Origin of the sequence: Bowmanella yangjiangensis, from assembly GCF_017255015.1 — a bacterium.
Taxonomy (GTDB): Bacteria; Pseudomonadota; Gammaproteobacteria; order Enterobacterales; family Alteromonadaceae; genus Bowmanella; species Bowmanella yangjiangensis.
The window spans coordinates 228,534-286,204 of sequence record NZ_JAFKCS010000001.1; the positions used below are offsets into that span (position 1 = coordinate 228,534).

Below are 57,671 nucleotides of genomic sequence, written 5' to 3' on the forward strand. Positions count from 1 at the left end.
TCTTTACCGGCGATGGCTGGCACCCCTTGTGGACCTATAGCCGTCCATTTATAGCTAAGCTTGTCATTGTCTGGGTCATAACTGTCTGCGCCGGATAATTCCAGATTCTGGTCTATATCAATGCGTTCTTTGGGTTGATATATTTTGGCGACCGGCGCGTTATTTTGCGGCTCCGGTACAGGCTTGGTTGGTGAACTATCTGAGCCAGAACCTCCGCCCCCGCAACCTGAAATAACGGCACATAATGCGAAGGTGGACAGCAAAGTGCTGTGTTGCATTTGTTTTCCTTTCTTAATCAGCAAATACATTCCGCCAGAAAGCATCTGGCATTGGCTGTTTCCCTTTTTTTGAGAAGCGGCAGAAAGTAGATAGAGAGGCCTCTTTAGTCAATTAATAGAATGTAAAACAATATGTTAATTGACCGCCTTCGGGAGGGCAGATTTTTTACTTGATTGTTTATCATTTGTACTGCATAACTAACTGACCAGTCAGTTAGTTAATGAGGGATTATGCGACGCGCTAATACCGATGCCGCGAAAGACTTGCGCCGTAACCAGTTTCTGGAGGCTGGCCTGCAGGAGTTCTTTGAACGTGGCTTCAGCCTGGCCAAAATGGAAAATATTGCCCGCCGTGCCGGCGTATCTAAAGGCACCCTCTACCTTTACTTTGACTCCAAACAGGACTTGTTTATGGCGATAGTCTCCTCGGTCGCTGTGCCCAGGGTCGAGATGTTGGAGGGGATTTTACGCCAGGCCAACGATTTTGAATTGGCCTTGGATTTGTTAGTTAATGCCTTACCCATGATGATTCAGGACTCCAAGTTGCCCATGCTTGCCAAGGTGCTTATAGGCGATGCTTTTGCATTTCCTGAAGTGGTGAAGCGCTATCGACAGGATGTGATCGAAAGAGCCCTGGCAAGTCTTACTGACTTGATCCAGCGCGGTTGTGAAAGCGGCCAGTTGCACACCGACAATCCACACAATGCTGCGCGCTTAATGGTAGCGCCGGTGATATTCAGTGCAATTTGGACCGTGGTGTTTGAGCAGGGGGCGGAGCAAAAACTGGATCTCACCTCATTGTTTCAAACTCACAAGAGCATGCTGCTCAAGGCCTTAAGGAAATAAGATGAAAAGATATCTATTACTTGTTGCCTTGCTGGCGGGCTGTAGTGATGTCCCCCCGGATAATAACTATACAGGCTATGTGGAAGCCAGGCAGTTGCTGGTTGTTGCCCCGCAATCCGGCTGGTTGCTCGAACAGTCAGTCACTGAAGGCCAGCAAGTGCAGGCAGGGCATGCTTTGTTTCAATTGGAAGCCGAACGGGAAGGGTTGGATGTGCAACAGGCAAAGCAGGTGGTGATGCAAAAGCAGGCACTGTTGGCCGACTTACAAAAAGGCGCCAGACAGGAAGTGCTGGACCGCCTGACCGCGCTGATTACTGAAGCCAACGCCCGGCTCGAACTGGCCGAGTTAGTTGCGGCGCGAGAAACACAAACCGCGGCGCAGCTGCTCAGTAGCCAGGCAAGTCTTGATCAAGCCATAGCAAATTTGGCGGTAGCCAAGGCACAGGTCACGCAGCTTGAAGATCAGTTAGCCGAGGCCAGTTTGTCGGCCCGTCCCGATGTAATCAGCGCGGCGCAAGCGGATTTAGAGGCGGCACAACAAAGACAACGAATCAGTGAATGGCAGCAAAGCCAGCGTTTTGTGACCGCCAGGCAAAGTGGCTGGGTGGATGATGTGTTCTATCGGCCCGGTGAGTTTGTTATGGCCGGCACCCCTGTACTTTCCATACTGCTAAACGGGCAGTTTAAGGTGCGCTTTTATGTACCTGCCAGCCTATTGTCGGGTTTGCAGCTTGGCCAACAGGTGCGCATTCAGGCAGAGGGTAAGCCCGCTCCCCTCTCCGGAACCATCAGTTTTATGGCTAAACAGGCTGAATTTACTCCACCTGTGCTGTACAGCAAGGGCAGCCGAGACAAGCTGGTGTTTCTGGTCGAAGCGGATCTGGCTGAAGACGCTGATTTGCCTGTGGGATTGCCAGTGGATGTCAGCTTATGAGTGAACTGGCCATTGATGTTCGGGGATTGGTAAAGCGCTTTAACGATAAGGCCGTGGTGCGAGGCGTCGACCTGCAAATGCCCAAAGGGCAGGTATGGGGATTTCTCGGCCCCAATGGTTCCGGAAAAACCACCACTATTCGCATGATCTGTGGGCTGCTTGAGCCGTCCGAAGGAGAGGGGCGCTGTCTGGGCTTTGATATTCGCAAGCAAGCCAGGCAAATCAGAGATGCCACCGGCTATATGACGCAGAAGTTTTCCTTTTGGGAAGACCTGACCATAAGAGAAAACCTGGCGTTTGTTGCCCGCTTGTATAACTTGCCAAAACGCGGGCAGCTAGTGGACCAAACCTTGGCAAAGTTAGGTTTAACTGAACGTCAGAATCAGCTCAGTGGTGCTTTGTCGGGCGGATGGAAGCAACGCCTGGCGCTAGCAGCAGTGACCATGCATAAGCCGGACTTGTTGCTGTTAGACGAACCGACCGCTGGCGTTGATCCTCAGGCCCGGCGAGAGTTCTGGGATGAGATACATCAGCTTTCGAACCAGGGTATGACAGTGTTAGTGTCCACTCACTATATGGATGAGGCCGAACGTTGCGATAAAATTGTTTATCTGGCCCATGGTAATATTCTCACCCAAGGGCGGGTAGCCGATGTCATTCAAAGGGCTGGCCTTATTACCTTTCAGGGCAAAGGTGAGCAGGTGAGAAGACTGGCAGAGCAGCTCAAAGGAACGCCTGGTGTCGAGCATGTGGCATTTTTTGGTGCCGCCTTACATATCAGTGGCCGGGATAGGGCAAAGTTGCAGTCAGCCATTCAAGCCCTACCTAAAGATGATACCCACTGGCAGGAAATTCAGGCCAGTCTGGAAGATACTTTTATCTCGCTGATGCAGGACGCTGGTAAAGACACCCGGGAGCATGGCTGATGGATATCTGGGCCAGTTTGCAACGTATCTACGCCATTATGGCCAAGGAATTGGTGCAGATGCGCCGTGACCGCATGACCTTTGCCATGATGCTGGGGTTGCCGATTATCCAATTGATTCTATTTGGATTTGCTATTAACACTGACCCTAAATCACTGCCCACTGCAGTGTATGCAGAAGACAATTCTGCCGTTGTGCGCAGGGTGTTAAGTGCCTTCGAGCAATCTGGCTATTACCAGTTGCTGCATAAGGCGAAGAGCCCCGAACAGGGCAGCGAGTGGCTGGCCAAAGGTGAGGTGTCTTTTGTTATTCATATACCGCAAGGCTTTACCCGAAAGTTAGTACGAGATGAACAGCCGCAACTTTTAATCGAGGCCGATGCATCCGATCCGGCGGCTGCCTCTAATGCCATAGGTCAGGCCAAAGAAATTGTTAATCAGGCACTGCGTACTGAATTGTTAGGGCCGCTGGCTTATCTGCAGACACCAGCGGCTCAGATTGAAGTGGTTATACATAAACGTTACAACCCCGAAGGAATTACCCAGTACAACATTGTGCCGGGGTTGTTGGGGGTGATACTGACAATGACCTGCGTAATGATCACCTCTATGGCAATGACCCGTGAAAGTGAGCGAGGTAATCTGGAGAATCTGCTGGCCATGCCCACCCGCCCCCATGAAATGATGCTGGGCAAAATCTGCCCTTACATTCTGGTGGGGCTGGTACAAACCCTGGTGATTCTTGGGGCGGCAAAGTTTCTGTTTGCGGTGCCGTTTTTCGGTAGTTTCGGGCTATTACTTTGTGGCGTGATGGTGTTTATTCTGGCTAATCTCTGTTTGGGCTTCACCTTTTCAACAGTCGCTCGCAGTCAGATGCAGGCTATGCAAATGACCTTTTTCTTTTTTCTGCCTTCCATTCTGTTGTCTGGCTTTATGTTCCCGTTTCGCGGTATGCCGCAATGGGCACAAAGCATTGGCGAGGTGCTGCCCCTCACACATTTCTTGCGCATGGTGAGAGGCGTAATGTTAAAGGGTAACGGTCTTTTGGCGTTGCAGCAGGAGTTTGTGGCGCTGTTGCTCTTTATTGTGGTGGTAGGCACAGTGGCTATTCTTCGTTACCGGCGTACCCTGGATTAATCACGGCAGAATGGCTAAGGGGCAGACGCAACCTGCTGATCCACATAAATGAGTTGGTCTGTATTGAATCCTCTGTCCTTAGCCATCTGTTCAAACTTATCTATCACCTCAGGTTCTACCTGCGGTGTGCGCGCAAGCAACCACAGATAATCCGTATCAGGGCCAGACACAAAGGCATATTGGTAATTCTGCTTGTCCAGCTCGAAAATGACATAAGAACCATAAAACGGGCCGAAGAAGGACACTTTTAAGTAGCCGGTATCTGGCTCCTCAACAAAATAGGCTTTGCCTTCGGCTTCTCGCCATGTGTTTTCATCGGCGGAAAAACCTCGGTTAAGCACAGACACGCCCCCGTCCTCACGCATACTATAGTTAGCAGTGACCTGACTCAGGCCAGCTTCAAAACTGTGATCAAGACGCGCAATTTCATACCAGCTACCCAGATAGCGGTTCAGTTCAAAGCCTTTAACCGGCTCTACCCTATCCGGCATGCCAGTGCAGCCGCTTAGCCCCAAAAAACTTAACAGTAATAACAGCGTTCGCACTTTGTCTTCCTTACCTTAAATCGTGAACAGGATGTGACTGAATACGCCGTGCAGATAATAAAGATCAACTGCGCGAATACTCAGGGGCCCTTGATGTCAGTTTGTTTTGTGGTTTAAGCAGTCTGGCCATCATGATCCGCAGTTGCGCAGGCTTTACGGGTTTATGTAATGCTGGCAAGCCAGCTTTATCAAGCAACATCGCCACCGATTTATCGGTATCGCCGGTTAAAATCAAGGCGGGAATGTCGCCAAGCGAAGTGCGTAATTGTTGAATTATCTCACAGCCATTCAAGGCCCCTGGCATACGGAAGTCACAGATGATTAAATCCGGTTTTGCCTGGTGTTGGATCTGACTCAGAACCTGCTCTGTGGATGTTGCAGTTGTAACACTACACCCCCATTGGCTGAGTAATTTTTGCATGGCATGGACAATATCCAGTTCGTTGTCGACCAGCAAAATATGCTGGCCATCCAGGGCCATACTGGCGGTGGATAGAGACTTGGGTAAGCACTCTGCGCGTGGATCACCTAGTGGAAAAGACAGCACAAACTCGCTACCCTGGCCTGCGGTTGATGTCAGCCGCAATGGGTGACCAAGCAAGTCCATAATGCGTTTGACTATAGATAATCCCAGCCCCAGCCCTTTTTGTTTGTCCCGCTCTGGGTTATCTATTTGAAAGAACTCAGTAAAAATGTCTTCCAGATGTTCAGATGGAATGCCTATGCCAGTATCTTTGATATGCAAGTCCAGGCTATCGCCATGAATTTGGGTAAATACGCTGACACTGCCCTTATGGGTGTATTTAAGTGCGTTTACCAATAAGTTGGTGAGCACCAGTTCAAGCAGTGCCGGGTCGCTGAAGATATGCTGGGGCTTAGCTTGCACACTGAAAGTCAGACCTTTGCCATCGGCCTCCAGCGCAAACTGGCTGGCTAGTTTTTCCAGCAGCTTGCTCAAATCAAAATTTACTTTATTGGGTTCAATGATACCTGCATCCAGCTTGGAGATATCAAACATCACACTGAGCAGGCTATTCAGTGAGTTCAGGCTGCGCCCCAAGTTATGCAAATCTTCAAGTTGCTCAGGCTGCTCCACTTTGTTGCTCAGCAACTCATAAAATAAGTTCGCTGCATGTAAGGGTTGGCGAAGGTCATGACTGGTAGCGGCCAGAAAGCGGGATTTGTCACGGTTGGCCCGATTGGCTTTGTCGGTTTGTTCTTTGAGATTGGCGATAAGGTCGATGTTCTCATATTTCAGTGCCAGCGAATTTTCAATCACACGGGATAGGTTCAAGCTAAAGGAGAAAGTTGCCAGTAAATACGCGGTGGCCCCCAAACTCATCCACTTGTAAAAGGCCTCGTCTTGCAAAAACAGGTTGAGGATCAGTGGCAGCATAATGGGTATGGCAAAAGCGCTGTAGGTCATTGGGCGAGCGGACAATGAGGCGAGGCTGCCAGCCATCATGCAGACGAAGGTCAGGATCAGAAATGCCAGATTCTGCAGGGCAGATACGTCAAAAAATAAAATACCAGCGCTACCCCACAGGCATCCAGAGGCAAAAGCCAGCCAGGTTTGTTCACGACCAAAGTGGAACAACTCAGCATCGCTAACCTTTGAGGGATGGGTGTGCCTGAAATGTAGCCAGCGCATTAGGGTCAGCAAGTAGATGCCACCCACCCAAATCAGGGCTGACAGGGTATAGCCTTCAATGGCCATGACTATCCCTAGCGGCAGGCAGCCGAACAGGTTACCCAGCAAAGTCGCGGGAGTGTTCCTATATAAAATCAGGATCTTATCTTTAGCTGCTAACTGCCGGTACATAGCCTCAGGCGCCTTTAATCCAGGCCAAACTGTTGTGCTTTTCTGATGGCCTCCGCACGGTTTTTGGCGTCCAGCACCTTAAATAAAGTACTGATATGGGATTTCACTGTCGCCAGGCTGAGGAATAACTGCTGAGCTATTTCCTGATTAGGCAAGCCTTGTTTAACCAGTCTGAGTACCTCTACCTGACGAGTGGTCAAATTATGTTGCCTGGCCCAATGTTGCTGGGGCGGGGATGTATGCGGACGACTTACTCCACTCAGCGTATGGTCTGGAAACGCCAGCTCACCGGCCAGCACAGCGTGAATCGCAGTCAGAATCTCACCGCTGGACGCGGATTTAGCCATATAACCCATGGCACCATATTGCTTGGCGCGATGAATGTCCTGTGGGTCTTGCGACGCCGTTACGACAATGACCGGCGTCAGGCTACCGATCTGCTCCATGTTTTGCAGAATGCTAAAACCATCGGCTAAGGGTAAGCGTAAATCTATCAGTGCCACATCGTAGTCACCGGTTTGCAGCATGGTTAGGGCAGTTTTACCGTCATTGGCACTGTCGATAGCCTGAACTCCAGGGACCGAGTATAAAATGGCGGTCAGGCCATCCAGAAAGAGTTGATGGTCATCGATCAATAAAATTTTCAATTCATCACCGTGCAGAGAGTCATTGGTTTTAGTGTGGCTGGCCAGCACCGCTATTTCCCATGCATCAGCTATACAACTTACTGATTTTAAAGAAGTGCTCAGCGTCATTAAGGTCAGAGGATACTGGTTTCTTGTTAGCCTGGGAATCGCTTCAGCGCCACTTGATGTAAATAGTGTGAAACGGCCAGTTTCACACTGGGTGAATAGTCAAACATCTGCATTTCATACTTTTGGTCAGTTATTTTGCGCAAGCAGTGACAGTAGAATCATTCAGATAATAATACTCTCCGGACAGACCTGCAGACTGCTTCCCTAAGTCGAGCGGTGCCGGATCTCGTTAATTTGGCAATCTGCCGAAACTTTTTTCGGCAGATTTTTTTGCGTTAGTTCGCTGTTTTGCACTTAACGCGAGAGCTTTTTGTTGCACTGGATGATGGTAACACTATGAAATGTTTAAATAAATTCTCCGCTGGATGCGTGCTTTTTATTGGTTTGTTGGCAGGTTCAGCCAATGCCGCCATTATTAGTGGCACTCATTACACTAATGAAGGCAAACTGGTAAATCTCAGTGGTCTGGAATGGCTGAGCTGGGATGTTGCCATCGGCTTAAGTCGTGCCAGTATTGAAGCGGGTGAGATGGGACTGCTGGGTGCTGGCTGGCGTTATGCCACCCGTAAAGAACTCAGCGACCTGTTTCAGTCTGTGGCTCCTCAGGCTGGCCAAAGTCCGCTAAATTCAGATGGCACTAAGTGGCTATGGGAAGTCTTCGATAACCCCAGTTTTGCTGCACCTGCTTATGCCTCACCAGGGGGGGCGGCAATGAGCCGCATTAAACACTTATTTGTGGGCGATGACGGTGAATGCTCTGCACACCTTACCGAGTCTTGTGTTGCTAATTGGCGCGCGTACGAGAGAGCTGATCTGGGCTATCTTGGCAACAACGGTTATTCATCGGTATACAACTATCGTTTGTTGAAAAACGCTGGCTCATCTGGATTGTTGACATCTACTAGCGAATTTAGCAGCGTCCTGGTCAGAGCCACCACCGCGGTTCCTGAGCCCTCCAGCCTGGCCATGTTTGCCCTGGGCTTGTTGAGCTGGGTGAGGTATCGTCGTCGGTCTGTCAGGGTCAAATGTGGCTGAGGTCTTAAAGATCTAAAAAGGCGTGCTGTAACAGTGCCTGAGTAAAGTTCTTTTTAAGGTAAAAGCCCCGTGGACGGGTTTGGATCCACTGCCCGTCTTTACCAATAGCCTGAGTCAGGGCATTGCCATCGGCCGCCTTGGGGCGAAGTTGCAAGACTTCGCCGTGGCGGGCGGTGATATTCTCCACCTGGCCCAGGGCGATCATTTCCATGATTTCTTCCCAGTCCTGGCGCAGCGCTTGTTCCTGCCGGGCATTAGGCTGCCACAAAAAAGCGCTGGCCACACGCCGCTGGGCGGGAGGAATGTCACGGCAGGCCTCAATTGGCACCCAGCATACACAGGCCAATTTGTTTTTGACGTTGGAATGCTCCCAACTGATTCCTGCTATTCCGGTGAGCGGCGCATAACAGACATAGGTGGTTTCCAGCGGTTTCCCCTGGCTATCGATAGGCAGGGTTTTCAGTTCTACCCCCAGCTCAGGAAAGTCCTGTTCGGGTTTAGAGCCTGCTTCGGCCCCCAGCCAGGTTTCCAGTAACTGGCCACTCCAACCTTTATGGCGACGGAAATCTGCCGGTGTTTGCAGATTGGCCAGATCAGCCAATTCGCCTAAGCTATAACCCGCTAATGCCTGGGCGCGCTCGAGTAATTGCTCAACACTTTGGGGCGGCTGGCTAGCGGGCTGCATGAGGTGCCGGTTCAGAGGCCATAGGAGCGACTTTAAGTGCGCCGTTGACTAAACAATATTGTGCAGCGTAGTAAGTCAGCATCACCGCATAAGCCGAATAAGGGAATGGTTGGATAAACAGATTCCAGGCCAACAGTGCATCAGAGATCAGAAAGCTGGTGGCCCCGATTAACAGGCAATATCCATGGCGGTTGGCCAACACTGCCATACTAGCCATGCTGCAAATCACCAGCATATAGGCAAGTACGGGCAAACGCATGGCGTCCAGTTTGGGTAACAATTCCCATAACATTAACACCGCAAACACGCCCACAGCCAAAAGTGGCCAGAGCTTCCACGTTTGCCAATGTCGAAAACGCCAGAAGTTGCAGGCGTATGTGACCTGGGCTAACAAAAAGGCACCTAGACCCAGTTCAAAACTGTTTTTGATCGGCAGCGCAAGGAAGATATCACCGGTGGCAGAGAAGGCCAGGGCCAATAGCAGTAGGTATTTATTACTGGTGGCGTTACGCAACACCAGCAACATCAGCCAGAATATGGGTAAGGCTTTCAGCAGAAAATCCATAGGGTAGGGGCGATAAGCCAAACTGAACAGATAGAACAGGCTGCTACCAGCGAATATCAGATTCCAGTGCGTACTTCTCATCACGGACCCCGCTTTAGGTTTATGGTAATTCGCTCCCGGTGCAAAACACCGTTGTAATTAATCTTTCTGGGAGCTTTGAAAGCTCCCTAGTTTATGGAAGAATGCGTGACTAGAAAAGAACTAATGCCCGGGAGTCTAAGTGATTGATGCCGAAGGATTCCGCGCGAATGTGGGCATAGTGATTTGCAACAGAATAGGGCAAGTATTTTGGGCAAGACGCTACGGCCAACATTCATGGCAGTTTCCACAAGGCGGAATTGATCAAGGGGAAACTGTCGAGCAGGCGATGTATCGGGAGCTCCATGAGGAAGTAGGGCTGCAACCTCAGGACGTGGAAATTCTTGGTGTAACCAAGAATTGGGTAAGATACAAACTGCCGAAAAGGTTGATCAGACAGGGCAGCGATCCTGTTTGCATTGGGCAAAAACAGAAGTGGTTTTTATTGCGGCTGACCTGCAAAGAAGAAGACGTCAATCTTTTGCATTCGGGTCATCCCGAGTTTGATGACTGGCGCTGGGTTAGCTATTGGTATCCTATTCGCAATGTTGTGTCATTCAAACGCGATGTGTATCGGCGGGTGATGAAGGAATTTGTACCTATCGCTATGCCAGTGCAGGGGCGCCCCCCTTTGGCTAATAAGCCAAAGCGTAGAAGGAGAAACTAGCTCGTGCTGACTCAGCTCAAGCGTATCGTTCAGGAAGTTAATCAAATTCCTATTCTGGACGATGCGCTTACCCTGTTGGCCAAACGCCTTAAAGAGGTGATGAAGGTAGATTGTTGTTCAATCTACCTGGCCAGCTATGAGCAGCAGCATTTTATGTTGATGGCGACCGAGGGCCTGTCCAAAGAAGCCATCGGAAGGGTCGCCATTGGCTTTTCCGAAGGTTTGATTGGCTTGATTGGTCAGCGTGAAGAACCAATCAACGTCGAAGACGCCCAAAGCCACCCCAGATTCAAACATTATCCCGAAGTCAAAGAAGAGAAATACCACGCCTTTTTGGGCACGCCCATCATTCACCAGCGCAAGGTGTTGGGGGTGATGACCATTCAGCAGAAGCGCAAACGTAAGTTCAGTGAAGACGAAGAAGCCTTCCTGGTCACGCTGGCGGCGCAAATGGCGCTGGAAATTGCGCATGCCGAAGCCCGCGGTGCGCTGAACATCACAGATGAACTGACCAAGCAGAAATGGCAGAAATCACTGCGTGGAGTGCCTGGTGCCAATGGCCTGGCTATGGGTATTGGCCATGTTCCTAATATCAAGTTCAGCCTACGTGGCTTGATGCTCAGACGTAGCGCCGATGAATCCGGACAAATTGCCCTTTATCGTGATGCGGTGCGGCAAACCCGTGATGAAGTGCAAAAGCTGTCGGACGGCATGCAAGGGCGCGTACCGGACGATGTTCTGGCCATTTTCAATCTGTATCAACATCTGCTGGATGCCAACAGTCTGGGCCATGAAGTTGAAGCTAAGATAGGTGCCGGATGGGACGCGGCTTCCTCGCTTAAAATGGTGGTGGAAAGCTATATCAACCAGTTCCGTTCCATGGATGACCCTTATATGCAGGAACGGGCCGTCGATGTGGAGGATTTGGGTAATAGGGTGCTGGGGCATTTATTCAACACGTCTAATACACCGGTCTCTATTCCCGACCAGGCCATTTTAGTGGCCGAAGAGGTCAGTGCCTCCATGCTGGCTGAATTCCCTCACGGCAAATTGCAGGGCATTATTTCCATGCGTGGCTCGAATAACAGCCATGCTGCAATTTTGGCCCGGGCTATGGGGCTGCCAGCGGTGATGGGGGTTACCGATGTGCCGCTGTCATTGCTGGGTGGCAAGGAAATCTTATTGGATGGCTATTCTGGCGAGGTGATTGTTTCTCCCAGCCAGTCAATCCGACTGGAATTCCAACAGCTAATCAATGAAGAAAAAGAGCTCTATGGTCTGTTGCAGGAGCAAGCTGATCTACCCGCCGAGACCCGCGATGGATATAGAGTCGAACTGCTGATTAATGCAGGTTTATCCGCTGAACTAGAAGGTGCGCACAGTGAAGCGGGGGACGGGGTTGGTTTATATCGCACCGAAGTGCCCTTTATGATGCGCGAGCGTTTCCCTTCTGAGCACGAACAGTGTCAGCTTTACCGCAGCGTACTGGAAATGAACCCGGCTAAATGCATCACTATGCGTACACTGGATGTGGGGGGAGATAAACCCTTACCCTATTTCGCCGTGACGGAGGAAAATCCCTTCCTCGGCTGGCGGGGGATTCGCATGACGCTGGATCACCCCGAAATTTTTCTTGTCCAGGTTCGCGCCATGCTAAGAGCCAGTCTGGGGCTGGACAATCTGAAGATCATGTTACCCATGATCACCACCATCAATGAAGTTAACGAGTCAAAACGTTTAATTCGCCAGGCCTATTATGAAGTGGCGGAAGAGGCGCAAATTGAAGGTCTGACCCTGAGCATGCCCGAAGTGGGGGTGATGTTGGAAGTGCCAGCGGTTATTTACCAGTTGCCTCAGTTGGCCAGTAAGGTCGACTTTTTCTCAATCGGTAGTAACGATTTAACCCAGTATTTACTCGCAGTTGACCGCAACAATGCGCGGGTCTCCGGCCTTTACGATTCATACCATCCAGCCGTGCTTAAGGCTTTGAAACTTATTGTTGAGGAAGCGAAGCGCTTTAATAAGCCGGTTACCCTGTGCGGGGAGCTTGCCGGAGAGCCGGGCGGCGCGATTTTGCTGCTGGCCATGGGCTATCGCAAACTCAGTATGAACAGTTTTAACCTGAGTAAAATCAAATGGGTAATCCGCAGCTTGAGTATGGCGGATGCTCAGTTGCTGCTGGATGAAGTGTTGGAATTGGAACATCCTCACCAGGTGCGCGACAGAATCAATCGCCATCTGGAAACCCTTGGCCTGGGCGGTTTGGTGCGTGCGGGCAAGTAATCCTGTAGCAACTTTTATAATTGGCCAATATGTCCTGCAACGGTGCGCATAGAGTGATAAAGTGACGCGCGCTAAAATCTCAGTTTCAGGATAGTTGCCTTGGATCCACTTATTTTTTTGATTGTCAGTTGTATGCTACTCGGCTGTATTGCTGGGGTATTAGCTGGTCTGTTGGGTATTGGCGGCGGTCTGGTGATTGTTCCTACCCTGGTATATTTGCTGCAGGTTAAACTGGGTTTGCCGCTAGAGATTGTGATGCCCATGGCGGTAGCAACCTCCTTGTCGACCATTATCTTTACCGGATTTTCATCCTTTCTGACCCACTACAAGCTGGGTAACCTGGATATGTGGGTGTTTCTAACCTGCTCTGTAGGGATTGCACTGGGGGCCGTGCTGGGCGCGCAGTTCGCTGCCTACATGCCGGCGGAGATGCTTAAACGCCTGTTCGCCGGGCTGATGATGTTATTGGCATTTCGTATGGCCTTTGGCAAGAACCGTGTCACAGAAGATTCACTCAGCCGTCCTAAGCTGGTTGGTATCGGTCTGGGGGTAGGAAGTGTATCGTCTCTGCTCGGAATCGGCGGTGGGGCCTTGCTGGTCCCAGCTCTGGTATGGTTCAGAGTGGCAATGAAGACTGCTATCGGCTGTGCGGCTGCCTGTGGCATGGTTATCGCGTTATTTGGTAGCGGCAGCTTTGTGCTGGCTGGATTGGGGCGCGCAGGGTTGCCGGAATACAGTCTTGGCTTTGTCTATCTGCCTGCCACGGTAGCTATTGTTAGTACCTCTATGCTGGCAGCCAATGTCGGGGCTAAGTGGGGGCATAATTTGCCCATTGCGACCTTAAAGAAAATTTTTGCTGGCTTTCTGGTTCTAGTAAGCTTGCAGATGTTTTTGAACTGAACAACCTAAACACCTGTCTATCATCAGATGGTCGTTTTACATGTTTTTGATTTTTATATTATTTATTGTTTTTCTGGGTTTTTAAATGACAGATTATTTTATCTTTCCACAGATTGATCCTGTGATTTTCAGCGTTGGGCCGGTCAGCCTGCGTTGGTACGGACTGATGTATCTGGTGGGATTTGTCGCTGCGTGGTTTCTGGCCGGAAAGCGTTTGCACCAAACCAATTGGACTCGTGAACAACTCAGCGACCTGATGTTCTATGGCTTTCTGGGGGTAATTCTAGGAGGTCGCATCGGCTATGTGTTCTTTTATCAGTTTGAACACTTCCTCGAAGAGCCCTTATATCTGTTTAAAATCTGGACAGGGGGAATGTCTTTTCATGGTGGCCTACTGGGCGTTGTGGCTGCGTTCTGGTGGTTTGCCAAAAAGACCGGTTCAAGCTTGCTGCAGGTTGGGGATTTTATTGCACCCTTAGTGCCCATTGGGCTTGGCGCTGGGCGTATTGGCAACTTTATCAATGCCGAACTGTGGGGGCGCACTACGGATGTGCCTTGGGCTGTACTGTTTCCTGGTGCCGGCCCTTTGCCGCGTCACCCCTCGCAGCTCTATGAATTTTTCCTCGAGGGCCTGGTGCTGTTTGCCGTACTGTGGTGGTACAGCAGTAAACCTCGGCCCGTAGGCGCAATATCCGGCATTTTTTTGGCCGGTTATGGTGCATTCCGATTCGTGGTGGAATTTTTCCGCGAGCCGGATGCACATATCGGCTTATACAGCGGTGCTGTTTCCCAGGGGCAATTGCTCTGTATTCCTATGATTCTGATTGGTCTGGCCTTGATTGTACGGGCGGGAAGAAAGCCAGCTGAAGGGAGCAAAGCATGAAGCAATATCTCGAACTGATGCGACATGTACTGGATAACGGGTTTAAAAAAGAAGACCGCACCGGTACCGGCACCCTCAGCGTGTTTGGTTATCAGATGCGCTTTAATCTGGCTGATGGCTTTCCGCTGGTTACCACTAAAAAATGCCATTTACGCTCCATCATCCATGAACTGTTGTGGTTTCTTAAAGGTGAGACAAATATCGCTTATCTGAAAGAGAATAACGTCAGCATTTGGGATGAGTGGGCTACCGAAGAGGGCGATTTGGGCCCGGTTTATGGTAAACAATGGCGTAGTTGGCAGGGGGCCGACGGTCAGGTTATAGACCAGATCGCTGAAGTGGTCGAACAAATCAAGCATAACCCGGATTCCAGACGCCTGATAGTCAGTGCCTGGAACCCGGCCGTGTTGCCAGACACACAGTATTCACCCAAAGAAAATGCGGCCATGGGGCGTCAGGCGCTCCCCCCCTGCCATACTCTGTTTCAGTTTTATGTGCTGGATGGCAAACTCTCCTGCCAGCTTTATCAGCGCAGTGGTGATATTTTCTTGGGGGTGCCTTTTAATATCGCCAGTTATGCGCTACTGACATTGATGGTGGCACAGGTTTGCGGCCTGGAGCCGGGCGATTTTGTGCATACCTTTGGCGATGCCCATTTATATCTCAATCATCTCGAGCAAACCCAGATACAACTCGCACGGGAGCCCCATCCCTTACCGCAGATGAAGATTAATCCGCAGGTGAAAGACATCTTTTCCTTTAGTGTTGAGGATTTTGAACTGGTCAATTATCAAGCACATCCTCATATCAAAGCGCCGGTGGCCATCTAAGTTATGGCAGCGCGGGTCCTCATTTGTGATGACTCTAAGTTTGCCCGGCGCCAACTAGCCCGGGCTATTCCCAAGCAATGGGACGTGGAAATCCAGTTTGCCGAGAATGGTCAGCAAGCGCTGGATATGATCCGCAGCAGTCACTTTGATGTTACTTTCTTAGATCTGAATATGCCGGTGCTGGACGGTTACCAGGCCATGCAAGCCATCCGAGCGGAAGATTTGCAGACGCTGGTGGTCGTGGTTTCAGGGGATGTGCAGACGCAGGCCAGGCAGCGAATGATGAAGCTGGGGGCGCTGGATTTTATTGCCAAACCGGTGGACAGCCGCAGACTAGCCGGGCTTTTGCAACAATACGGCCTGTACGTTGGCGACGAACAAGGCCGCGATCTCACCGAGTACGAAGAAGATAACCTGCCATTTCGACTGGACGCCTACCGGGAACTCATCAACGTTGCTATGGGCCAGGCCGGTGACAAGTTGGCGCAGGTGCTGGGCGAATTTATTCATCTGCCGATTCCTAATGTTAACCAAATTGCCAGCAGCGAACTGAGCATGGCTATTGCTGAAATTCAGCATAACAGCTATGTGTCCGCGGTATCCCAAGGCTTTGTCAGCGCTGGAATCAAAGGCGAAGCTCTGGTTATTTTTAATGATACGGATTTTGCCAGCCTGGTTGAGTTGCTTAAGTACAAGAGTCGCACGCTCTCTGAACAACTGGAAATCGAAGCCTTGATGGATCTGTCGAATATTCTTATCGGTGCCTGCCTTAATGGCTTGTCCAGTCAGCTCGGCATCAGATTCAGTTTAAACCATCCTATTATTCTTGGGCGCCATTGCGATCTGGAACAATTACTCAAGAGTAATGTATCCCGCTGGAATCAGGTGGTAGCCATCGAGATTGGTTATTCCATCCATAGTCATAATGTCAATTTTGATTTGCTGTTGTTATTTCCCCAGGATGCCATGGACAGCATGTTTGATAAGTTGATGCTGCTAAGCGGGGAGGCGTGATGGATCTTTCCAGCCATCAGGAAATGGACGATCTACATTGGAAACTGGACTTGCTCGACTCCATCGAGGTGGGCATTGTGGTAATAGATCGCCAGTTCAGAGTTAAGGTCTGGAATGAGTTTATGCACAATCATAGCGGTATTCAGCCAGACAGTATTCGCCACCAGTGCTTATTTGATTACTTCGATGAAATTGACCAGGACTGGTTCAGACAAAAAACCGAGCCGGTATTTACCCTTAAGAGCCCGGCTTTTGTCATCTGGGAGCAGCGCCCTTACTTATTCCGTTTCACCAGTTACCGGCCGGTGACCAGCGCCAGCGATGTGATGTACCAAAATATTACCCTGTTTCCTCTGGCGTCCCGCAGTGATGAAGCAGAACATCTATGTGTCGTGGTATACGACGTTACCGACGAAGTAATAAGTAAGCAGCGCTTGGCATCGGCTAATCAGCAGCTTCGCCAGATGAGTCGGGTGGACGGCCTGACCGGACTTTATAATCGCAGATATTGGGAAGAAAGCTGCGAGCAGGAATTTAAGCGCTGCATGCGTAATCAAGGCACATCCTCGGTGGTGCTGCTGGATATTGATTACTTCAAGAATATCAATGATACCTATGGGCACCCGGCCGGTGATCAGGTCATCCGGACCCTGGCTAAAGCGATTCGGCAAATTGTGCGGGAAACCGATCTGGCCGGTCGTTATGGCGGTGAAGAGTTCGCCCTAGTATTGCCCGATACTAGCGCTGAGGCAGCGCTACAAGTGGCAGAGAGAATTCGGGAATTTGTGCAAAAACAAGCGGTTGTTTACGAAGAACACAGCATCCCTTTCACCATAAGTTTGGGCATTTGCCAGTTTAATCCGTCATTTAAAGGCTATATGGCCTGGATTGAGCAAGCGGACAAGGCTCTGTATACCGCCAAAGACAGTGGCCGTAACAACAGTCAGATTCAAGGACGCTAGGGCATATCCCCTTAGTCATCCAACAACCCATCTCGTAAGCGCATTAGGGTGGTCATAAAGTGGTTGACCTGCTCGGCACCCAAGGTATTTCGCATTTGTTCCCGCATTAAGGCAGATACCCGCTCAATTTCTTCCAGATGGGGAGCCGCTGCCGCCGTCAGAAAAATCTGATACGCCCGTCTATCGTTAGGATCCTGCACTCTCTCGATTAACTGCTGATCAGAAAGTTGATCAAGTAACCTGGCCATGGTCATAGGTTGGATTTCAAGAGCATCTGCCAACTCAACTTGCTTCACTCCTTCAAAGCGCGAGACATAGAACAACGCCCTAGCCTGAGCCAGAGTGAGTGGACCGCAGCGCAACCGTTGTTGGAAGAACTGTCGAATTAACCTATTGGTGTCTGCGATAAGAAACGCCAAATTGTCGTGTTGCTCAGACATAGTGATCACCTATTTAATAAGCTAAGGTTATTATATGCTAAGCGTTCTAATAGTCCAAGATTGGAAAATACGTAAAATAGCCCACAATGAAAGGACCAAGAGGAGAATCTTATGTCCATCAGGCAACCCATACTCTTTGTTTCACATGGTGGCGGTCCATTACCCTTAATGGGGGACGCCAGCCATCAGGAAATGCTAGAGGCTTTTGCTGAGTTGAGAAGCGGCCTAACAGTGCCCATGGCTGTCTTGCTGATCAGTGCCCATTGGGAGGAGACGGAATTTACCCTGACCGGTTCAGCATCGCCTGGGATGATTTACGATTACTATGGATTTCCACCTGAAACTTACCACTATCAATATCCTGCGCCGGGTGCGCCGGAATTGGCGATACAGGTGAAGGCTTTATTGCAGGCTGCACAAATAAATGCACACCTGGATTTTCATCGTGGTTTTGACCACGGCATGTTTGTGCCCATGATGCTGTTGTTCCCTGAAGCGGACATTCCCGTGGTGCAACTTTCGCTGAAAAAGGGCCTGGATGCGCATGCTCATTTAGCGTTGGGCGAGGCATTATCAGCACTCAGAGAGCAGGGCATCATGTTGATAGGTTCTGGTTACTCTTTTCATAATTTGTCTGCCATGATGGGGCTGAAAACCTCTGAGGTGGTGGAGAAATGTCAGGCATTTCATGGCTGGCTGGATAAGGTGATCACAAATGCTGAGCTGGATGACACTGAGCGGGTGAAACAGCTTGGCGAATGGCAGGAAGCGCCTTATGCCAGGTTTTGTCACCCCAGGGAGGAACACCTGCTGCCACTGCATGTGTGCTGCACGGCCGCATCAGCCCAGCCAGCCAGCGCACTTAACTTTAACGTGTTGGGTCTGCCGGCCCGCTGCTACATCTGGTCGGCGGCTGGCTGACGACGAAGGCTGAAGTGCAGTAATTGGCTGGCAGCCAGGGAGAGAATGCAGTAGCCAACAAAATAATAAAATCCCGGCCCTAGGGTGGATAGGGTGGCACTGCTGATTTCAAAATCGATACGCAAACCAAACAAGTTTATGGCCTGCGTCGCGGTGGTTTCAGCATGATCGGTGGACAATACGGCCAGGAAAATTGCCACCACAAACACATCTGCCATAGACCACTTGCCGATAGCCGCTATCCAGTCTGCCAGTTTCCGACCTTTACCGAGTTTGTGCCAATACCAAGCTAAGCTGACCAGCAAGGTTTTTATCACCGGAATAGCGACGGAGAAGAAGAAAATCAGTGCAGCAACCAGCAGCCTGTCGTCGCGCCAGAGTTCTTCCACGGTCTGCAGAATAGACAGTTCTTTATCAACTAAATCGGCCGTCAGTCGACCTTGTCCAAACCAGGCACCCATTTCGCTTTTCAGAGCAAACATCGGCAGCCAGATGCCGGGTACGAATAACCCTAATGCCAATAAATTCATGCCCAGGCTCAGTTGTCGTAACAATATGATCTCCTAAATATGATAAATCGCTGTCTAAGGGATCTTTCTTGGAATTTAATACCATGAAATTGATGATTTCTACAAGAACGTGATAGGTGAGTAACTTAGCTAAAATACATATATACTGAGGTCTGTGGGAAGATGAAATTGTCATCATTAATCAAACCGCAGGAACTTGAGTATTGGGGATTTTATTATCCTAATATAGTCGAAATCTAATGCTGTTCTGTGCTTTTTTGCTAGCTATTTTACTCAAGAATCTCTTATTTCATCTCTTCCTAAATACGTTGTAAAATATCTCTTTAGACGTGAAGGTAGATAAAATGATCACTAAAGGAATTATAGGTAGCCTATATCTGTAAATGACATAAATAGCTCCATGAATTAAGCAGTAAAGAAGTATAGTTGACAGTATAAGGTAGTGTTTTCTATTAAACTTTCTAATAAAAAATAGGGAGCCCAAAGCTAGTGATATTATAGTGCTGTATATAACAAGCCAGACTAATCGAATAAGTGATTCTCCACTAGATTTTTCTCCCTTACCTTCGTGGTAAGGTGGAGTCCAAAAAACAATAACTTTCTCAATGGATAATTTTATTGTTGAAACGGGATTTTCAAATATATGAGTCAATGCCAACTGCTTAAGATGATTGAAAGCTTTTAATTCTCCCTTCTCTCTTTTTAGTTCGTACCATTCATCTGCAATAGGCGTGTCCATAATTGACATATAGTAGGCTGTTGAATTTTTGTTGTTACCTAGGTATAAGTTAAAACCACCATTTGTGGTTAGCACTGGCTCACCTAAATGAGATTTAGTATATATTAACCAAGGAAACAAAGTGATAAAGAATACAATAAAGAAAACCAAAACATTAGAAATGCTACTTAGGCTTATCCTACTTTTCTCCTTATTAAAATTAATTAGGAAAAATATAATGGGGATTATTGTGAATAAAATAGCGGATCCCACCAGAACTCCTAAGGCAAAGATCAAACCCAATAAAAAAGTTTTTATCTTTTCTCCTTGGTAATTTAGTAGGAGTAGCGTCTGCCCTAAAAGCAAAGGAGTCATTAGGTTTTCTTTAGCCAAATATTCTGTATATAGGATGTTTGGTGGATAAAAAATCCAGGCTAAGCAGGATATCAATGCCCAAAAATGGCTTTTCAAAAAAGTCTTTGCACAAAAGTATAGTAAGATGGTAGATACTGCGCCTAAAAAAACATTGACAAATTGAGCTACTTCATAAGTTTTTCCAAATAGGCTTATAAATGGAATTAGAAATAATGGATAACCAGCACTGTAGAAGGCTAAGTTACCATGTCCATCATCCATAACTCCGGTTTCCATTAAGGATGTTGCCATATTCCAATATGCAATAGCGTCTGATACTGGAGTTATAGATAAAAAGCTCACAGCCAGTGCTTTCAGTACTATGCTTGTAACCACAACAGCAACAAAGGTGCTTAACTCAAATTTACTCTTGAAAAACATCTTTAAAAATCCCTTTTTATTTTACTTATTGATTTAAAATAGTTTTAATTTTTTGAAATTAATAGAACACCGGAAACTATCAGCACAGTCCCTATTACTTTATTTGGTGTTAATGGTTCATGTAAAAACCAATAAGCAAAAAGCATGGTTCCTATAAAGCCAAGGCCAACAAATGGGTAAGCTTTACTAACATCAACCTTGGCTAATACGCCTAACCAAACAGCTGCACTAGAAACATAAGCAAGAAGGCCTCCTATAATGAATAGGTTAGTAAAAATAGCTAATACGCCAGATGTGAGACTGATGCCAAATGAACTCTGAATTTCAGAATTAGACATTCCTTGCTTTAGCAATATTTGTGCTAGCACGGAAAGAGATACGCTAATGAGAATGAGTGAAACCGATAAAATGTTCATAATATCTGCGCCGCGATTGCTATTAGGCCACAAAAACCTATGGTTACTAGACTACCTTTATCTTTTAATGAAAAAACTATTGGGTCGTCGTGCATTTCTCCTCTATGTGTTTTAATCCACATTCGCATAAGCCAATAACAGAGAGCTGGAACTATTAACCATAATATGTTTGGTTGTTGATATTGGTTAGTTAACACATTGTTGTTTATATAAAAACAGAACATCAAAACAGCAAGCATTGCTGAGGATGTGCCGAAACTCTCTAACACGGCATAATCATTAATTTCATAGTCTCTTCCATTCGCTCTTTGTTTCCCTTCAGCTTCCATTGACTGGATTTCAGAGCATCGTTTTACTAACGCTAAACTTAAGAAAACGAAGATGGAAAAAGCGAACAACCAAAAAGAAACTATTACATTTATGGCTGCGGCTCCTGCTAATATTCTTATCGTATATAATAGCGCAAGAGCTACCACATCCATACCAATATATTGTTTAATCTTGAAGGAGTAAAATAAGGTCAGAAACAAGTAAGCGATTAGGACTAATGAAAAGTTATAACCTAAATATGTAGCTATAAGTACGGATGTAGATAATAGGAATAGACTGGCAAAAACACCATTTTTAATACTTATAGTTCCTGCTGCTAAAGGTCTATTCTTTTTTCTCTTGTGTACTCTATCAGATTCCAAGTCGAGTAAATCATTTAGTATATATGTTGATGAGGCTAAGAAACTAAAGGCTAGAAACGCACTGATGATCGTGATTACGTTGTTGAAGTCAGTAAACCCACCAGACACAACTACGGGTACGAAAACTAATAAGTTCTTCAGCCATTGATGTACTCTGAGTTGTTTAGCCCAAACTTTAGTGTTAGATTTATGCTCATCAAAGACTCTATTTATTGGAATTTTTTTTGCTCTTTTTTTTGCCTTCTTAGTAGGGTTGACCAATAAACTCTCTGATGCTTCTTCAAATATTTCAAAATCTACTAAATCATTACCGGCATAACTGAACTTTTCGCTAATTTCCTTAATTCTTAATAACTTTGCTTTCCCTTTTAAATTTATTGCATCACAACTGCTTATATATCCATCAAAAATATCAGTGTTTTTTACAATCTCTTTGGCGTATTTTTCATTTGAAGCAGTAGCTAAGTATAACTTCCTTCCCTTTCTTTTTTCTTCTACTAGATATGAAATAAACTCTTGGTTTAGTGGCAATGTGCTTGTATTTATTTCAGCGTGCTCAGAAAGCTTAGATTTTAGAGTGGCTTTTCCCTTAATTAGCCAAGATATACAATTGAATATGATGAATGGGTTAGCCTTAAAAGCTACTAAAAAACTTTCAAATAACAGGTCAGTCTTTGTATAAGTTCCATCTAAATCTACAAATAGTGGAACGTCTTTCATGTCTTCCATCACACTTTTAGTTTTGTTGTCTATTTGTTGGTTTATGTTAACAGACAGCTTGGGTAAAGATACTCTTTTGTAAGCTTGCTTGATTACAATGTAATAATTTACATTTTTGCATCAGCAATGGTCTGAATTTTATCGCGGATCATATACAGCAACACCAGGCTGGGAATAACCATTAATGCGGTCAGCACGAAAAAAAGCTGCCAGTTACCGCCTAGCGAGTCGACTATGACACCACTGTATGCCCCCAACGTGGTGCGACCAAAGGTGCCAATACTGGCGAGCAAGGCGTACTGGCTAGCGGTAAAGGCGCGGTTACACAACACCGAAATAAAGGCCATAAAGGCGACGGTGCCCCAGGCTGCGGTAAAACCGTCCACCACTATGGTGATAAACAGCAAAGTTTTGTCTGGTCCGACACTGGCCATCAGGGCAAACAACAGGTTGCTGGCCGCCATGGCAATACCACCGACAAACAGACCTTTGATAATACCAATGCGTAAGTTTACTAAACTGCCGATGATAGAGGCCACTATGGTCACCGCCCAGGTTAGTAATTTTGAGTACGTGGCGATATCTGAATTGCTGAATCCGATTTCTTTGTAAAAGACAATACTCATTCTGCCGAGTATGGCTTCGCCCATTTTAAACAGCACCACAAACAACAGTAGTGACAGCGCAAGACGTACCCCATTGCGGTTGAAAAAGTCACGCAGGGGCTCTCCCATGGATACCAGCACCCAAGCCATTGCCTGCTGCGCTGGCCCGCCCTGCGTGGTTGTGCAGGCATTATGCTGACTAAGCATATGGCTGGTGGTGCGTATGGCATAAACCAGCAATGCCAGGACCAATACACTGAATGCCAGGGTTTGGTACTCAAACCAGGTACTACCAAATACGCCGACAAAACAGAGCACAACTGCCGTTGCGATGGCGAGCATCACCAGCATTGCCTGGTGTCCCTTGGCAACCACTGCCGCCAGATAATGGGACTGCGCTTCCTGGTAGGCTTTATCGCGCATAGACTGAGGTTCTTTTGCCAGCCACACCCCCAGGGTAAGCAACAACATGATTGCACCTAGTAGCAGATAAACATCCGGCCAGTTCCAACCTGGCATATCTGCGACAAAAAACGGAATTGCCCCTAACAGCGCATAGCCCGTCCACCATCCTGAGGTAGACATGGCTGCGGCACTGGATTGTTGTTCATTGTGTTTGGTATCTATGCTGTCGATCCGAAAGGCATCAATGGCAATATCCTGAGTGGCGGAACACAGGGCGATAAAAAGCGCGGCCAGGCCGGCCAGGGTCAGATTGCTGTTGGGGTCCACCTGAGAGAGCAGCAGGCAGCAGCAAGCAATCACTAGCTGCATACTCAGGATCCAGCCGCGACGTTGTCCTAAACGCTGACACAAAAAGGGAATCTTCAACCTGTCGAGCATGGGAGACCAGAGGAAATTTACCGAGTAGACGGCAAACACGGCGGTGAAGTAACCAATGGCTGAACGGGTCAATCCGGCATCCTTTAGCCAGGCTGACAGTACCGAGCCAATCATGACCCAGGGAAAGCCGCTGGCAATGCCGAACAGGAAGATGCTTAGCATCGTGCGATTGCCAAATTGGCGAAGCTGTGAAATCAATGACTGCAAGAGAGGTACTTGTTGCTTTTATTGTCGGCCTATTGGGCCATGACTTGTGGCGGGGGTCAAGCGAGGGGATTGTTCGTTGCAAACATCCTTAAATCAGACGATTTGCCAGCAGCCTATGGCCTGACGCCGACACAATCCAGAGGATATTGACCGTCACCTTCTAAATAGTCGAGGCAGGTTTGTAGTTCGCTACGCAGGAAAGGGTCTTCCAGCAGCTTCTGTTCTGACCAGAAATGTACTTGATGTAACAGGTGCCAGAATACGCGCTCCTTGGCGCTGAAAGGCTGGTTATTGCGGTCCTGCATCTGGTGCCATTCTTCCATGGTGTCCCAGAAATACAGATCTACTTCCCGGTATGGAATCCGTTTGTCCCAAAAGGCTCTTACAAAGTAGGCCAACTGCTTTGCCTTACGATTGATAAAACCCTGCACTGTCACTGGCACCACCCCTTTTCACTTTATCCGAGTATAGCTGGGAATTACGGATTCGCTGTATCAGGATGTAACGGAATAGCGCTATTTACCAACCCATTTGGGTTAACCAACCTAAGATTTCTTTTGCCACATATGCGCTTTGGTTAAGGGCCATTGACTGGCCAACAATTTCCCGCTGGCGATAATGCAGTTTTAAGGCTTTTTTTGCGGCGACCTGGCGCTGTTTGCGGCTGTGTAGCGTCCAATCATTGTTCCAGGCGTTATAAATATCGAGCAGAGGGCTTGGCAGGTCGCTGACATACTGACTGAGTTGGTAATTCCACTCGCTGTCCGGCCAGAATGGCGCGATGGTAATCAGGGCATCTGGTGCGTTTAGTGTCCCTTCGGCATACAGCTTGGTGAGCCAGGCCGCGCTGGTTCCCTGGCTTATGACCAACACAAAACCCGGATATTGCTGGTTAAGTGGTGCAACGGCCATGAGTTGTTGTTGTAACTTACGCTCCTGCTGATCAAACTGGTCACGGGTCAGCAAGGATTGAAAGGTGCCGGGTTTTAGTGGCTCTGCAGCATCGCTCGCTGGCTGCTGGGCATCCGCGTCTGGAGTGTCAGTTGTGTCTTTGGCAGGATAAAATTCTGTCTGCGGTGCACTCATCAGCACCGTTGCCCAGCCCGCTTCATTTAAATATTGCACTAAAGGCTCGAGTGATTGGTCCCCCATATGCCCAAGGCCCAAGTCATTAACTAGTACTGCCATACCCCGGGTGTTGACTGTGGTGCTGTCATTTACCACGACGGTGAATTCAGTTTCACCCGCCAGCAGAGTTTGATATTGATGGGCAGGCATTGCATGTTGCACGTCTTCTGAATGCATGGCCTGCCTGTCCAGCTGCTGTGCGCTGGCACTGATTGAAAATAGGGTGAGTATCAGCAGGTAGGGTAACTTCATAGGCCTTCCAGATCTTCTTCTATCAGTGTATCGGACAGCCACGGCGGAACTTGAAGTTATCAACTAAAACGGACAAGGACTGGTAAAGTGCAGCGGCACATGACTGCGAGGGTGGCTTAGTTGCAGTTCGCTGGCATGCAATTGCAGACGGTCCGCCATGCGCAGTGCCTGGCCCTTAGCGTACAGCTTGTCGCCCAAAATGGGGTGACCAAGGCTGAGCATATGCACCCTAAGCTGGTGCGAGCGACCTGTAACGGGCTCAAGGCGTAGTAAAGACTGATGTTCCTGGCTATCGAGTATCTGCCAGCGGGTCAGGGCCTTTTTACCACGCATGAAATCCACCATCTGCCTGGGACGATTAGGCCAGTCACAAATCAGTGGCAGATTGATTTCACCTGAATTTTGACGCGGTATCCCCCAGACTCTGGCCAAGTACACTTTAGCGGTCTGACGTCGTTCAAACTGCAAGGAAATCTGCTTGTGGCTGTCGCTATTAAGGGCCATCAGCATAATGCCAGAGGTAGCCATATCCAGTCTGTGTACCACTGTGGCGCCTGGAAATACCCGCTGCACTCGCAGTTGCAAACTGTCTTTATGCTCGGCCGCTTTACCGGGCACCGACAGCAGCCCGCTGGGCTTGTTCAGCACCAGCAGGTCGTTATCCTGATAAAGGATCTGCAAATAGGGATGCAGTGGCGGCAGGTATTCCAGTAAGGCCATTAGTGGCTGTTCACCACCAGACGAATGGCTTCCAGCCTTACTTCTGCCTTTTCAATCGCTTGCAACAAGGCCGCCATCTGTTCACTTAGGTAACTCAATTCTTCTTCGCGTACCGAAGGATTGAGAGCCTTGAGGGTTTGCAGACGATCCAGTTCATCGCCAAGCAAACTACGCATTTGCTTGCTGGCGTTGTTACTAAGCTCTGCGGCCTGAGTGGCGGCCTGTTTAGCGGCAAGGGTCACCGCAGCATCGATCTGTGTTTTTAACGCCTCAACCAACTGTCTGCCCATCTTGCCTTTAAGGCGCTCTAGATTCACAAACTGCTGATTGCTGAGCTTACCGGCGGCGTCCACGCACAAGCGAATGGGGGTTGGTGGCAGGTATCTATGTAATTGCAAAGCGCGTGGTGCACTGGCACTGAGCACAAACAGACATTCCACCCAGTAACTGCCGTTTGGCAGGCTCTTGTCCTGACTTAGCGCCACGCTGCTCATGCCGATCGTGTCGGTGAGGATCATATCCAGGGCATGCTGCACCATAGGATGGTCAGCACTTAAAAAGCGCACGTCTTCGCGGGACAGGGCAATGCCACGCTCATAGGTGACGGTAATACCTTCTTCATCAAGACCGGGCAACTGGCTAATCATCGACTCGCCGGGGCGCAGAATGTAGCAATGCTCGTCCTTATCTTCCTGGGCAATACCTATGGCATCAAACAAACGGGTCAGGAATAGCTCCAATTGCGGGCAATCATCCAGTTCGGCAATAGCTTCCACCAGGCTTTCTACATTGCCGCGGCCAGAGGAATTAAGCTCCAGCAGCTTATCGCGGCCTTGCTCCAGCTTCTGTTTAAGCTGCTGATGCAGGCTTAAAGTGGTGCTGAGTAAGTCATCCACCCCATCTTCATCCTGCTGGTTGATGCAGCGCAGCAGTTTGTCCTGTACCTGCTCAAATACCGCGGTACCCGTCGGACAGGTTTGCTCGAAAGCGTTAAGCCCTTGGTGATACCAGTTGAGCATAAGTTGCTGGGCGCTTTGGGCAAAGTAGGGCACATGAATTTGAATATCACGTTTCTGACCAATACGGTCTAATCGGCCGATACGCTGTTCTAATAAATCGGGCACCAGAGGCAAATCAAACAGCACCAACTGGTTGGCAAACTGGAAGTTACGTCCTTCACTACCAATTTCACTGCAGATCAATACCTGCGCGCCCTCTTCAGATTGAGCAAAGTAGTTAGCCACACGGTCACGTTCAACTATGCTCAGACCTTCGTGGAACACGCCAGCACGAATACCGGCTTTCACCCGCAGGGCTTCGGCCAGTTGCATGGCGGTGCCGGCGCTGGCACAGATGGTCAGGACTTTTTCGCCTTTTAAGCTTTGCAGCAAGCCGATAAACCAATCGACACGCGGGTCAAGTTCGGTCCAGTGGCCTTGAATAAGCGGATGGCGCTCAGGGGTGAGGCGAAATTCCATCTTAAGTTCAGGATCGTCAAATAGCTGCGTATAACGCTCAGGCAAAGGCAGCTCATGAGTTACAAGGTGGCGTACCGGGAAGCCCTGGATACCGGCCCGACTGTTTCTGAATAACAGGCGACCAGTGCCATGACGGTCAATCAGGTGTGCCAGCAATTTGCGTTTATCTTCGTCGCTGGCCTGGTTGATATTGGCCAGCGCGGCTTGCTCCTCTGGCGCAAAGTCAACAATGGCCTGAATTTGCGCGTTGTCCAGTTGTTGTCCATCAACCAAAGGTGCAATGGCATCGGCCAGCGCCGCGTATTGCTGCTCTTCGGCCAAAAAGGCCTGGTAATCGTGGAAGCGAGCCGGGTCTAACAAGCGCAAACGAGCAAAATGGCTTTCATGGCCCAGTTGGTCTGGAGTGGCGGTAAGCAGCAGTACCCCTTTGGTTTGCTCGGCCAGCGCCTCAATGGCCTGGTATTCTTCCGATGCTTGCTCTTGTGACCATTGCAGGTGGTGGGCTTCATCCACCACTAACAAATCCCAGGGGGCTTCTACGGCCAGTTGACGGTATTGTGGGAAGCGGGTTAGAAAATCCAGGCTGCACAACACCAGTTGCTCAGACTCAAATGGGTTGCCGCCTTCGTCCGCCAAAGATTGGCAGCGTTCTTCATCAAAAATCGCAAAGGCCAGATTAACCCGGCGTAGCATTTCAACCAGCCACTGATGGACCAAACTGGAAGGCACTACAATCATCACCCTGGAAGCGCGACCTGTCAGCAGTTGCTGGTGGATAATCAGCGCCGCTTCTATGGTTTTACCTAAACCAACTTCGTCCGCCAGCAAAACCCGTGGGGCGAAACGGCTCGCCACGCTGCGGGCAATATGCAATTGGTGAGGAATGAGATCCACCCGTGCCCCTGTCATACCCAACAGAGGTGAGGTTTGATGCTGGTGCTGATGGTTAAGGCAAGCCAGGCGCAAATCAAACCAGCGTGGGTCATTAAAGTTGCCGCTATAAAGGCGCTGATCGGGTTTATCTAATTGGTAGTTGTGGTCAACAAAGGTTTCTTTGAGCTCCACCATTTGGCCATTATCCAGGCGTTTGCCAATATAAGTCAGCTGCCCGGCGCTTTCCTTGCTGCTTTCCACCTGCATCTGCCAGCCTTCATGGCTTTTTACCTTGTCGCCTACGACGAATTCGATACGGGTCAGCGGCGCGTTATCAGCGGTGTAAGTACGGCTTTCACCGGTGGCGGGAAACAGCAATGTCAGGGTGCGGCCCTGGGCATCGACTACGGTTCCCAGACCCAGCTCGGTTTCGGTATTACTGATCCAGCGCTGACCTAAGGCAAACGACATGAAGACTCCTGATGACAAAAATTGCGGCGCGGGATCTTATGTGAGAATCCCCGCCGGGGCAATTCGCACCGGGACTTTTAATCATCACCCGGGGCAACAAACAGACAAATATTCCATTTAGTACAAATATTGAGCAAACAAACAGGTGTCAGCTCCGCTTCTCTAAAAATAGGTGATTCACCAGAAAAAGTGTTTTATTGTGAGGTTGTCAGGCCACGGATTTCAGTTAGTCGGCCTGCACAGGGGAATGCGCGGTTCATGACTGGCTTCTGCTGGTCGTGGGCATTATCACACCCCGCCAGTAATCGGACGGGGTGGGAACAACCAGCCGGAGATGCGAATGGTCAGAACCAAACCTGCCAACAGCAAAATTTACGTCCTCGATACCAATATTCTTCTTCACGAACCTTTTGCCTTCCTGTCCTTCAAAGAGCATGACGTGGTAGTACCCATGACGGTGCTTGAGGAGCTGGACTATATCAAAGACAGTAAAAAAGACGTGTCCCGCGACGCCCGTATATCCATACGAGCGATGGAAGATGTATTACATGAAGCGACGCCGGACCAACTCACCGCTGGCGTGTCATTAAAAGGTCTGGGGTCTGGCGAGGCTGCGCCCACCGGGAGACTGTCGATTTTTGCCGATGTCGGTATGCCAAAATCGCAGCAGGTGTTTACCAGCAACGAAAACGATAACCGTATAATCAATGCGGCCCTGCATATACAACAGCGTGCCACGCCGCGCCAAGTGGTATTGGTCACCAAAGACATCAATATGCGCCTTAAAGCCAAAGGTGCCGGCCTTGCCCACGTAGAAGATTATCGAACCGATCAGTTGGTTAGCGATATCAAGTACCTGAGTAAGGGCTATCACAAGTTCACCGGCAATTTCTGGGACAAGGTCAAGACAGTGGAAAGCCGCACCGAAGGCCGGGAGACTGTTCATGTGTTGGACCGTAAGGTATTCCCTGAGGCCTATATCAACGAGTTTTTGATCGACGACAGTAAGGCGTTTGCCGGTATAGTCGAATCGGTGTCAGACTCAACCCTGGAAATTCTCGACCTTGGTTATGAGCGACTAATGTCTCGTAAAGCCTGGGGCATTCATCCCAAGAATATTGGTCAGGCGATGGCGCTGCACGCCCTGTTAGACCCCCATATTGATCTGATTATTATGACTGGCCCGGCTGGGTGTGGCAAAACCTTGCTGGCACTGGCAGCAGCGTTGGAGATGGTGGTAGAACGCAAGATGTACGATAAAATCATCGTTACGCGCAATACTCCGGAAATTGCTGAATCTATTGGCTTTTTGCCCGGCACCGAAGAAGAGAAAATGGCCCCATGGTTGGCGGCTATCACCGATTCATTGGAAGTGCTGCATAAGAACGACGAGAACGTGAAAGGCTCCATGAGCTACATCATGGAAAAAGCCAATATTCAGTTTAAGTCGGTGAACTTTATGCGCGGGCGCAGCATTCAGAACTCTATTGTGATCCTGGATGAGAGTCAAAACCTGACGGCATCACAATTGAAAACTATTATTACCCGTTGTGGCGAAGGAACAAAGTTAATCTGTAGCGGTAACCTGGCGCAGATTGACTCAAACTATCTGTCACCCGTTACCTCTGGTTTAACCTACCTAGTTGAAAAATTTAAGAATTTCGCGGGTAGCGCTACAATTAACCTGGATGGTGTAGTACGTAGTCGCCTGGCAGAGTTTGCCGAAGAACATTTATAGATTGAGGTAAGTTTTTTGACGCCTTTTGTTGACAGCCAGAAGCAAAGAGTTTTGGTGGTGGACGACGAGCCCATCAATCTGAAAATACTTGGGCAAGCCTTGTCAGGGGATTATCAGGTCTTGGTTGCGTCTAACGCCGAGCAGGCTATCCACATTGCTACCACGCAACAGCCTGATCTCGTCCTTCTGGATATCATTATGCAGGGAATGGACGGTTATCAGACTTGTCGCGCATTGAAGCAGGATCCGCGTACCGTCAATATTCCCATTATTTTTTCCACCTCTATGGACTCTGAAGAGGACGAAGTGAAGGGTTTGGAGGCTGGCGCTTCTGACTATATTACTAAGCCGTACAATCTGGCTCTGGTCAAGGCCAGGGTCAGAAACCAAATGCAATTGAAGAAAAAAACCGACCTGCTGGAAAAATTGGTTAGCCTTGATGGCCTGACCGAAATTCCTAACAGACGTGACTTTGAACAGCAGTTTGAGGTGGAGTGGCGGCGTGCCCAGCGGGCCAACAATTATATCAGCGTGTGCATGCTCGACATTGATTTTTTTAAACAATTCAATGACAACTATGGTCATGGCGCAGGTGATATTTGCCTGCAGCGCGTTGCGCGTACCTTGATGGATAATGCTAAACGATCCGGTGATTTGGTCGCTCGCTACGGTGGTGAGGAGTTTGTAGTTCTGTTGCCGGAAATTGACCTGAAAGAAGCCAAACTTGTGGCAGAGCGTTTGCGTGAGTCGGTTGAAGCCTTGGCTATTACCCATCAGTTTTCAGCTTGTGCTGGAGTGGTGACTATTAGCGCCGGCTTAGCTACTTGCCGGGCGGGTTTTGGGATGAACAAAGGGCTGCTTTTGGAAGAGGCTGATAGGTTGCTTTATGAAGCGAAGCAGCAGGGAAGAAATCGCGTAATAGGGGACACTTACTCGCTGGATGTCAGCTGAGCCAGGCTACCCACCTTCTCATAAGTAAACATATTTCCTGCAATAGCAGACAGACTGGTTGGCGCCGCCTCACCTACCGAGTAGGCCGCCGGTCCAGTTGGTTCGACGAGTAGATAATCAATACCTTCTATATTAACTGTGGCGTCTTTTTCCCTGTGAGACAACTGAACCCCGAGTAAGGCATGTCCAGGCAGATAAAGAATAACCATACTCATATTGGGCAGCATTGAGCGCAATAAGGCGACGGCCAGGGTGGTTTTGCTGTCGCAATCCCCGTGATTGCTGATGAGGACATCTGCCGGAGGCAAAAAGCCCGAACCATTGGATGTCAGTCGGTTTTCCAGGTTGTCATAGGGAATGCTCTGCAGCCAACTCAGCAATATATTTACATAAGCCCGGGGTTGGCTGTTATCCAGCAATTTTGCGTAGATGGCATTCGCGGCAGGCAGCAATGTGTCGATACTCTCGTTGGCGTAGCGCAAATGGTCTGGTTTAACTCCTTCCTGACCGAGATAATCGTGATAGCGCGCGTAGTAGTTGCTGGCCAGATAGTCAGCGAAGGCCTGGTCTTCAAGACTAAGTAATCTTGTTTTCCACTCGTCAATAACCGCCGGGTTTCGCGCACGTACCTGATACTGCAGACTTTGCCCGAGCATACGCACAGATATTCTGGCCTGTTTGGGGTCAACCGCTCGGGCTGCCCGCTGCATGGCGAGCATAATATGCTGCTGAGCAACAAGGGGTTGGTAGGTTTTGAGTTTCTGGAATTGGCGATTGATTTTTTGTTTGTCCAGAGTGAAAGATAATGATTGTTCTTGATTTTGAAAGTCCTTCCAGCGGTAGGCCAACTGAATGCTTGAATCGTCTTCGCTGCGCTGAAAATCAAGTTGCTGAGCGGCACACACTGTTACTGCTGATAGCCACAAGCTACAGCTAAGTAAAGCGAGTCTGAGAAAAGCCACCACGTTCAATTTAATACTCTGGATATTGCATGATGTTCAGTATAACGGCTGTTATCACACATCTCTATTCTATATAAAAGTAAATAGAATCAATAACAAAGGCGCCATAAGGCGCCTTTGCTGGTCTGTCCTGGCGGTTAAAATGACTGACTGAATTCCACTCCCCACATTCTGGGCAGGCCAGGACTGAGGTTTGCAGAGCCGGTATTTTCACCTTGTCCGCCAAAGCCAGACAGTACGTATTCTTCATCTGCCAGGTTACGAACGAACAAGGACAACTGCCAATCATCGTCACTACGGTAGGATACCCGGGCATTAATCAGATCATAGCCCTTAACTCGGTTCTCGCCGGTCAGGCCTGTTACCATTCCTGGGTTGACCGGCAGCAACCGCACAGCATTGATATCGCTGGCGGTGGCGCGTTCGTCCACAGAGGTCATATCCACATGCAGCATCCATTCACCGTTATCGCCCTGAACAAAGTAATCAGCGCCAAGATACCAGCGGTTTTTGGGTACGCCAGCCAGCGGTGAGCCGGTTAAATCATCATCGGCTGTTTCCCCCACAAATAATGAGTACTTGGTGTACTCACTGTCGAGGAAGGCGTAATTAAAGTTAATCACCAAATTATCGGTGGCTGCCCATTCAGATTCCACCTCAAAGCCTTTGCCCGCTGCATCGACATTACGTACGTTGTATACCGGAATATTGCCGGTAGAGCCGGTCAGACGCAGGATCTGCAAGTTGGTGTAATCATAGTCATACGCAGATAAGTTGAGTTTCAGCCGGTTGTCGAACAAAGTCGACTTCATGCCTACTTCAAGGTTATCAACCTCTTCCTGATCAAAAGGCGGAGCGGCCCCCAAACTGTTGAAACCTCCGGCCTTAAAGCCACTGGCGGCACTGATATAGGTCATCAGATTGTCGGTCCATTGATAGTCCACAACAATGCGCGGGGTTAGCTTGGTCCAGGTGTTGGATTGTTCGAATGGTTGGTAGTTACCGTTGCTATCCAATACCGCATCGCCATTGGCATCACGCTGATAATATTCAGTACCGAATGCCAAACCGAATGGCATGGCGGGCACGCCTGGCAGTGGAATCGTTACTTCATTCTGATAACGGGACAGAATGCCAAAGTCTTTTTTATCTTTGGTGTAGCGAAGGCCAAGGGTTAGATCCAGCTTTTCAGTGACCGGATAAGTCACATCGAAAAAGGCCGCGTAGGAGGTATAGTCCCCGAAATTTTCCGTCACTTCGCTCCAGGGTTTACCCAGATTGTCACGGGCAATTCGCCAGGCCAGCTCTTCGCTGGATACCCCGGCTAACTGTGACAAGTAAGCCAGTTCATTTGGCAGTAAGCTTTGCAGGAAGCCTGCTAGGCCAGTGCCCACGGGCATATCCATAATGCCAGGCACACCTAACTGGGGGGCGCCAGTGGGGGGAAGCCCAAGCCCCTTCAATTGTTCATTGATGGCAAAGCTATCGAGAGACTCCATCATAAACTCGGCAACGGTGATCTGGTGAATGTCTTCATTGGCATAAGTTGTGCCGAAGGTCCACTTGGTACCCCCATCAGTCACACCGGTCAGACGAATTTCCTGGCTGAAGTACTTTTGATCTTCTAAGTTATTGGATCCAAAAAAGCCCCGGGTTTGCGCACTGCCATCATCTTCAGTGTTGTTTTCGGTATTAAAACGACGATATGCGGTGATGGAGGTCAAGGTGCCTATGTCTAAATCCTTGTTGATCTCCAGTGATGTGCCAAACAAATTGCGGGTTTCCAGTGTGTCCATATCGGTTTCATACACACCAAATGGATTCAAACCACCATCGGCCTGAGAGCGATAGTAGCTGCTATTGGCGGAATACGCAGGACGGGCGTCATTATCCAGTTCATCAAACTCGGCGCGCCAGATTAGCTCCAATGTTTCGCTGGGGATCCAGCGTAAGGCAGCCCGGCCTGACATCACATTTTCAGCGCCAAGTTTGACTTTCTGCGGTTCTCCCTCGGCATTGCCTTTTCTTGGATCCGGATAACGAAGCGCATCTACATAACCGTCTCTGTCGCTTAAATTGATGCTGCCACGAAAGTACAGTTCATCGGTCAGCGGCAGGTTGTATACCCCTTCAAACTGTTTCTTGTCATGACTGCCTAAGGTAACCCGGTAATTACCTTCCTCAATATCAATGGGCTTCTTGTTAATGATACGTACGGCACCCGCTGCGGTATTTCGACCAAACAAGGTACCTTGCGGGCCTTTTAATACTTCCACACGCTCAACATCATTGAAGTTCATCAGCGCTGAGCCACTGCGTCCTGCGTAAACGTCGTCGACATAAATACCCACAGCCGGATCGGCACCTATGCCGAAGTCATTGGTTTTGATGCCGCGAATGTCGAACTTGGGTTGGGTTGCAGAGGTAATGTTGGTTTCAAAACCCGGGGTCAGATTCCCCAGGTCATTAATATTGCTCGCACCGATTTTGCGCAGATTCTGCGCTGAAAAAGCGCTGATCGCGATGGGAACCTGTTGGATGTTCTCCACCCGTTTCTGGGCGGTAACTTCCAGTACTTCAATACCTATGACTTCTTTGTCTTCGCTCTTGTCCTGAGCCATCGCCTGCGAGCAGGCCAGAATGGCAGTAACGGCACTGGCTATCAATGTAGGATGCTGGGTCAGATGTTTCATTGTGTACCCCAAAGTTGCTACGTCTGTGTTTGGTCGGGTTAACCCCCGATTCTCGGGCCGGAAGTAAAAATTCAGTGGTTTATTCTTCCGCCTTGGTGACCTGTCTGGCCCAACCAGTGTAAGGACTGAAAATGTAGGACGCCAGTACTAAGTTAAAAAAATGTTTTAATTGGTACTATGGTTCCACTAATATGCATGGTACAAATGAATTATGAGAACCTGCCATGAACACAAATACCATGCGCTTTATGTTGTCTTGTTTGCTGTTGCTGAGTTTGCCTGCTTTGGCTGAGCCTGCGAAGTTATATGCGACTTGTGGCGCCTGTCATGGGGATAAAGGACAGGGGAATCCACAACTGCAGGGGCCGGTGTTAGCTGGTTTGTCAGCCGACTATCTAACCAGGCAAATGCTCGCCTTTGGGCAAGGCTCGCGAGGTCAGCACCCAGAGGATAAAGCGGGACAGCAAATGGCGATGATGGCCAAAACACTGCTTCCCGAGGGGACGGATATTCCTGCACTTAGTGCTTACATTGAAGCTATGCCGATACCAGAACAAACCATCAGACTGTCTGGTGACCTGAAAACCGGAAATGCGTATTACCAGAATAACTGCGGGGCATGCCATGGCGGACAGGGGCAAGGAAACCCGGCTTTTAAGGCTCCCCGTTTGGCCGGGCAGGACATAACTTATGTGCGACGTCAGTTTATGCATTTTAAACAGGGCATAAGGGGTACGGCGAAAGAGGATATGCCTGGCCGCCAAATGGCCATGATGGCCAACACCTTGCCAGAGGATAAAATTGACGACGTAATGGCCTTTATCAGCTCATTATGAAATACCTATTCTTATTACTTTTAATCAGTAGTGTGGCCATACATGCCAGCGAGAACTGGGTATTGAAGGAGGGCTGTCCGCCGAGTTTTGAGCTGCGTGACGGTCAGTGCTTTTTGGTCAATCGTTATCAATTTTACGATTCACTGCAAAATCGTGGGGTAGGGGGGACACAAACCGGATTGCCGGAATTTCGTGACGGCTTCTCGCCACAACAGATCGATCTTGGCCGCTATTTGTTTTTTGATCCTCTGCTATCAAAAGATGGCTCATTATCCTGTGCCAGTTGTCATCAGCCTGAGCTTGGTTTTGCCGACGGTCGGCCGCGCAGCATTGGCATGGACGGGCAGGTGGTAAAGCGCGCTGCCCCCAGTTTATGGAATGTCGGCTTTTTAAAAAAACTCTTCTGGGATGCCAGGGCCAGCACTCTTGAAGAACAAGCGGTTGGCCCCTTGTTCGCTGCGGATGAAATGGCCAATACACCGCAGAAGTTGATGGCTGATCTAGTTGCCAATCCGCTGTATCCCGAGCTTTTCAAACAGGCATATCCTGGGCAGGCAACACCGCTGAGCCTTGAGAATGTTTTGCATGCCCTGGCCGCTTTTCAAACTTCGCTGGTATCTCTTAATAGCCCTTATGACCGCTATGCATTGGGCCATCACGCCGCCCTGAGCGATGAGGAAATCGCCGGTATGAATGTGTATCGGTCATTTGTCGCGCGCTGCTCTGAATGTCACACGCCACCGCTTTTTACTAATCAGCAGATAGCGGTGATTGGTACACCTGAACCCGAGGGCGTGCCGCTGGATATTGGTGCAGAAGAGACTTTTCATGCAGCAAAACTTAAAGGCGGCTTCAAGGTGCCGACCTTGCGTAACATAGTTAAAACCGCACCTTATATGCACTCTGGCCGCTTTGATTCACTGCGTGATGCGGTGGAGTTTTACACCAAAGGTCGCGGCCATGCAGTGCCTGCCGGTGTGGAAATGCAGATTCATTGGCATATATGGGAGCCAAAACTCACCGATCAGGAGATTGACGATATTGTCACCTTCCTGGGCGCATTAACCGATGAAAGCCTGATACCGGAAACGCCGGATAAGGTGCCGTCTGGCCTATCGCCACTGACGGGGTTTCAACCAACACTCAACCAACAACAAGCGGAGCATACCGATGAGTAAGGGCAACATTTTTGCCGTGGTGTTAATCGTAGCGGCATTTTTTGTCGGTCGGCACTGGTTTGCCGATACGCCGACCTTGATGACAGACAGTCGAAGCGGTGCCGGTTACAGCGGCGGCACGGAATCGACAGGCAGCACCCGAAGTGGTTTGGTGCGGGCTATCCATACCGCACCACGCACAGGTACAGTGCATGAGGTGCGGGAAGGGCAGTTGATCATGGATAAGGTCAAGATCGCCGAGCCGGGCGATACCATTTTGGTCTACCCCGGCAGCTATTCCGAAACAGTGTACATCGACAAAGACAATATTCGTCTGTCAGGGGTAATCGAAGAAGGCAAACGCGCGGTACTTGACGGCAAGGGCCATCTGAATGATGCGGTGCTGTATTCTGGCAATGATATTGTGGTGGAAAACCTGCTGATCACTAAGTACAAGGGCAATGCCATTATGGGGCAGGCCGGTAATAACTTTGAGATCCGCAATAACATCATTGTTGATACCGGCGTTTACGGCATATTCCCGCAGTTGGGTAAGAACGGCATTGTCACCCATAACGTGATCTCAGGTATTGAAGATGCGGCTATTTATGTGGGCATGAGCGACAACATTCATGTGGCGCATAACCAGGTATTTGAGAGTGTGGCCGGTATTGAGATTGAAAACAGCCGCCATGCCATAGTCGAGAATAACTATGTGACCAATAATACCGGCGGCATTCTGGCCTTTATTACCCCAGGATTACCGGTGAAAACCACTTATGATGTGATTATCCGCAACAACTTTATTGTAGCTAACAACCATGAGAACTTTGGTGCGCCTGGCAGCACGGTGGCGGGCATTCCCCCTGGCACAGGAATTCTGATTATGGCCGCCGATGAGGTGGTGGTAGAAGGCAATATTATCAGCGACAACAAAACCGCCGGGATAATTATCACCGACCACAACAATGCCCCGAATACCACTATAGATCCCGAGTCGGATCCTGCGCCGGATAAAGTGGCGATTCTTGATAACCTGATGCACAACAACGGCTACGACACTATTGATGAAGCCAAAGCATTGATGCTGACTGAGTTTAAAACCGGTAATCCGGACATTGTCAGAGTGGGTGTCAGCCGCGACAGCTGTATTATTAATCGCCATCAGTATGTGACTGTGGGTGTGGATAACTGGGCCGAATGTGGTTTTACCCATACCGGCGATATTATGACGTACTTGCTGGACAAGCCGGTAGAACCCCGTGAGATTGATCCTTCCGAAGCGGGTAAGGTGGCTTACCTGGGAATTTGCGCCGGGTGTCATACCTACACCGGCCGCATGATTGGTCCACCAGTACAAGTGATCCAAGCGCTGTATATGGAAAACCCTCAGGGTATTGCCGACTATATAGCCAATCCGGTCAAAAAGCGTGATGACTATCCGGAAATGCCGCCTCAGGATTATCTTGATCCAGCGACTCGTATGGCGGTAGCGGAGTATATGCTGACTGTGAGTAAATAGACTCGCGGATATCAGCTTGCAGTTGGCAGGGATGTGGCTTCTGCCGACTGCATGCTATTTGTTTGCCGTTCCGGGAAGCTTTGTTATCCCAGGCTATCAGCAAGTTAAGGTGTTGGGCTAGTGCCCAACACCTTGTCAGTTAAACCTTAGCAAATCGCTCTCTTGCAGGCTTTAGTCAGTCTTTACAATGTTTAGATAAGCTTCTGTTCCCCACAGCGGTACTGTCGACAAACTGTGTTTAAAACTCCCCGAGGTTTCTTTGGTGGAGTAGGAGACATACATCAGTGTCTGATGTTCAGCATCAAAAATGCGCCTGATTTTCATCGATTTAAAGAAAATACTTTTGGATTTGCTGAACAGCACCTCGCCGGACTTACTTTTATCAATCTGGGCAATCATGGCTGCCGTAATGGGGCCAGTCTGACGGCAAGCTATAGCACTATCTGACGGGTCGGCCAAATCCAGATTGGCCTCAATGCTGGAAACGTGGCAGGTCACTCCGGTTACCACCGGATCAGTAAACGCATCCAGCTTGATATCTTTAGTGGTAAATAATCCCAGCGATACATCACCCACTTCGTTGGGGCTGCATGCTGACAAACAGGTCAATGCGGTGAGTAGTAATAAAGGGCTGCGCATGGGGGTTATCCAAGTGGCCAATCGTGAGGTTATAGTGCCATAGACTTGGCATAAAACCTTGCTGGAATTGTTAAGAATTTTTAGTCTTTTAATGCAAATATTCTGCGTATCCCTTTACCAACGGGTGTTCAGGCCGCTCATGGCCTTCAGTCTGAGAGAGTCGATGGTAAATGCGCCAGACCGCAGCAGCTTAATATCTAGAATGTAAAATGTTCAAGAATAATTATGCTTTAATCTTTAGGAATGGACTGCGAGCAACCCAGGCTGAGCCGGTTGGGTAATTATCCCTCGCCAACGTGATTTAATCAGGGCCTGAATTGTTGGTTGGAATTGCTTAACCCAATTCGAACAGCGGCCCGGCTAATAATGCGCTGAGTACCGATTCAACTAACTGTATATCGGTACCTGACCAGGGATTGGTCAGTAACTGATATTCAAGATGATACAGGGTACCCAATAAAATTTGTGCGCGCTCTTGTGCCTTGTCCTGGCCTAAGCCGGTAAAAAAGCTTTCGATAGCCCGAGTCATCAACAACTGTGGATATTGATAGAGCTCAGCCAGTTTTTCGTTGCGTAAGGCTTCCTGACGGAAAGACCACTCCACTATACGGGCATCTTTATCCTGAACCTGATTTTCGATATGTGAGACCAAAAAGCGCAGTAGATCTCCTTTTAGGCGTTTTTTATCTGCGTGTCTCTCGAACTCTTCCAGGGCGATCCAGGCACTACGTTCCAGTAGCTGTACGTGGCTGGCATTTTGTTCGGTAAAGTACACAAACGCGTCGTGGATCAAACACTCTATGGTGTCGAAGTAATAAGTCGTAGCCGACAGCGGCACTTGCGCTTCTTTGGCGACGGACCTGTGCCTTACCTCACGGATACCGTCTCGGACCATGATGGTCAATGCCGCACTTAATATGCTGTCGCGTCTTTCCTTGCTGTCCTTGCGTTTGGTGGGACGCCCTGTGTACTGCAGGTTTAACTGGTCAAGGGCCAGCGTGTTCCTTGTCTGCATTCATTTTACCTTATGGATTAAACCAGTTGAGTTTATCCCTTAATGTCACCACAGTGCCAACAATGATTAAAGCGGGTGGTTTAATGTGAGCGGCCTTGTGCTCAATGTCAGCCAGGGTGCCGGCAACCACTTGCTGCTGATTCGTGGTGGCTTGTTCTACCAAAGCAATAGGCATATCGCTTGGCATACCGTGCGCAATCAGTTCGCGGCAAATCACAGGCAAGCCGGTCAGTCCCATGTAAAACACTAGCGTCTGGCGCTTTTGTACCAGGGCGGGCCAATCCAGGTTAATACTGTCATCTTTCAAATGGCCGGTGGCGAAGACCACTGACTGGGCATGATCGCGATGGGTTAAGGGAATACCGGCATAGCTGGACGCGCCGCTGGCGGCAGTGATACCTGGTACCACTTCAAAACCGATATCATGGGCAATCAGCTCTTCAATTTCTTCACCGCCTCGACCAAAAATAAATGGGTCACCGCCTTTCAGGCGTACCACGCGCTTACCTGCTTTGGCTTCCCGTACCAGCAACTGATTGATATCTTCCTGCGGCAGGGTATGGTTACTGGCCGCTTTGCCTACATAGACCTTCTCGGCATCACGACGCACCATATCCAGAATATCCTGCGATACCAGGCGGTCATATACCACCACATCGGCTTTTTGCATTAAGCGCAGAGCCCGGAAGGTTAACAGCTCAGGATCGCCGGGGCCAGCGCCTACCAGATACACTTCACCTTCAGTTTTTGGTGCGTCCTGCTGCAACTTGGCTACCATCATTTCCCTGGCTAGCGGGCTATTGCCTTTGAGAACCTGCTCGGCTACTTCACCGTCAAATACTTCTTCCCAAAAATAACGACGCTGGGTGACATTGGCAAAGTGCTGCTTGACTTGCTCTCTGAAACTATCGGCGAATTCGGCCAGGCTGCTGATTCGTCTGGGCAAAAAAGCTTCCAGCTTCTGGCGCAAATAGCGCAGCAGAACCGGTGCACTGCCACCGCTGCTCATGGCAATCAAAAGCGGTGAGCGGTCAATAATAGAGGGGGTAATAAAGCCGCAGAGCTTAGGGGCATCCACCACATTCACCAGCAGTTTGCGCGCTTTGGCCTGGTGGCTGATTTGCGCATTCAGCTCTGTGTCATTGGTGGCAACAAATACCAGTTGTGCCTTATCCAAATCCGATTCCAAATAAGGACGTTGTTGCAAGCTGAGCTTGCCACGTGCTGCCAATGCCTGGATAGCTTGGCATGCCTCAGGGGCCACAACTTCCACCTGGGCATGAGTACGCATCAGCAATTCCACTTTTCGGGCCGCGACCTCGCCAGCGCCCACCACCAGAACCTGGAGCGTATTGGTATCGACAAAGAGCGGGAAGTACTGCATCTGACATATTCATTAAGTGGATATAGCCCTCATTTTGGCAGAGCCTCTTATAACTACATAATATTAATTTATAAAAACATATAATCATTTTTCAAAATGATGCTCATTTCATAAACGTTTACCGCTGTCGCCCAGAAAGCTCTGCATGTTTTTCAAGAAAGAAAATTCTCTTTTATTAATCTGATAAGCAGTGCAACGCAACAGAGGGCGGGAAATGGGGGCCTATGTCCATTCAAAAAATTACAATTGTCGACAATAATGGCTTTTAAATTGATTTGTTCTTGTTTAAAAGCATTTTTAATTTATTATTGTCGACAATGTTTGTTTGGGATTATCTATGTCGGCATATGATCTGTTAGGGGCGATTAACAGCCTGTTTATTTTTATTAGTGTGCTGGGGGTGTATTCCCAATTGCGTAAGATTTGGGGGCGTAAGCGCACTCAGAGAACAGGAGATGCCACTGCAATATTGTCGCTGAATCAATTCACCATCAGTTTTCTGGCGTATTTTTCCTTCTTTGTATACGGATACAGTCTGACACCAGTGAATCACTACCTACTTTGGCCGCGTCTTGCTGCTGCGGCATTAGTGGTAGTGATTTTGTATGAAATATTCCGCGACAGGAGAAGCCGACTGGCGCGTTTTTGCTTTTGCTTAGCAATAATAAGCCTCGTGCTGGGCATTGCCGGGTTTATCGGTCTGGACAGCATTGGGCCGCGCACTAAGTTAGTGTCGACAATATTGATTGTGGCCATTACCTTGCTACTTGCGCAGGGATATGCCCATCAAATTCTGCTGATAATACGAAGCGGCAGTACCGGCGCCGTGGATATTCGTATGAGCCAGTTCATCCTAATGATGGATATCTCCACTATTGCTTTTGCTTGCAGCATGGGCGTCGCGGATGGCTGGCCACTTTTGTTACTGGCTTGTGTCAGTGGCATAACCAAGCTGATCATTATGTATCTGTTTTTCTGGGTGCGAGTCAGTCCCAGGGCCCTTGCCAGGCGAGAGACCCTTAGGGGTTAATACTGGACGCTATAACAGACGCACTCGGTTCCCAAATGGGCAACCTGTTTTTCGTAGCGCATGTCGAGTTTTTGCAGTAAGCGGATGGACGGCTGGTTATCCGGCATGGCCAGGCCAATAATCCGCTTCAATCCGAGTTGATGCTGGCCAAATTGCATAGCCGCCTGCGCGGCTTCCAATGCTAAGCCTTGCCCCCAATAGTCGGGATGCAGGCGATAACCTATATCTGTTTCCTGCATATCTGCCAGGTACTTCAAACCGCAAAAACCGATAAACTCGCCGCTGTCTTTATGGATCACGGCATGGCGACCATAGCCGCAGCGCTGATAGTCACGCAGCGGACTGGTTTGCAGATAATAAGCGGTATCTTCCACGCTGTGTTGAAGTGGGCCGATATAACACATCACCCGCTCATCACTGTTTAGGCGGTGCAGTGCTGCTGCATCGTTGAGGGTTAACGGACGCAGCAGTAATCTTTCGGTGTACAGACTTTGCATGGTGATCTCTCTAAAACGGGAGGAGCAAGGTTAGCAGAAAGCCGCGACAGAAAATAAAGCTTGTTTCACCGATGGTGACTATTTACACTTTTAGACGTCTAAACGTCTTTATGGTAATCACTTTTGACCGACCTTCATGCACACTCGGCTCGTGGTAAATATGCGCTGTTACCCCTCGGCCTGTTTCTTTTGCTATTCCTCGGCGCTGGTTTTTACTACCAGGTCCAAGGTGTGGAATTTGCTTTTTATCAATTGCCTGCACCAGTGGCAATTTTACCCGCGGTCCTGCTGGCGGTGTGGCTTTCCAAAGACTCCTTAAACCGCACTATCGCTCAGTTTACTGAAGGAGCAGGGCATCAGGATATCATGACCATGTGTATGATTTTCCTGTTGGCCGGCGGCTTTTCGGCGGTGGCCAAAGCCACAGGGGGCGTAGATGCCACTGTCGCGCTGGGAGTGAATTTAATCCCGGCCAAATTCCTGCTGCCGGGCCTGTTCCTGTTGGGGGCTTTTGTTTCTACCGCCATGGGCACATCCATGGGCACCTTAGCGGCCATGGCGCCAATAGGTATGGGTATGTCGCAGGTGACAGGTATAGATCCAGCACTGATGGCCGGGGTGCTGATGAGCGGTGCGATTTTTGGCGACAACCTGTCGATTATCTCCGACACCACCATTGCGGCCACTCGTACGCAAGGCTGTCAGATGCGTGACAAGTTTGTCGAAAACCTCAAGATGGCGCTTCCGGCGGCGCTGGTGACGCTGATCCTATTTGCCTGGGTAAGCCCTCATCCAGAGCCTGTTACAGTGGATGATGGAAATCCCTGGCTGGCGATCCCGTATTTGCTGATTTTGGTGTTGGCGGTATCCGGTGTGAACGTCTTTGTTGTGCTGGTGCTGGGGATTATTTGTAGTGCACTGATGGGCGTATGGCAGGCAGATTACGCATTAAATCAACTGGGTAAAGATATCTACGCGGGTTTCACCTCCATGCAGGAAATCTTTATGCTAAGCATTCTGATTGGTGGTCTGTCAGGTTTAATGCGTTCTCAGGGCGGGCTGGATTACCTGGTGGCTAAGTTGCATGCCTTATCGCAAAAACTTTCCCGTCATGCCCATGCCAGTCATAGCTTTGCCATTGCTGCTCTTATCGCCATCAGCAACCTGTGTATCGCCAATAACTCGGTGTCTATTATTGTGGTAGGTGAGGCGGCGCGAAAACTGGCCGAGCACGGCGAAATTGCCCCCAGGCGCAGTGCCAGTTTGTTGGATATCTTTGCCTGTATTGTACAGGGGTTAATCCCATACGGTGCGCAGGCGCTGTTATTGGGCGCCAGCTTTGCCATTTCGCCGGTAGAAATTATCCCTTACGTGTTCTACTGCTATCTGCTCGCTATTGTGGCCTGCGGCTATATCGTCTGGAACCTGGCGGCCAAGCGCTAAATTCGTAATAGCTTTTTAAGGCTCTGCCGGTAAAGCAGAGCCGCTTGCTCCTTGCCTAAGCTGTCGCGCAGCAACAAATGCCCCAAATATAAACTGTAGAGTTCGTAGGCAAGACCCACCTGATTGATATCCGTGGGCAGCTTTTGTTGCTCAACGGCTTTGGCCACCTGGCGCTGCAGGTAGCCGAGCAATCGGCTTTGTTGCGCCAGGGCAAACTGACGTACCGGGCTGTCCGGGCGGTTTTGGTATTCCACCGCTGCTTTAATCAGCGGGCATCCCATACCACTCTCGCCCATCACCCGTCCGGCCCAGTCGGTCCAGGCCAGCATCAGGGCTTCAATTCTGACTACGGGGTTGTCCTGGCGGGTCGGGATCAGCACCTGTTGCATAAACTGCTGTTCAATATATTCCAGAATCGCCATCTGCATGCTTTCCTTGTCCTGGAAGTGCGAAATCACCCCCGTGCGCGACAAGTTGCATAGCTTGGACAAGGTGCCGATGGTGATATCGGCCAGCCCGTATTTGCTGCTGTGTTTAAAACCGGCATCCAGAATGTGCTGCCGGGTGCGTTCGCCTTTATTCATGTACCGACCAGAATGGACGAGATTTGCTTGATAACTCCAGTATCCCTCAACAGTTTGTTATGACCAAGGTTTTGTGTCAGATAAAGGGGCGTACCCTGTTGCTCACTAACATGGCGGATGTGCTCAATGGGGGCAAATTTATCGTCGGTATCATGGATCAGGTACAAGCGGTCGGCACACTTATGCAAATGATGCTGATATTGCAGTTGTTGCCATTTGGTCTGGTACTGGGCCGAAATCCGCTCCAGTACCAAGGCCAGCATTTTGTGCGAGATCCCCATGCGCTCAACCTGCACAAACATCAGGTCAAACAAACGTATGGGCATGGCAATCAGAATAACCTTCAGTCCCTGCAGATACTCCGCTTTAAGGTTTAGCGCGGCAAGCCCGCCCATGGAATGGCCGATAATGGCCGCCACCTGTTCCCCCTGCTGCTTAAAATGCGCCAGTAAAGCTTCTTTCGCCTCGATAAAAGCCAGGAGGTGGGCATGTTTGCCGGTAGACTGGCCATGGGCCACATGGTCTATGGCGGCCACCCGGAAGCCTTGCGCCAATAAAGACGGGATCATAGTTTCAAAGCAGCGGCTGTTATCGGCCCAGCCATGGCTGGTTACTACCCAGGGGCCGCTCTCGCCAAACAGATGCACCTTAATCTGGCCCTGACGGGTGTTGAATGACCAATGGCTGTGTGGGGTTACCTGCTCAAAATGCCTGACCCTTTTGCCAAAAGGCCTAAGCAGCATCTGCCTGCCCAACCACAGTGCCAGCCCAGGCATTTTATCGCTTAGAAAACCTGTGGTCTTGTAGAGCAAAGCTTGCGCAAAGTTATGCTTTGCTCTGTCGGAAAAGTAGTTCAGTGCCATGAGCGCTCCGTGGCGAAATTAAATAGTACAGTTGTACTTTTAAAATAGTTCACTTGTACTATTTTGGCAACAGGGTCTGGAAGCCAATAAGCAAATTCGCCTTATTAGGTGAGTGAGATTTGGAAATTAAAAATGCCAGTCTATGCCAAGGGTCAGTTGGCGCTGTTGTTCCAGGTAAGGCCAGGTATTGAGCACACGGCGGGTTATTTCGGGCTGCCAACGGTTTTGATCAAGCAGATTTGTTATGTCTAACCAAAAGGATAACTGGCGATTGAATTGGTAATTCAGATGAGCCTTCAGGCTGGTATGCGGATTGGTCAGTGGGTTATAAGGCAATGCCCCCGATGGATTCTGCCAGCCCCGGATATGTTGCATATGCAGGCCGAGTTGAAAACTCTGCCCTAAGGTTTGGATCCAGCCGAGTTTAACCAGGTGACGCGGCATACTGCTGGCATTATCTGTATTGATGCCATTTGCCTGATTTTGCTGATAGGTCCAGGCCATTTCCAGACGCATATTGCTATCCAGCGGTTGCCAACGGCCTTCCCATTCCAAGCCTTTAAAGCGTTGCTCACCAAAGTTAGTATAACTGGCGGTTTGGCCAGGCTGAGTACGGCGAATAATTAAGTCTTGGTTGTGGCTATAAAAAACACTAAGCGCGCTATAGAAGTCAGCATCGCTGTAAGCCAGTTGGGCATCCCAGGTATCAACGGTTTCAGGCTTCAGGGCATCATTTCCCAGCACCACGCCTGGCAGGGTTATACCTTGTTCCAACATGGACGGTGCCCGATAGGCTTCGGCATACTGAATTTTCGCCAGCCAACCGTTGTGCCACTGGTAATTGGCTGAAACGCGGCTGGAGAGATGGCTGCTACCGTGATCCGCTCTGTTTAGTTGCAGGCCAGCAACCAAGGACAGATTCTGACTAAACTGGTAGGCAATTTCGGTAAAAAAGCGCTGTTGACTGTCCTGGTATTCAGGAACAATAGTGATATGACCTTCCATGACATGATCGCCAGCCGAATCGCCCTGATTGCGCTGCAGTTCAACACCTAAAGTGAAAGTGGTGTCAGGATTCAGGCTTCGCTGCCAATGCATATCCCATTGCCAATCGTCTGCGTCCATATAACTCGGTTGTGGGCCGGGATTGGTATAGTGGTTATGCATGCCATTGTAGGTGAGTGCCAGACTCAGTTGCCCTTGCCATAAATTCTGCTGCGTGGTGAGACTCAACCATTGACGTGTCGCAGTAATTTGCGCTTCTTCACTGAATAGCTCAGCAATGGGCAAGGTACCGCCATGCCCTGACTGAGTATCTGCATATAAATAGCTGAACTGCCATTCTTTCCAACCCGCTGTTAGGTGAATGCCTAAATTCTGTTGCGCGAAGTTACGTGTGAAGGGACGATTGTGCTCGTCCCTGGCGTTAACATTGTTATGGCTATCGTTAAAATATTGAAGATTGATGTTGGCCCAGGCGGAATCAGACTCCATCCCCTGATTTAGGGCAACAAACTGCCTGCCGCTGGATCCCAGTGCCGCGGTCACGCTGTTACTGCCAACACCTGGCTCTGTGACGATATTCACCACGCCACTAAAGGCATTGGTGCCATACTGTACCGAACCTGGACCGCGGATAATCTCCAACTGCTTGATACCTTTCAGGGGAAAAGCCCTTAGCAAGGCTAAGTCCGTACCACCATTCTGGGTTTCGCGTACTGGTTGGCCATTAATCAAGAGCAGCACATGGGTGTTGTACTGGCCTGGCTGATCTCCTCGCATACTCAGACTGTTTACCGGAAACATGTAGGTGCCGGTACCCAATATGCCAGGGGCAAGTTCCAGTGCTTCTATCAGACTGCTGGCCCCATATGCTTTTATCTGTTCACGGCTGATAACGGAGAGTACGCCAGGTGCCTGAGATAAGGTCTGCAGCCTGCGACTGGATGTTACCACCTCAATATCCAATAACTCTTCGAAGGAGAGCGTAAAAGGATCGACTGGTGCAGCATCCTGGGCGTGAGCGATATGCCCGAGAAATAGCAATAGAACCCCGATTCTTCTGTACAACAACTGCGAATGGCGCAAGGTCATGCTTTCTCAAACAAAGACAGTAGATTGAAGCTAAAAGCTAAATCATCTTGGTCGGGGTTGCAAAAAAGATTGCGCAATCTGGAGATAACCCGCTGTTATACAAAATTAATATTGCTGATCGCAAAAGCCAGTATCAGGCCGCCAAATAACTTAAGCGTGAGCGGATAAATTCCGCCAGTTTAAGGCTGGCCTGAGGGTGTTTGTTAGACTGAATAAATAAGCTAATACCTACTTTGCCAAGGGGTGGTAGGCTGCGATGGCGGATGAGGGTCAAGTCGGCGGGTAGGGTACTTTTGGCCAGCACCGTCACCCCCAAACCCTCTTTTAGGGCAGCGGTAATGCCGCCGATATCGGCGTTGGTGTAACTGATGCGCCAGGGCTGGTTAGCCGCTTGTAATCGCTCCAGGGCACGACGACGATAAATACAACCGTTTGGGGCTACTACCAGGGCAACCTTATCGTCGTTGGGGCGGTATTGCGGGTTGGCAACCCATACCAATTCGTCCTGTAATACGGTTTCCGGCTGGTTAGGGTGGGGCATATCATCCAGCGCCAGAATCAAATCAAACTGGCGGCGGCGCTCTTTATCCAGCAAAGACTTACTCAAATCACAGGTGACTTCTAATGTCACATCCGGATAAGCCTTATTAAAGTCACCGATAATGCTCGGCAACAGGCTGGTGGCAAATTCGCTGGGCAGGCCAAGGCGCAACTGACCACTTAACTGGGTTTGTTCAAACTGGCGGAAAATATCATCGTTAATGGCCAGCATCTGTAACGCTTGCTGGTAGAGCTGCATACCTTCGCTATTGACCTGCTGGCGCTGACCCTGGCGGCTGAACAGTTTGCGCCCGAGCTGTTCTTCCAGGCGTTTGATCTGCAGGCTGATGGCGGGCTGCGAGCGGCCAAGAAAATCCCCGGCCTTGGCATAACCGCCCATTTCCACCACAGTGACAAAAGCACGTAAATTATCCAGGGACAGTTGTTTCATGGTCGTCGCGTTAGGTGTTAGGTGCCAGGCGAGAGGTGTAAAGTGCCTTGCACTAATGTGGGTGAATCGGAGATGGCGGCGATAAATAAGGCAAAAGGCGTATCTAGATTGCCTTTTGATTATTGACCCTTATGGTTTCCTCACTCCTCACTCCTCACTCCTCACTCCGTTGGCATCAGTATCTTTAATGATGTGTGGATAATACATAACAAAAGTTAATCATTCCATTTAGATTTCCAATTTGTTGCCCTATGGCGAAGCTCCTATAATCAGGCCACATTTTTTGAACCTCACAAGAGTGCCAAAGCCATGACCAACAAGACTGTGCTGCACCCCAAACATCTTGAAGCCGGTGCCAAAATGGTGGATTTCCACGGTTGGGAAATGCCCATCAACTACGGCTCACAGATTGAAGAGCACCATGCTGTGCGTAACGATGCGGGTATGTTTGACGTATCGCACATGACCATTGTTGATATTAAAGGCGCTCAGGCCAAAGCTTACCTGCGTTACCTGCTGGCTAACGACGTGGACAAACTCAAAGACAAAGGCAAGGCACTGTACAGCGGTATGCTGAATGAAGCGGGCGGCGTGGTCGACGACCTGATCGTGTACTTCTTCGCAGATGACGATTATCGCCTGGTAGTGAACTCGGCCACCCGTGAGAAAGACATTAACTGGTTGAACAAGGTTGCCGAAGGCTTTGACATCCAGATTATCGAACAGCCCAATCTGGCCATGATCGCCATCCAAGGCCCGAATGCCAAAGCCAAAACCGCCGAGCTATTCAGCGACGAGCAAAAAGCCGCCGTTGAAGGTATGAAGCCGTTCTTTGGCGTGCAAAGCGGTGAGCTGTTTATTGCCACCACTGGCTATACCGGTGAAGCCGGTTACGAAGTGATGGTGCCGGCCGAGCAAGCCTGTGATTTCTGGCAAAAGCTGCTGGACCTGGGCATTCAGCCTTGTGGTCTGGGCGCGCGCGACACTTTGCGTTTGGAAGCAGGCATGAACTTGTACGGCCAGGATATGGACGAAACCATTTCCCCGCTGGCGGCCAACATGGGCTGGACCATCAGTTGGTTGCCTGAAGAGCGTGATTTTATGGGCCGTAAGGCACTGGAAGAATACAACCGCAACGGTAAAGACAAGCTGGTTGGCCTGGTGATGGAAGAGAAAGGCGTACTGCGCGCCGGTCTGACCGTCAAGGTAGAAGGCGGTGAAGGGGTGATTACCTCCGGCACCTTCTCGCCAACCCTGGGTTACAGCATCGCTATGGCTCGCGTGCCTTCCAGCGTAAGGGATACAGCCGAAGTGGAAATGCGTAAAAAGTGGGTTACAGTAAGAGTGGTTAAACCCAGCTTTGTCCGTAACGGTAAAAAAGTAGAACACTAAGTATTAGAGGAAATACAATGAGCAACATCCCTGCCGAACTGCGTTATGCCGCTTCTCATGAGTGGGTGCGCCCCGAAGGTAACGGTGTTTACACCGTAGGTATTAGCGAACACGCCCAGGAACTATTGGGTGATATGGTGTTTGTTGAACTGCCTGAAGTAGGCAGCAATGTCAGCGCCGGTGACGACGTGGCCGTGGCCGAGTCGGTAAAAGCCGCCTCTGACGTATATGCGCCTATCAGCGGTGAGATCCTGGCAGTAAACGAAGAGCTGGAAGACTCTCCTGAGCTGGTTAACTCTGACCCATACGGTGACGGCTGGATGTTCCGCATCAAAGCCGACGACGAGAGCGAGCTGGCTGAGCTGCTGGACGCCGAAGGCTACGAAAACAGCATCGACGAAGAGTAACAAATATTGAAAGGCCGCGCCGACCAGGTGCCGGCCTTTTTTCGTTAAGCACCCTGGGTTTTCCCAGGGTTTGCTTTTGCAACTTCCCTAACCGAGATACCAAGCATTATGTCTGACACCAACCTCTCCCTGTCGCAACTTGAACAGAAGCAGGATTTTGTCCGTCGCCATATCGGCCCAGGCCAGGCAGAAACCGCTGCCATGCTGGACGTGGTAGGCGCTACCAGTCTGGATGACCTGATTGAGCAAACGGTACCTGCGGCCATTCGCTTACCTAAGCCATTGAACCTGGGTGAGAGTCAGACAGAAACCGAAGCCCTGGCCGCACTGAAAGCCGTGGCAAGTAAAAACAAGATTTTCCGCAGCCACATTGGTATGGGCTATCACGACACCCTGACCCCCAATGTGATTTTGCGTAACGTGATGGAAAACCCAGGTTGGTACACGGCGTATACCCCTTACCAGCCCGAGATTGCCCAGGGCCGCCTGCAGGCGCTGCTTAACTTCCAGCAAATGACCCTGGATCTGACCGGTTTGCAACTGGCTTCTGCCTCACTATTAGATGAAGGCACTGCCGCCGCCGAAGCCATGGCCCTGGCTAAGCGTGTTTCCAAGAACAAAAAAGCCAACCTGTTCTTTATTGCCGACGATGTGCATCCGCAAACCATCGACGTGGTAAAAACCCGCGCCGAGATGTTTGGTTTTGACATTATTGTCGGCCCGGCGGCAGACGCCCCTAACCACGATGTATTTGGTGCGCTGCTGCAATACCCAGGTACCACGGGTGCCATCAGCGATCTGGAATCTCTGATTGCCACTTTGCAAGGCAACAAGGCCATAGTGTCTGTAGCGGCCGATATTATGAGCCTGGTGCTGCTGAAATCCCCTGGCGAAATGGGCGCCGATGCGGTTCTGGGCAGTGCCCAGCGTTTTGGCGTACCTATGGGTTACGGTGGCCCGCACGCGGCCTTCTTCGCCACGCGCGATGAGCATAAGCGTTCACTGCCTGGCCGTATTATCGGTGTGTCGCAGGATACCCGTGGCAAACCTGCCCTGCGTATGGCGCTGCAAACCCGTGAACAGCATATCCGCCGTGAAAAGGCCAACTCCAACATCTGTACTGCGCAGGTGCTGCTGGCCAATATGGCGTCTTTCTACGCTGTGTATCACGGTCCAAAAGGCCTGAAAACCATTGCCAGCCGTATTCACCGTTTGGCCGATATCCTGGCCGCCGGTTTGCAAGCCAAAGGCCTGGAACTGGTCAACGACACCTGGTTCGACACCATCACGGTTAAAACCAGCAATAAAGACGAGATTGTGGCCCGTGCTATCGCCTCCGAGCGCAACCTGCGTACCGACTTAGACGGTGCGCTGGGTGTAAGCCTGGATGAAACTACCACTCGTGACGATATCAACAGCCTGTTCGACGCCTTCTTAGGCACAGGCCACGGCTTGGATATCGATGTACTGGATGCACAGATCACCGCCAGCGGCTCGGCTTCTATTCCGGCTAACCTGCTGCGTACCAGCGAGATTTTGACCCACGAAGTCTTCAATAAGTATCACAGCGAAACCGAAATGCTGCGTTACATCAAGTCGCTGGAAGATAAAGACCTGGCCCTGAACCACTCGATGATTTCACTGGGCAGCTGCACCATGAAGCTGAACGCCACGGCCGAGATGATCCCGGTTACCTGGCCTGAGTTCGGTAAACTGCACCCCTTTGCACCACTGGATCAGGCCCAGGGTTACCAGCAAATGATCAACGAGCTGGGTGACGCGCTGGTAGAAATTACCGGTTACGACAATATCTCCATGCAGCCTAACTCAGGTGCGCAGGGTGAATACGCCGGTTTGATTGCCATTCGTCGCTACCACGAAAGCCGCGACGAAGGTCACCGCAATATCTGTTTAATTCCAAGCTCTGCCCACGGTACTAACCCGGCGTCTGCGCAGATGATTGGTTACAAAGTGGTGGTGGTTGACTGTGACAAGAACGGTAACGTTGACCTGGCCGACCTGAAAGCCAAAGCCGCTGAAAGCGCCGACAACCTGGCTTGTATCATGGTGACGTACCCCTCTACCCACGGTGTATACGAAGAAACCATTCGCGAGATTTGCGATATCGTGCACCAGCACGGTGGCCAGGTATACCTGGACGGCGCCAATATGAACGCCCAGGTTGGCCTGACCAGCCCCGGCTTTATCGGTTCTGATGTATCGCACCTGAACCTGCACAAAACCTTCTGTATTCCACACGGCGGCGGCGGCCCCGGTATGGGCCCAATCGGTGTAAAATCGCACCTGGCGCCATTCCTGCCAAGCCACCCGGTAATGGAAATCAGCGGTACGCAGCCCACTAACGGTGCCGTATCTGCCGCACCTTGGGGCAGTGCGTCTATTCTGCCAATCAGCTATATGTACATTAAGATGATGGGCGGCGAAGGGCTGGCTAAAGCCACGGCTATGGCAATTCTGAACGCTAACTACGTAGCTAAGCGTTTGTCCGGCCATTATCCGGTACTGTACAAAGGCCGTAACGAGCGTGTTGCGCACGAATGTATTATCGATATGCGCCCGCTTAAGGAAGCCTCAGGCGTGACCGAAATGGACGTGGCCAAGCGCTTGAACGACTACGGCTTTCACGCCCCGACCATGAGCTTCCCGGTAGCCGGTACGCTGATGATCGAGCCTACTGAGTCCGAAGCCAAGGCCGAGCTGGATCGCTTCTGTGATGCCATGATCAGCATCCGTGAAGAAATAGCCAAGGTAGAAAGCGGTGAATGGAACGACACCGACAACCCGCTGCACAATGCCCCGCACACCCTGGCGGATATTTGTGACGACGAGTGGACCCGTGCCTACAGCCGCACCGAAGCGGCCTACCCGGTAGACGCCGTGCGCCGTAACAAGTTCTGGCCAAGCGTAAACCGTATCGACGACGTATTCGGTGACCGTAATCTGGTGTGTTCTTGCCCTGCTACTGATACTTATCGGTGAGTTGGCGGGTTACTGTCGATCTCGAATAAAGAATGCAACTATCGGAATTAAGTTTGCAACTCAAATAAAGTTTGCAACCGGTAGTCGGATTTTGAGGTCAGTAAAATAAAAAAGCGAACCAGAGATGGTTCGCTTTTTTGATATTTATTAATGTGGTTAATATTTAGGCTACCAGCCTTGAAAGCTGCGGGTCATTGCGAAACATGACACACCACCTTGCTACTGATGATAGTTCAGCGTTGGGTAAAGTCATATTTCTGATATTTACACAATGCGCTCTGACTTTTTCTCTGGCAACGGGATTACCACCATTATTGCATCTTGCTTTGTGCTTTAGGTATTCGTCTATTTCTGTTGACACATCCAGCCAAACTTTCCTTCTTGCTTCTGCAAGGTCATTATGCTCGTTAAGTTTGAGGCGCTTGATAGTTTCCTCTACTCTCATAGTTTCCCATTCAGTAGCGCCGGGTGACGGAACTGCTTTTCCTTCTTCATCAAAGGATATTAACGATACGTCATCAGCGTCGGCTGGGTCTAACAAATATGGTTCCTCTGACTCTTCATTTTGAGTTTGGAAGGAAGAAACTAAAGAACCTACTCTTAGAGGAAACCAGTTTCCTTTTTTACGATTACCCACATTTCCACAAAGGCGATAATTTGTGTAATCAAAAGCCAGCCACCAATAAGCATCTCTTTCTGTACCGTCTGTAGATTTCGACTTGGCTTTCGGGCGAAAGTGTTCAACGTCATAGTGAGAATAGAGGTCTCTAACTTCAGAGAACCAGCATTTCCCATAAGATAAAACTTTAAGCCATTCCTTGAGTCTGCCCCAATGAGTTGATCGGGCGTTAATATATTCGTTCCTAGTTTCGAAATCTCCAGCATTATGAAGTTCGGTAAGCCGTCTATTGTATAGACGAGATCGACTAAGCCACTCTTGCCATTGTTGTTCCGTCCAAGGAATCCAGCCAGGGAAATCAGGGGTTGCAGGAGTATTAACCGGAGTAAGGCCATTCATATTTATGTAGCGCATTACTCTTCCCCATTCAAAATGTCGTCAATGATACTATCGACAATTTCATCCTGCTCTTTTATTTCATCCGCAGTAAGGGATGGTTTATTGAATTTGCGATGTTGTGCCATCTTCCTAACAAACATTGCATAAACAGGATCTTTGAATTCTGCCATTGAGAAACCTAAATCAGCGAGTTCTTGACTTAGTCTGGCCAGTTCGTCGTTTTCTTCAGAGGTTTTTTTTTCTTTGGCGAATAGCTCATTCCGGCGGTATAACCTTCGCTCTGTTTCGACATCTAGCGTTGAGGTTAAACCAAATAGCTCGCTTTTTAGTAAGCCTGTTACTCCCATTCCCTGAGGGTGTTCATCCGGTTGTTCAACAAGAGTTTTATCGCCATTATTTTTGATTATATGAACTTGCTCTTTCTTAAGTGAACCAACCATCATTGGATCGTGAGTGGTGATGAGAATCTGCGATTCACTTTGTGACTTAGAGTCTTTCTCAGTAGTTAGCACACCCTCGATGTCGTCGAAGTAACGAAGTTTCCAAATTGGATTTAAATGCGTATCTGGTTCATCAAGCAAAAATAAACATTGGTCTTCTCGGGTTATACGCATAAGGCCAAGAACTGTCAGCATCTGAAGTTCACCCTCCGACAGTTGTGTAAAGCTCACTTTTCCACCGTGTTCATCGCGTTTCTTTACGGTAATCCTTACTTCATCAATCAAATCGCCAATGTAAGCACCTTCTGCATAGCGGAAAAAGCTATCTGGGCTGCCAACCAACTCACCTAGTTCCTTTAGTTTGTGTTTGTCAGGTACAAATAAATAAAGTTGTTTTTGCTTTTCTGTACGACCACGAAAATCAATTTGCTTAGTTGCTTCTTGTTCAATTGGTGCCCATGAAACTTGCCAGAGTTTATCAAGGAATTCACTGACCACATTACCTCGGGCATACCAGAAGCGAGGGTCGCCTTCATTGAGTTCATTTTCATCGAACTTCCCATTTCGGCGTTTTTCACGCAAACGGTGGGGCTCTTTAAGAACGAAAAGGGCTGACTCTAACGACTCAATATGTAAGTTATCCAAAACTTTTTTAAAAACAGGATCATCAGATAGCAGGCACGCCAATAAAACCAACTGGCTATGGCCGCCACGGCAGTAGAAAAGGCGACGAAGTCGATCATCACCAGCTTTCTTAAGTCTCGCTTCTCGACGACGTTTGGCTTCTTCAATTGCGCGAATATCAGCATCGGAGGCGGTGAAGTTTTCTAGCAGTTCTTCAGATAAAACTTCGTCGGTGGTGATTTCCTGACGTTTGTTAAATCGGCGCTGGTGTTCCTGAAATAACTGTTCGATGCGCTCATTCCTGCCTGAGTAATAGGCAAATATGTGTGTTGGTAAAAGTCGTGAACCGCGACGCTTATCCTGCGGGACTTTGTCCGGAGGGTCATTTTTAATCAGATATTCTTGGCTAACACGATCACCATCTACCCAAACGTAAGGGCGCTTCTGTTTGGCAGTATCTGCCTGAATACGCACTATGTGACCACGAATTTCGTACTCGAATGTGTAATCAAATGCCGCCTCACGGTCGAGATCTATGTCACGAAAGAGCGTAATTAACGCTTCAATTAAATTAGATTTACCTGTGCCGTTCTGTCCTATTAACGCATGGCTTCGAATACGCTTAGACTCCTCAGATTTGCCGGTACTTGAACTATGTGATAATTCAATGGCAAAGCTCATCTCTACATCTCGTAAGTTGCGAAAATGAGGAATGGCTAAATAACGTAACTGCATAATAAATCCTTTTATTCTTCTATTTTTTCTAGCATTTCAGCCTTTTCTGGTTCAAGTATCCAGCCATGGGCAACTTCGACTTTTAATTGCGCGTAAAAGGCATCAATTTCGCCACCAAAACGCTGCCATAAATCTTTCGCACTCATCTCACCACTATGGCGGGCCAGAATAGTGGCTAGTGGGGCTTGGGATTTGATACCAGGCGGCGTGCCTAAACGTACAGGCGCCACCAGTTCAGTTTTTGGAGCTTTCATAGGTTCCTCTTCTTGTTCGGTAGCGATGCCGGTGAGGGTGGCGACGGATGCCGTTGCCAAATGTTCTGAAACAACCAAAGTGCGATGCAATTTGCTTTCTAAGGTATCGCAAAACTTCATTAACTCAGCGACTCGCGCAACTATTCTTTTTTGCTCGGCAATTGGTGGCAGTGGGATTTCGAATTGCTCAAGTACTTTTTTGCTCAGCCCTTCGCGGGCCATTCCGACTTGCCGTCCCCAAATCATGGCCTGGGTATAAGGTGACAAAATACAAAGGTGAATGTACTCACGTATTTCTACATCAGTTAAACGAATAATCGTTACATGCTGACTGACATTGGCTTCACCGAAATCTGCCGGCACTAACGCACATCTGCCTAACGATGCTCCCGTAATGTTTAATAAAACATCATTGGCGGCAACCGCAGTTCCCGACATGCGTTCATGGA

At 49.3% G+C, this 57,671-nt stretch carries 52 protein-coding genes (2 of these 52 cut by a window edge); 23 read left to right on the forward strand and 29 right to left on the reverse strand.

Annotated elements, in window-relative coordinates; genetic code table 11:
- Positions 1-278, reverse strand: the beginning of a protein-coding gene (locus J0A65_RS01070) for a PKD domain-containing protein (protein WP_206592257.1). Its footprint begins 2,116 nt before the window's first position; 278 of the gene's 2,394 nt are visible here — the first part of the coding sequence; it begins with the start codon at positions 276-278; its stop codon lies beyond the left edge, outside the window.
- A 231-nt stretch (positions 279-509) separates the two neighbouring features.
- Here J0A65_RS01070 and J0A65_RS01075 point away from each other — a divergent pair, with 231 nt between their 5' ends.
- The 4 genes from J0A65_RS01075 to J0A65_RS01090 are packed head-to-tail and all read left to right on the forward strand — an operon-like array spanning position 510 to position 4,120.
- A complete protein-coding gene (locus J0A65_RS01075; RefSeq protein WP_206592258.1) occupies positions 510-1,124 on the forward strand; it encodes a TetR/AcrR family transcriptional regulator in 615 nt (204 codons plus the stop codon).
- 1 nt (position 1,125) lies between these two features.
- On the forward strand, positions 1,126-2,058 hold the full coding sequence (locus J0A65_RS01080; protein ID WP_206592259.1) for an HlyD family secretion protein: 933 nt from the start codon (positions 1,126-1,128) through the stop codon (positions 2,056-2,058).
- Positions 2,055-2,984 (forward strand): ABC transporter ATP-binding protein, encoded by a 930-nt coding sequence (locus J0A65_RS01085; protein ID WP_206592260.1) that lies wholly within the window; start codon positions 2,055-2,057, stop codon positions 2,982-2,984. Before J0A65_RS01080 ends, J0A65_RS01085 begins: the two co-directional genes overlap by 4 nt.
- A complete protein-coding gene (locus J0A65_RS01090; RefSeq protein ID WP_206592261.1) occupies positions 2,984-4,120 on the forward strand; it encodes an ABC transporter permease in 1,137 nt (378 codons plus the stop codon). The genes J0A65_RS01085 and J0A65_RS01090 overlap by 1 nt, the downstream gene beginning before the upstream one ends.
- A 14-nt stretch (positions 4,121-4,134) precedes the next feature.
- Here J0A65_RS01090 and J0A65_RS01095 read toward each other — a convergent pair whose 3' ends face one another.
- The 3 genes from J0A65_RS01095 to J0A65_RS01105 all read right to left on the reverse strand — a co-directional run bounded on the left by J0A65_RS01095 (position 4,135) and on the right by J0A65_RS01105 (position 7,182).
- Entirely contained in the window at positions 4,135-4,665 is a 531-nt protein-coding gene (locus J0A65_RS01095; RefSeq protein ID WP_206592262.1) for a lipocalin family protein, read from the reverse strand.
- A gap of 64 nt (positions 4,666-4,729) precedes the next feature.
- Positions 4,730-6,487: an ATP-binding response regulator gene (locus J0A65_RS01100; protein ID WP_206592263.1), complete on the reverse strand. Its 1,758-nt coding sequence runs from the start codon at positions 6,485-6,487 to the stop codon at positions 4,730-4,732.
- A gap of 14 nt (positions 6,488-6,501) precedes the next feature.
- Entirely contained in the window at positions 6,502-7,182 is a 681-nt protein-coding gene (locus J0A65_RS01105; RefSeq protein WP_206592264.1) for a response regulator, read from the reverse strand.
- Positions 7,183-7,578: 396 nt separating this feature from the next.
- Between J0A65_RS01105 and J0A65_RS01110 the strand changes: the two genes are divergently transcribed.
- Positions 7,579-8,277 carry a PEP-CTERM sorting domain-containing protein gene (locus tag J0A65_RS01110; RefSeq protein ID WP_206592265.1) on the forward strand — a complete coding sequence of 233 codons (699 nt, stop codon included), beginning with the start codon at positions 7,579-7,581 and terminating at the stop codon, positions 8,275-8,277.
- 4 nt (positions 8,278-8,281) lie between these two features.
- Here the strand turns inward: J0A65_RS01110 and mutH are convergent, their stop codons facing one another.
- Both mutH and J0A65_RS01120 read right to left on the reverse strand, forming a co-directional pair.
- Positions 8,282-8,962: a DNA mismatch repair endonuclease MutH gene (mutH, locus tag J0A65_RS01115; protein ID WP_206592266.1), complete on the reverse strand. Its 681-nt coding sequence runs from the start codon at positions 8,960-8,962 to the stop codon at positions 8,282-8,284.
- Positions 8,949-9,608, reverse strand: a complete 660-nt coding sequence (locus J0A65_RS01120) for a lysoplasmalogenase (RefSeq protein WP_206592267.1) — start codon at positions 9,606-9,608, stop codon at positions 8,949-8,951. The genes mutH and J0A65_RS01120 overlap by 14 nt, the downstream gene beginning before the upstream one ends.
- Before the next feature lie 139 nt (positions 9,609-9,747).
- On the opposite strand from J0A65_RS01120, the gene rppH reads away from it, so the two are divergent.
- The 7 genes from rppH (at position 9,748) to J0A65_RS01155 (ending at position 17,144) form a co-directional block, all read left to right on the forward strand.
- Positions 9,748-10,272, forward strand: a complete 525-nt coding sequence (gene rppH, locus J0A65_RS01125; protein ID WP_206592268.1) for an RNA pyrophosphohydrolase — start codon at positions 9,748-9,750, stop codon at positions 10,270-10,272.
- Positions 10,273-10,275: 3 nt separating this feature from the next.
- Positions 10,276-12,555, forward strand: coding sequence for a phosphoenolpyruvate--protein phosphotransferase (gene ptsP, locus J0A65_RS01130; protein WP_206592269.1), 2,280 nt, complete (start codon positions 10,276-10,278; stop codon positions 12,553-12,555).
- A gap of 99 nt (positions 12,556-12,654) precedes the next feature.
- A complete protein-coding gene (locus tag J0A65_RS01135; RefSeq protein WP_206592270.1) occupies positions 12,655-13,455 on the forward strand; it encodes a sulfite exporter TauE/SafE family protein in 801 nt (266 codons plus the stop codon).
- 85 nt (positions 13,456-13,540) lie between these two features.
- Positions 13,541-14,338 carry a prolipoprotein diacylglyceryl transferase gene (gene lgt / locus J0A65_RS01140; RefSeq protein WP_206592271.1) on the forward strand — a complete coding sequence of 266 codons (798 nt, stop codon included), beginning with the start codon at positions 13,541-13,543 and terminating at the stop codon, positions 14,336-14,338.
- Positions 14,335-15,168: a thymidylate synthase gene (locus tag J0A65_RS01145; protein ID WP_206592272.1), complete on the forward strand. Its 834-nt coding sequence runs from the start codon at positions 14,335-14,337 to the stop codon at positions 15,166-15,168. Before lgt ends, J0A65_RS01145 begins: the two co-directional genes overlap by 4 nt.
- A 3-nt stretch (positions 15,169-15,171) precedes the next feature.
- Positions 15,172-16,182, forward strand: a complete 1,011-nt coding sequence (locus tag J0A65_RS01150; protein WP_206592273.1) for a response regulator — start codon at positions 15,172-15,174, stop codon at positions 16,180-16,182.
- Entirely contained in the window at positions 16,182-17,144 is a 963-nt protein-coding gene (locus tag J0A65_RS01155; RefSeq protein WP_206592274.1) for a sensor domain-containing diguanylate cyclase, read from the forward strand. Before J0A65_RS01150 ends, J0A65_RS01155 begins: the two co-directional genes overlap by 1 nt.
- 11 nt (positions 17,145-17,155) lie before the next feature.
- Here J0A65_RS01155 and J0A65_RS01160 read toward each other — a convergent pair whose 3' ends face one another.
- Entirely contained in the window at positions 17,156-17,584 is a 429-nt protein-coding gene (locus tag J0A65_RS01160; RefSeq protein ID WP_206592275.1) for a MarR family winged helix-turn-helix transcriptional regulator, read from the reverse strand.
- 111 nt (positions 17,585-17,695) lie between these two features.
- On the opposite strand from J0A65_RS01160, the gene J0A65_RS01165 reads away from it, so the two are divergent.
- A complete protein-coding gene (locus J0A65_RS01165) occupies positions 17,696-18,505 on the forward strand; it encodes a DODA-type extradiol aromatic ring-opening family dioxygenase (protein WP_206592276.1) in 810 nt (269 codons plus the stop codon).
- Here the strand turns inward: J0A65_RS01165 and J0A65_RS01170 are convergent.
- The 9 genes from J0A65_RS01170 to rapA form a co-directional block, all read right to left on the reverse strand.
- The gene (locus J0A65_RS01170; protein ID WP_232849667.1) at positions 18,481-19,059 is read right to left on the reverse strand and encodes a paraquat-inducible protein A; all 579 of its coding nucleotides are present in this window, start codon (positions 19,057-19,059) and stop codon (positions 18,481-18,483) included. The two genes, J0A65_RS01165 and J0A65_RS01170, sit on opposite strands and share 25 nt — an antisense overlap.
- A 265-nt stretch (positions 19,060-19,324) precedes the next feature.
- Positions 19,325-20,548, reverse strand: a complete 1,224-nt coding sequence (locus J0A65_RS01175) for a glycosyltransferase family 39 protein (protein WP_206592277.1) — start codon at positions 20,546-20,548, stop codon at positions 19,325-19,327.
- Positions 20,549-20,592: 44 nt separating this feature from the next.
- Positions 20,593-20,964: an EamA family transporter gene (locus tag J0A65_RS01180; RefSeq protein WP_206592278.1), complete on the reverse strand. Its 372-nt coding sequence runs from the start codon at positions 20,962-20,964 to the stop codon at positions 20,593-20,595.
- Positions 20,961-22,385: a UbiA family prenyltransferase gene (locus J0A65_RS01185; RefSeq protein ID WP_269814615.1), complete on the reverse strand. Its 1,425-nt coding sequence runs from the start codon at positions 22,383-22,385 to the stop codon at positions 20,961-20,963. Before J0A65_RS01185 ends, J0A65_RS01180 begins: the two co-directional genes overlap by 4 nt.
- Positions 22,386-22,483: 98 nt before the next feature.
- Complete coding sequence (locus J0A65_RS01190) at positions 22,484-23,986, reverse strand: AmpG family muropeptide MFS transporter (protein ID WP_206592280.1); 1,503 nt, start codon at positions 23,984-23,986, stop codon at positions 22,484-22,486.
- 158 nt (positions 23,987-24,144) lie between these two features.
- A complete protein-coding gene (locus J0A65_RS01195; RefSeq protein ID WP_206592281.1) occupies positions 24,145-24,468 on the reverse strand; it encodes a hypothetical protein in 324 nt (107 codons plus the stop codon).
- Positions 24,469-24,550: 82 nt separating this feature from the next.
- Complete coding sequence (locus tag J0A65_RS01200; RefSeq protein WP_206592282.1) at positions 24,551-25,411, reverse strand: DUF3530 family protein; 861 nt, start codon at positions 25,409-25,411, stop codon at positions 24,551-24,553.
- A 63-nt stretch (positions 25,412-25,474) separates the two neighbouring features.
- A complete protein-coding gene (locus tag J0A65_RS01205) occupies positions 25,475-26,131 on the reverse strand; it encodes a pseudouridine synthase (RefSeq protein WP_206592283.1) in 657 nt (218 codons plus the stop codon).
- Complete coding sequence (gene rapA / locus J0A65_RS01210) at positions 26,131-28,953, reverse strand: RNA polymerase-associated protein RapA (protein ID WP_206592284.1); 2,823 nt, start codon at positions 28,951-28,953, stop codon at positions 26,131-26,133. Before rapA ends, J0A65_RS01205 begins: the two co-directional genes overlap by 1 nt.
- A 340-nt stretch (positions 28,954-29,293) precedes the next feature.
- Here rapA and J0A65_RS01215 point away from each other — a divergent pair, with 340 nt between their 5' ends.
- Together J0A65_RS01215 and J0A65_RS01220 are read left to right on the forward strand one after the other, a co-directional pair.
- On the forward strand, positions 29,294-30,691 hold the full coding sequence (locus J0A65_RS01215) for a PhoH family protein (RefSeq protein ID WP_206592285.1): 1,398 nt from the start codon (positions 29,294-29,296) through the stop codon (positions 30,689-30,691).
- 15 nt (positions 30,692-30,706) lie between these two features.
- Positions 30,707-31,642, forward strand: coding sequence for a diguanylate cyclase domain-containing protein (locus tag J0A65_RS01220; RefSeq protein ID WP_206592286.1), 936 nt, complete (start codon positions 30,707-30,709; stop codon positions 31,640-31,642).
- Here J0A65_RS01220 and J0A65_RS01225 read toward each other — a convergent pair.
- Both J0A65_RS01225 and J0A65_RS01230 read right to left on the reverse strand, forming a co-directional pair.
- Positions 31,621-32,547, reverse strand: a complete 927-nt coding sequence (locus J0A65_RS01225; protein WP_206592287.1) for a transglutaminase domain-containing protein — start codon at positions 32,545-32,547, stop codon at positions 31,621-31,623. The genes J0A65_RS01220 and J0A65_RS01225 overlap by 22 nt on opposite strands.
- A 194-nt stretch (positions 32,548-32,741) precedes the next feature.
- Positions 32,742-35,297, reverse strand: a complete 2,556-nt coding sequence (locus tag J0A65_RS01230) for a TonB-dependent receptor (RefSeq protein ID WP_206592288.1) — start codon at positions 35,295-35,297, stop codon at positions 32,742-32,744.
- 224 nt (positions 35,298-35,521) lie between these two features.
- Between J0A65_RS01230 and J0A65_RS01235 the strand changes: the two genes are divergently transcribed.
- The 3 genes from J0A65_RS01235 to J0A65_RS01245 are packed head-to-tail and all read left to right on the forward strand — an operon-like array spanning position 35,522 to position 38,812.
- The gene (locus tag J0A65_RS01235) at positions 35,522-36,133 is read left to right on the forward strand and encodes a c-type cytochrome (protein ID WP_206592289.1); all 612 of its coding nucleotides are present in this window, start codon (positions 35,522-35,524) and stop codon (positions 36,131-36,133) included.
- Positions 36,130-37,311 carry a cytochrome-c peroxidase gene (locus tag J0A65_RS01240; RefSeq protein ID WP_206592290.1) on the forward strand — a complete coding sequence of 394 codons (1,182 nt, stop codon included), beginning with the start codon at positions 36,130-36,132 and terminating at the stop codon, positions 37,309-37,311. The genes J0A65_RS01235 and J0A65_RS01240 overlap by 4 nt, the downstream gene beginning before the upstream one ends.
- On the forward strand, positions 37,304-38,812 hold the full coding sequence (locus tag J0A65_RS01245; protein ID WP_232849668.1) for a parallel beta-helix domain-containing protein: 1,509 nt from the start codon (positions 37,304-37,306) through the stop codon (positions 38,810-38,812). Before J0A65_RS01240 ends, J0A65_RS01245 begins: the two co-directional genes overlap by 8 nt.
- Positions 38,813-38,983: 171 nt before the next feature.
- On the opposite strand, the gene J0A65_RS01250 is transcribed toward J0A65_RS01245, so the two are convergent.
- The 3 genes from J0A65_RS01250 to cysG form a co-directional block, all read right to left on the reverse strand.
- The gene (locus tag J0A65_RS01250) at positions 38,984-39,451 is read right to left on the reverse strand and encodes a CreA family protein (protein ID WP_206592291.1); all 468 of its coding nucleotides are present in this window, start codon (positions 39,449-39,451) and stop codon (positions 38,984-38,986) included.
- 334 nt (positions 39,452-39,785) lie between these two features.
- On the reverse strand, positions 39,786-40,466 hold the full coding sequence (locus tag J0A65_RS01255; protein WP_206592292.1) for a TetR/AcrR family transcriptional regulator: 681 nt from the start codon (positions 40,464-40,466) through the stop codon (positions 39,786-39,788).
- Positions 40,467-40,476: 10 nt separating this feature from the next.
- Positions 40,477-41,850, reverse strand: a complete 1,374-nt coding sequence (gene cysG / locus J0A65_RS01260; RefSeq protein ID WP_206592293.1) for a siroheme synthase CysG — start codon at positions 41,848-41,850, stop codon at positions 40,477-40,479.
- Between the two features lie 337 nt (positions 41,851-42,187).
- Here cysG and J0A65_RS01265 point away from each other — a divergent pair, with 337 nt between their 5' ends.
- Positions 42,188-42,880: a hypothetical protein gene (locus tag J0A65_RS01265; RefSeq protein WP_206592294.1), complete on the forward strand. Its 693-nt coding sequence runs from the start codon at positions 42,188-42,190 to the stop codon at positions 42,878-42,880.
- Here J0A65_RS01265 and J0A65_RS01270 read toward each other — a convergent pair.
- Entirely contained in the window at positions 42,877-43,377 is a 501-nt protein-coding gene (locus tag J0A65_RS01270) for a GNAT family N-acetyltransferase (protein WP_206592295.1), read from the reverse strand. The two genes, J0A65_RS01265 and J0A65_RS01270, sit on opposite strands and share 4 nt — an antisense overlap.
- Before the next feature lie 123 nt (positions 43,378-43,500).
- Here J0A65_RS01270 and J0A65_RS01275 point away from each other — a divergent pair, with 123 nt between their 5' ends.
- Positions 43,501-44,820, forward strand: a complete 1,320-nt coding sequence (locus J0A65_RS01275) for a Na+/H+ antiporter NhaC family protein (protein WP_206592296.1) — start codon at positions 43,501-43,503, stop codon at positions 44,818-44,820.
- On the opposite strand, the gene J0A65_RS01280 is transcribed toward J0A65_RS01275, so the two are convergent.
- The 4 genes from J0A65_RS01280 to J0A65_RS01295 all read right to left on the reverse strand — a co-directional run bounded on the left by J0A65_RS01280 (position 44,817) and on the right by J0A65_RS01295 (position 49,352).
- Entirely contained in the window at positions 44,817-45,404 is a 588-nt protein-coding gene (locus J0A65_RS01280) for a TetR/AcrR family transcriptional regulator (RefSeq protein ID WP_206592297.1), read from the reverse strand. The two genes, J0A65_RS01275 and J0A65_RS01280, sit on opposite strands and share 4 nt — an antisense overlap.
- Complete coding sequence (locus tag J0A65_RS01285; protein WP_206592298.1) at positions 45,401-46,267, reverse strand: alpha/beta hydrolase; 867 nt, start codon at positions 46,265-46,267, stop codon at positions 45,401-45,403. Before J0A65_RS01285 ends, J0A65_RS01280 begins: the two co-directional genes overlap by 4 nt.
- 126 nt (positions 46,268-46,393) lie before the next feature.
- Entirely contained in the window at positions 46,394-48,361 is a 1,968-nt protein-coding gene (locus tag J0A65_RS01290; RefSeq protein ID WP_206592299.1) for a TonB-dependent receptor plug domain-containing protein, read from the reverse strand.
- Positions 48,362-48,494: 133 nt separating this feature from the next.
- Positions 48,495-49,352 carry a LysR family transcriptional regulator gene (locus J0A65_RS01295; protein WP_206592300.1) on the reverse strand — a complete coding sequence of 286 codons (858 nt, stop codon included), beginning with the start codon at positions 49,350-49,352 and terminating at the stop codon, positions 48,495-48,497.
- Positions 49,353-49,661: 309 nt separating this feature from the next.
- Between J0A65_RS01295 and gcvT the strand changes: the two genes are divergently transcribed.
- The 3 genes from gcvT to gcvP all read left to right on the forward strand — a co-directional run bounded on the left by gcvT (position 49,662) and on the right by gcvP (position 54,151).
- Positions 49,662-50,744: a glycine cleavage system aminomethyltransferase GcvT gene (gene gcvT, locus J0A65_RS01300; protein ID WP_206592301.1), complete on the forward strand. Its 1,083-nt coding sequence runs from the start codon at positions 49,662-49,664 to the stop codon at positions 50,742-50,744.
- Positions 50,745-50,761: 17 nt separating this feature from the next.
- A complete protein-coding gene (gene gcvH, locus J0A65_RS01305; protein ID WP_102798896.1) occupies positions 50,762-51,151 on the forward strand; it encodes a glycine cleavage system protein GcvH in 390 nt (129 codons plus the stop codon).
- A 108-nt stretch (positions 51,152-51,259) separates the two neighbouring features.
- Positions 51,260-54,151 carry an aminomethyl-transferring glycine dehydrogenase gene (gene gcvP / locus J0A65_RS01310; RefSeq protein ID WP_206592302.1) on the forward strand — a complete coding sequence of 964 codons (2,892 nt, stop codon included), beginning with the start codon at positions 51,260-51,262 and terminating at the stop codon, positions 54,149-54,151.
- Between the two features lie 163 nt (positions 54,152-54,314).
- Here the strand turns inward: gcvP and J0A65_RS01315 are convergent, their stop codons facing one another.
- The 3 genes in view from J0A65_RS01315 to J0A65_RS01325 are tightly spaced (at most 11 nt apart) and all read right to left on the reverse strand, a layout consistent with a single transcriptional unit that may run on beyond the window.
- Complete coding sequence (locus J0A65_RS01315) at positions 54,315-55,184, reverse strand: HNH endonuclease family protein (RefSeq protein WP_232849669.1); 870 nt, start codon at positions 55,182-55,184, stop codon at positions 54,315-54,317.
- Positions 55,184-56,968, reverse strand: coding sequence for an AAA family ATPase (locus J0A65_RS01320; RefSeq protein WP_232849670.1), 1,785 nt, complete (start codon positions 56,966-56,968; stop codon positions 55,184-55,186). The genes J0A65_RS01315 and J0A65_RS01320 overlap by 1 nt, the downstream gene beginning before the upstream one ends.
- A gap of 11 nt (positions 56,969-56,979) precedes the next feature.
- A protein-coding gene (locus tag J0A65_RS01325; RefSeq protein ID WP_206592303.1) for a restriction endonuclease subunit S crosses the window boundary here: on the reverse strand, positions 56,980-57,671 show its 3' portion. 1,303 nt of this gene lie beyond the right edge of the window; only the last 692 of its 1,995 coding nucleotides appear in the window; its start codon lies beyond the right edge, outside the window — the gene reads right to left on this strand; it ends in the stop codon at positions 56,980-56,982.

What these genes read in the sequence shown, in the direction of transcription:
- J0A65_RS01320 (WP_232849670.1), bottom strand. Translation starts at nt 56,968, where the DNA reads ATGCAGTTACGTTATTTAGCCATTCCTCATTTTCGCAACTTACGAGAT.
- J0A65_RS01240 (WP_206592290.1), top strand. Translation starts at nt 36,130, where the DNA reads ATGAAATACCTATTCTTATTACTTTTAATCAGTAGTGTGGCCATACAT.
- J0A65_RS01100 (WP_206592263.1), bottom strand. Translation starts at nt 6,487, where the DNA reads ATGTACCGGCAGTTAGCAGCTAAAGATAAGATCCTGATTTTATATAGG.
- gcvT (WP_206592301.1), top strand. Translation starts at nt 49,662, where the DNA reads ATGACCAACAAGACTGTGCTGCACCCCAAACATCTTGAAGCCGGTGCC.
- J0A65_RS01160 (WP_206592275.1), bottom strand. Translation starts at nt 17,584, where the DNA reads ATGTCTGAGCAACACGACAATTTGGCGTTTCTTATCGCAGACACCAAT.
- J0A65_RS01230 (WP_206592288.1), bottom strand. Translation starts at nt 35,297, where the DNA reads ATGAAACATCTGACCCAGCATCCTACATTGATAGCCAGTGCCGTTACT.
- J0A65_RS01215 (WP_206592285.1), top strand. Translation starts at nt 29,294, where the DNA reads ATGGTCAGAACCAAACCTGCCAACAGCAAAATTTACGTCCTCGATACC.
- gcvP (WP_206592302.1), top strand. Translation starts at nt 51,260, where the DNA reads ATGTCTGACACCAACCTCTCCCTGTCGCAACTTGAACAGAAGCAGGAT.
- J0A65_RS01190 (WP_206592280.1), bottom strand. Translation starts at nt 23,986, where the DNA reads ATGCTAAGCATCTTCCTGTTCGGCATTGCCAGCGGCTTTCCCTGGGTC.
- J0A65_RS01090 (WP_206592261.1), top strand. Translation starts at nt 2,984, where the DNA reads ATGGATATCTGGGCCAGTTTGCAACGTATCTACGCCATTATGGCCAAG.
- J0A65_RS01255 (WP_206592292.1), bottom strand. Translation starts at nt 40,466, where the DNA reads ATGCAGACAAGGAACACGCTGGCCCTTGACCAGTTAAACCTGCAGTAC.
- J0A65_RS01150 (WP_206592273.1), top strand. Translation starts at nt 15,172, where the DNA reads ATGGCAGCGCGGGTCCTCATTTGTGATGACTCTAAGTTTGCCCGGCGC.
- cysG (WP_206592293.1), bottom strand. Translation starts at nt 41,850, where the DNA reads ATGCAGTACTTCCCGCTCTTTGTCGATACCAATACGCTCCAGGTTCTG.
- J0A65_RS01180 (WP_206592278.1), bottom strand. Translation starts at nt 20,964, where the DNA reads ATGAACATTTTATCGGTTTCACTCATTCTCATTAGCGTATCTCTTTCC.
- J0A65_RS01200 (WP_206592282.1), bottom strand. Translation starts at nt 25,411, where the DNA reads ATGAAGTTACCCTACCTGCTGATACTCACCCTATTTTCAATCAGTGCC.
- rapA (WP_206592284.1), bottom strand. Translation starts at nt 28,953, where the DNA reads ATGTCGTTTGCCTTAGGTCAGCGCTGGATCAGTAATACCGAAACCGAG.
- J0A65_RS01285 (WP_206592298.1), bottom strand. Translation starts at nt 46,267, where the DNA reads ATGGCACTGAACTACTTTTCCGACAGAGCAAAGCATAACTTTGCGCAA.
- J0A65_RS01205 (WP_206592283.1), bottom strand. Translation starts at nt 26,131, where the DNA reads ATGGCCTTACTGGAATACCTGCCGCCACTGCATCCCTATTTGCAGATC.
- J0A65_RS01165 (WP_206592276.1), top strand. Translation starts at nt 17,696, where the DNA reads ATGTCCATCAGGCAACCCATACTCTTTGTTTCACATGGTGGCGGTCCA.
- J0A65_RS01085 (WP_206592260.1), top strand. Translation starts at nt 2,055, where the DNA reads ATGAGTGAACTGGCCATTGATGTTCGGGGATTGGTAAAGCGCTTTAAC.
- lgt (WP_206592271.1), top strand. Translation starts at nt 13,541, where the DNA reads ATGACAGATTATTTTATCTTTCCACAGATTGATCCTGTGATTTTCAGC.
- J0A65_RS01235 (WP_206592289.1), top strand. Translation starts at nt 35,522, where the DNA reads ATGAACACAAATACCATGCGCTTTATGTTGTCTTGTTTGCTGTTGCTG.
- J0A65_RS01270 (WP_206592295.1), bottom strand. Translation starts at nt 43,377, where the DNA reads ATGCAAAGTCTGTACACCGAAAGATTACTGCTGCGTCCGTTAACCCTC.
- mutH (WP_206592266.1), bottom strand. Translation starts at nt 8,962, where the DNA reads ATGCAGCCCGCTAGCCAGCCGCCCCAAAGTGTTGAGCAATTACTCGAG.
- J0A65_RS01290 (WP_206592299.1), bottom strand. Translation starts at nt 48,361, where the DNA reads ATGACCTTGCGCCATTCGCAGTTGTTGTACAGAAGAATCGGGGTTCTA.
- J0A65_RS01265 (WP_206592294.1), top strand. Translation starts at nt 42,188, where the DNA reads ATGTCGGCATATGATCTGTTAGGGGCGATTAACAGCCTGTTTATTTTT.
- J0A65_RS01315 (WP_232849669.1), bottom strand. Translation starts at nt 55,184, where the DNA reads ATGCGCTACATAAATATGAATGGCCTTACTCCGGTTAATACTCCTGCA.
- J0A65_RS01295 (WP_206592300.1), bottom strand. Translation starts at nt 49,352, where the DNA reads ATGAAACAACTGTCCCTGGATAATTTACGTGCTTTTGTCACTGTGGTG.
- J0A65_RS01175 (WP_206592277.1), bottom strand. Translation starts at nt 20,548, where the DNA reads ATGTTTTTCAAGAGTAAATTTGAGTTAAGCACCTTTGTTGCTGTTGTG.
- J0A65_RS01245 (WP_232849668.1), top strand. Translation starts at nt 37,304, where the DNA reads ATGAGTAAGGGCAACATTTTTGCCGTGGTGTTAATCGTAGCGGCATTT.
- J0A65_RS01080 (WP_206592259.1), top strand. Translation starts at nt 1,126, where the DNA reads ATGAAAAGATATCTATTACTTGTTGCCTTGCTGGCGGGCTGTAGTGAT.
- J0A65_RS01185 (WP_269814615.1), bottom strand. Translation starts at nt 22,385, where the DNA reads ATGGAAGACATGAAAGACGTTCCACTATTTGTAGATTTAGATGGAACT.
- gcvH (WP_102798896.1), top strand. Translation starts at nt 50,762, where the DNA reads ATGAGCAACATCCCTGCCGAACTGCGTTATGCCGCTTCTCATGAGTGG.
- J0A65_RS01250 (WP_206592291.1), bottom strand. Translation starts at nt 39,451, where the DNA reads ATGCGCAGCCCTTTATTACTACTCACCGCATTGACCTGTTTGTCAGCA.
- J0A65_RS01145 (WP_206592272.1), top strand. Translation starts at nt 14,335, where the DNA reads ATGAAGCAATATCTCGAACTGATGCGACATGTACTGGATAACGGGTTT.
- J0A65_RS01120 (WP_206592267.1), bottom strand. Translation starts at nt 9,608, where the DNA reads ATGAGAAGTACGCACTGGAATCTGATATTCGCTGGTAGCAGCCTGTTC.
- J0A65_RS01110 (WP_206592265.1), top strand. Translation starts at nt 7,579, where the DNA reads ATGAAATGTTTAAATAAATTCTCCGCTGGATGCGTGCTTTTTATTGGT.
- J0A65_RS01280 (WP_206592297.1), bottom strand. Translation starts at nt 45,404, where the DNA reads ATGAATAAAGGCGAACGCACCCGGCAGCACATTCTGGATGCCGGTTTT.
- J0A65_RS01075 (WP_206592258.1), top strand. Translation starts at nt 510, where the DNA reads ATGCGACGCGCTAATACCGATGCCGCGAAAGACTTGCGCCGTAACCAG.
- J0A65_RS01155 (WP_206592274.1), top strand. Translation starts at nt 16,182, where the DNA reads ATGGATCTTTCCAGCCATCAGGAAATGGACGATCTACATTGGAAACTG.